Raw genomic sequence first — 57,671 nt, 5'->3', positions numbered from 1 at the left:
CGAGCTCGTCACCGGGTACCTGGAGGCGCTGGCGGGAGTCGGCGTGGATGACTCCGACCCGGGTGGAGCGGTACTGCGGTCGGCCTGTTCGCGGGCCTGGGACGTGTGGCGGACTGCGCGCCTGGAGACGGCCGTGGAGGACGTGGAAGGCGCCGGTGCCTCCATCGGCACCGGGGCGGACGGGTTCTGGCAGGCGGACTACGACCCGATTCCGGATCACCCCGGGCTCTCGGCCACCGTCAGGATCACGGTTCCCGCCCACCGCGTCGAAGGAGTACGTCTTGGCGCGCTGGCCCAAGCCTGGGGCGTGGCCGACTCGGCGACGAGCGTCGGCCACTCGGGCCGGGGCCGCCAGGTAGCCAAGATCTCTCTGCGGCGCGTGGGGAGGGGCCGATGACCGACCGGGTCGAGGCACCTCTCACCTTCCGCGAGATCTTCAACCTTCCGGTCAGCGTCGATCTGCGCACGGCGGCCAGGGCATTCGGCATGTGCCTGGGCACTGCCTACCGGCTGGTCGCCGAAGGTGCTTTCCCCTGCCCGACGGTTCGGGTCGGCTGGCGCCATCGGGTGCTCACCGTGGAACTCCTGCGTGCGCTGGGCATCGAGGAGCGTCCCGTCTTCGCCGACGAGGTCGCCGACGGAATCGCGCTCACTCTCTTCGACTGACCTTTGTCGTCACCCTGCCGACTGCCCGGCCATCGGCAGGGCCCCCACCAGACCATCTGTGAAGGAGCACTATGCCCACCTGCCTCGCCATCGGCAGAACGACCATCGCCTCTCCTTCGGACCGAACTCTTCCGGAGGAGCAGCATCGGTCCACCGTCCTCTACGAGGACATCGTGCGTCCCGCATGCGACCAGCTCGGGCTCACGTTCCTGCGCGCGGACCGACTCGCGGAGGCGGGTCTGCCCGCGGACCAACTGCTGCGGATGATCACGGAAGTGGATGTCGTCGTCGCGGACCTCAGCGGCATGTCCGATCCGGAGCTGTCCTTCGGGCTCGGGGTACGACATGCCCTCGGCCGGTGCACCGTTCAGGTCACGGAGGAATCCGACCGGTTCCCGAACGCCGGAACCACCCCTCGCATCCCGTTTCCGTCGCATCCCGACGGCGCGGTCAGCGCCTGCCGGACCCTGACCAGTGTGATGGCGGCGGAGGTGCTGCGCGTGGACAGGCCGCCTCTGCTGCCGGCCGGCCCTCCTCCCCAGCCCGTCCAGCAGACCGTGGTTGAGGCGAAAGAGGATGGTCCTGGCCTGTTCGAACTCGTCATCGAAGCCGAGGCACACCTGGAAGCTCTCTCCGATGACATGGCCGACATGGAGGCGGCCCTGGCGGATCTCGGCGAAATGATGGGGTTGTTCGGAGAAGACATGGCTTGTGTCAGTCACCCCGGGGCTTCCCCGAGCGCGAAGATGGCCGTGCTCAATCGCCTGGCCAAGGCCATCGACGGACCGACCGACGACTTGGAGGCGGCGGCCGCGCGGCTCGCGGAGCATATGAACACCAGCCTCGGCGCGTTCCGGGCCTTCCTGGAGTGGGTGGCCGACATGCCACGCTCCGAATGGCCCGAGGGCGCGGCGGAGCTGTTGGAGCAATTCGCGGCGACTTCCTGCGAGATGCAGTCCGCGGCGTCCGCCTTCGACGAGGCGGTGACAATCATCGAGATGTGCGCCGCCGTCAGCCGCCAACTGCGCCGACCGGCCCGACGCATCATCAAGGCCATCCGGACCGTCTTGGAGACCGGAACCCGGCTGGAGGAACTGCACGGACGAGCGGTGCAGTTGAAGGCGAGCTGACGCGCCGGACACTCCGGATGCCGGGGGCACCGTCGACTCCTTCCGACCCACACCGAAACCGGGCCGGAAGGAGCCGACGGCTCATCCGTTCCTGCTGTCGGGCTTCAGCCACCCGCCCCTAGTGCAGGTCTCGTCGGCTCTCGGTCACGCACCTTTGCCACAACGTGAAGGCGTACTGTGCCTCGCGAAGCGAATCTCCCGCGAACCGCCTGTCGGCGAAACCGGCTGCCGCGGCTCGTTCCACCACGGTCACCAGGTGCGAGGCCACGCGAGCAATCCGTTCCGCGTGTACGCGTTTCAACTGGGGTCGCAGTTGCTCCTCGCGACCGGCCACCGCGAGCAGGTCCGTGTAGTCGTCGGGTTCGGCATAGGCGGACGGGAGCTTGGGCAGGTCGTCAACGGTGAGGCGAACGACGGCAGGGGATGTGAAAGCACCCCGGTCTTCCCGCCCCAGCACGCGATTCAGAAGGCGGCGGATTTCATCGGTGTTTCGGACTTCGGTCGCGGCGCTCTCCAGCTTGACCAACTCGGCATGAGTAGCGTCCACGGACTCCGCAGAGAGATGTACCCGCAACCGATCTGCGATTTTCCTGCCGGCCTCCGAGGCCTTGTCGATCACGTCGTCGCACGCGTCGAGTTCGGCGAATGCACGCTCGGCCGTTCGTACTGAGGCCCGAACCATCTCGGCCGGGCCCCCCTCGAAGCCGCCTACCGCTTGGACGAGCTCCGACACGGACATGCCCAGTGCCCTCGGCAGAGCCTCCCCCTGCAACTTCCCCGTCGCCACCGTCATTCCACTTCCCACTGTTCCCCCTCGTGGCCGTGTCTCATCGGAACAGATCATGGGCGCAGCACGCTCCAGAGGGCAATCCGGGCTCTGGTCACTAGTTGGACGGGCTCCGTGGTCCGTGCTCGCGCTGCGGCCGGGACCTTGATTCGCGTAAGTTCCTGACACTGACCTGTGCGATCGAGGGAGACGGATGGTCGAGGAGTACCCGGAGTTCCTGCTGCGCCTGCCGCACGGCGGGCCGTCGGCGCGGGGGCGACTGCTTGCGGAGAAGGGAACCAACGGAAGCCAGAAGATGATGGTTTTGGCAGGTTCGCCGGCTCGCCCCGAAGTCGTACCGTCCTTCCCGCTGCGGATGCCGTCATCCCACCGACTGCGGGAGCGGTTGAGGGAAGAGGGCACGATCAAGGAGACGACCACCTGGCCAGGGTGGCTCGAGGTGATCAGTGACGTTCAGTGCAATTCGCCGTCCGCCGCAGCGGAGATCCTCCTCGGCCGGAGTTCCAATGGCTGGCTGGAGTGGAAGACGACAGACGGTCGGCCGCTGGCCGACTTCCTGGAACAGGCATCGGGTGGGCCCAACCGTGCTTGGCTGGTTCGTGACCCCACGCTCACCGGCACAACTTCGGCCGACCAGGCGTGGCTTGTCCAGGGCCGGGTGACGCTCGCCGCGGATCGGCTGAGGCCGGCGGTGGCCCCGGGCATCAGCAAGGAGCACTTGCGTGCCATCGTTGACGAGGACTACGAATCCGCAGTCCCCTACAGCCAGAAGGGCCGGTTCGTCGACGAATTCCACGCGTTCCTCTCCCGGATGAGACCCGGTGACACGGTCTGTGTGTTTCCCGGTACCAAGCTGTACGTGGGTGAGGTCACGGGGAATGTCGAGCAGGTGACCGAAGACGGGCGCAGCGTTCTGCGACGCCCAGTGGAGTGGAGCGAGGGTTACCCCTTCGAAGAGCTCCCGGAGGATGTCCAGCAGAAGCTGAACACCGGTCACGACCTGGTCGATCTAACGGTAGTGAAGGGCATTCTCGACGGGCTCTGGTTCTCCGACGACGAGCTGAAGAAGGCGGCCGAAGAATCCGCCGATACCTCCAGCGTCGCGATTCAGGCCATCGCGGCTCGCCGCGACCTGAAGTTTCCCCATCCCGACGAGGCGCTGCGCAAGAAGCTGAACGTCGACAGGCTCGAATGGCTGAGCGAAGTGCGGGACCTGCTCTGGGATGAACGTCAGCTCATCTTCTACGGGCCGCCTGGGACGGGTAAGACGTATCTCGCACAGGAACTTGCCGAATTTCTTGGCGGTGGCCCCGAGCAGGTGAAGCTGGTCCAGTTCCATCCCAGCTATGCTTACGAGGACTTCTTCGAAGGGTTCCGGCCCCGGGAGGACCCGGACACACGCGAGGTCGCCTTCCGGCTGACCCCCGGCCCACTGCGGGAGCTCGCCGACCTTGCCCGCCTGGAGGGCAACCGGCACATTCCGCACTTCCTAATCATCGACGAAATCAACCGTGCCAACCTGGCCAAGGTATTCGGCGAGCTGTACTTCCTGCTGGAATACCGCAATAAGTCGGTCCGGCTGACCTACTCAGGTGAAGACTTCGCCCTGCCCCGGAACCTGTTCGTGATCGGCACGATGAATACTGCGGATCGTTCTATCGCGCTGGTGGATGCTGCGATGCGACGGCGGTTCGCCTTCGTGGAACTCTCTCCGAGAACCGAGCCCACTAGCGGACTGCTGAGGCGCTGGCTGGAGAGCGAGGGAAAGAATGCCGAGCCAGCTGACCTGCTGGACGCACTCAACGCCCGTATTGGCGACGCCGATTTCAAGCTCGGGCCGTCGTACCTCATGAAACCCGGCGTCTACCGAGAAAACGGATTGGAGCGTACCTGGCGGACAAAGATCCTGCCCTTGCTGGAAGAACACCATTTCGGGGATGGCGTAGACATCGAGAAAAGGTACGGGCTGGCGGCGCTGAGGGCGGCCATAGCTGCGCGTAGGGCATTGGACTCGGAGGGTGCCGGGGAAGGCTCCGGCGCGCTGTGATCGAAGTTCACCTCGTCGAACACGCTCCGGCGAAAGTCGTGTCCCTCCCAGACGGGGCAGGCCGAGCCCTGGCCGTTTCGAAAATCGTGGACGCCGTACCCGATCCGTACGAGCCGGGGCTGTGGCGGCTGCGGGCGGGAAGCAAAGTCGGAGCCGTGTCGCTCGATGTCCCCGGAGGTGAGGCCGTCCGGCTGCGGATCACACCCAAAATACCCATAGGACGTCTGCTGTTTCTCCTTGGCTACAGTCTCGACCCGCACGGCTGGCGAAATGAAGCGGTTGACCTCGCCGGACACGACGAAGCGCTGCCTGCTTTTGCCCATGCAGTGGAGCGGCAGACCGATCGGGCGCTACGACAGGGGCTGTTGCAGGGCTACCGACCCACTGAGGGCACGGCGCTCGTTGTACGAGGCCGATTTCGCGAAGTCGAGCAGATTCGGCGCCGTTTCGGCGCTCCGTTGCCGGTGGAGATCGAGTACGACGAGTTCACCTCGGACATTGCCGAGAACCGCATCCTGCGGGCCGCAGTGGAACGGTTGCTGTGCCTCCCCGGCATTCCCCAGGCCGTACGCACGCGACTTCTGCGCCAACGAGCCAGACTCGCGGAGTCTACCCCACTGGTAAGGGGGCAGGAGATCCCGCGATGGCAGCCGAACCGTCTTAACGCCCGCTATCACCACGCCCTTGATCTGGCGGTTCTCGTGCTGAACGGGGCGTCGGCCGAGCATCTGCCGGGTGCGTTGCGGATGAACGCTTTCCTCTTCGACATGAACAAGGTCTTCGAGGACTTCATTTGCGTGGCACTCCGGGAGGCTCTGACTGCGTATGGCGGGCACCCCACGCTGCAGGCCAGAAACGTGAGCCTGGACGAAGGTGACGCCATCCGGATGCGGCCGGATCTCGTTTGGTACGGGGACACCGGAGATCCGCTGGTTGTGGCCGACGCGAAGTACAAGGTGGGCAGTCCGCAGGGCTATCCCGACGCCGACCTATACCAGATGCTGGCGTACTGCACCTCCCTGGGACTGAAGCACGGGCATCTCATATACGCGAAGGGCAACGCGCCGCATGTCGGCCACACGGTCCGCCATTCCGGAATCGTGCTCCACCAGCACGCTCTCGATCTCGGCCAGGAGCCGTCAGCACTTCTCAAGACGGTGAGTGATCTGGCCGCAGGTATGGCGCGGGCGTGACCGCGCCCGGTTGGACCCTGAGGGTCCAACCGGGCGCGGCGGCAGGCGTCGCTCAGATATCCCGGAAGATCTCGATCTGCGCCCCGATCGAATTCAACCGCTCCGCCAGATCCTCGTACCCCCGGTTGATGACGTACACGTTGCGGAGGACCGACGTGCCCTCGGCGGCCATCATGGCCAGGAGGACGACGACGGCGGGGCGGAGGGCGGGGGGGCACATCATTTCGGCGGCGCGCCAGCGGGTCGGGCCCTCGACCAGGACGCGGTGGGGGTCCAGCAACTGCAGGCGGCCGCCGAGGCGGTTGAGGTCGGTGAGGTAGATGGCCCGGTTGTCGTAGACCCAGTCGTGGATGAGGGTCTGGCCCTGGGCGACCGCGGCGATGGCCGCGAAGAAGGGGACGTTGTCGATGTTGAGGCCGGGGAACGGCATCGGGTGGATCTTGTCGATCGGCGCCTCCAGCTTGGAGGGGCGGACCGTGAGGTCGACCAGGCGGGTGCGGCCGTTGTCCGCGAAGTACTCGCGGCTGCGGTCGTGGTCGAGGCCCATCTCCTCCAGGACCGCCAGCTCGATCTCCAGGAACTCGATCGGCACCCGGCGCACCGTCAGCTCCGACTCCGTCACCACGGCCGCCGCGACCAGGCTCATCGCCTCGACCGGGTCCTCGGAGGGGGAGTAGTCGACATCGATGTCGATGTTCGGCACGCCGTGCACGGTGAGGGTGGTGGTGCCGATGCCCTCGACCCGTACACCCAGGGCCTCCAGGAAGAAGCAGAGGTCCTGGACCATGTAGTTCGAGGACGCGTTGCGGATGACGGTCACGCCGTCATGGCGGGCCGCCGCCAGCAGCGCGTTCTCCGTGACGGTGTCGCCGCGCTCGGTCAGTACGATCGGGCGGTCCGGGCGGACCGTGCGGTCCACCACGGCGTGGTACTGGCCCTCGGTGGCCGCGATGTCCAGGCCGAACCGGCGCAGCGCGATCATGTGCGGCTCGATCGTGCGGGTACCGAGGTCGCAGCCGCCCGCGTACGGCAGCATGAAGCGGTCCATGCGGTGCAGCAGCGGGCCGAGGAACATGATGATCGAGCGGGTGCGGACGGCCGCCTCCGCGTCGATCGCGTCCATCTCCAGCTCGGCCGGCGGCACCAGCTCCAGGTCGACGCCGTCGTTGATCCAGCGGGTGCGCACGCCGATGGAGTTCAGGACCTCCAGCAGGCGGTACACCTCCTCGATCCGGGCCACCCGGCGCAGCACCGTACGGCCCTTGTTGAGCAGGGACGCGCACAGCAGCGCCACACACGCGTTCTTGCTCGTCTTGACGTCGATGGCGCCGGACAGCCGACGGCCGCCGACGACCCGCAGGTGCATCGGACCCGCGTAGCCCAGCGACACGATCTCGCTGTCCAGGGCTTCACCGATCCGGGCGATCATCTCAAGGCTGATGTTCTGGTTGCCGCGCTCGATGCGGTTGACCGCGCTCTGGCTGGTGCCGAGCGCGTCCGCGAGCTGCGCCTGAGTCCAGCCACGGTGCTGCCGGGCGTCACGGATGAGCTTGCCGATGCGTACGAGGTAGTCGTCTGACATGAGGTTGAGGCTATCTCAGATATGAGATCGCGCCTCCTGGGGGGTCCGTTCGGGTGACGCGGGGTCAGCGGCCGCCGGGGCGGTCAGCGCTTCTTCGTCGTCGTCTTGCGCCAGCCGAATGGACCCGGCAGGTCCATCGAGGTCGTACGGCGTCCGGTGCTGCTGTGGGTGTGACGGGGACCGTGCTTGCCACCGCCGGTCGTGATGGACCACGAGTGGCGGTTGATGTTCAGCCGCACGCCGGGAAGGATGCGGAAGCTCTTGCGGAACGTCAGGCCCATGGCTGTCTCCTCCGATTGTTCGGCGCTCCTGAGCGGCGCTCAACCCGGATACCCCCATTCGGGGAACAGATGACCGGAGGTTCGCCCGGTGGCGCACGGCGGTCGGCGCCGGTCGCGGGGTCGTCGTCACCTGTGGCAAGGATGTGGCGGGTACGAACTTGTTTTCGGTCACCCCGTTCGTGAGGATGGCTGGATGTCTGAGAACGGGGATCGGATACGGGGCGCGGGTGTGTCGCCCGCCGAGGCCGAGGCGGCGAGCCGGGGGAGAGAGTTCGCCGGACTGCTCGGGGAGTTCCGCCGTACTCCCGTTCTCGCGCCGCTGGGCGGCGCTCCCGGTGACGAACTGGCCCTGCTGACCGCCGACTTCAACGGCATCCGCTTCATCCTGGCGTTCTCCGACGAGCAGGCGCTCGTCCGGTACGCCCTCGCGAGGGGGGAGTCGGCGCGGGAGTGGGCGTATCAACGCGTGCTGGGCGCGAAGCTGTTGGATGTGGCGGTGCCCGCGGCGGGCGTGCCGTGCGGGGTGGCGTTGGACTGTGCGGACGGGTCGGACGGGATGGTGTTCCCGCCGGTGGCGGGGATCGTGCCGGACGGCGCGGCGGTGGACGTGGACGACGGGGCGCGGCGCGGGGGTGCGGTATGAGCGGCGAGGGTGGGATGGATCTCCAGGCGCAGGGTCTGGAGGAGATCGCCAAGGGTCTGACGGAGGCGCTGGGTGAACTGGGGGAGCTGGGCATGGTGGGCCAGGCAGGCGCGGGCCGGGGCTTCTCCGGAATCGCGCTGTCGGGGCTGGAGTTGGGGCACGAGGGCCTGACTGGCGGGCTGAAGTCGTTCTGTGAGCGCTGGGAGTGGGGCGTACGCGCCCTGATCGCGGAGGGCAACGCGTTCGCGCAGAAGACCAACCTCTCGGCGGGCACGTACTACGAGACCGAGCAGTACCTCAAGGGCAGCGTGAAGGTCGTGGCCAACTCGGCGGTGGGCAATCCGTACGCCTCCGAGGAGGAGGTGGAGAGGATGGGCTGGGGGGACATCGCCAAGTCGGGCCGTACGGTGGACTATTCGCAGGAGTCCTTCGAGCAGGCGTGGGAGAACAGCAAGCAGGGCTGGAAGGACGCGGGCCGGGACGCGATGACCGCACCCCTGATCGGCACGGTCCCGGTCACCCCGGAGAACCTGCACGGCGCGGTGGGCGTGTCGGATCAGGAGTACGACCAGTTCCTCGACGACACCTTCGGCCCGTCCCCCAAGGCCCGTGCGAAGGCCGCCGGGCAGCAGGGCGGTGAGGGCTGATGGGGCTGGGGGACCTCACCAACTCGCTGCTGGGCGGCGCCGAGGACCTGTACGACAAGGGCAAGAAGAAGGTCGGCGAACTCGTCGACGAGGGCACGGACAAGCTCGGCGGCGGGCTGGACCGCGTCGGCCTGCACGACTGGGCCGACGGTGTGGAGGACTGGGGTGACGAGGTCGCCTCCGACCTGGGCGCCACGCCGGGCGAGCAGCAGCTCGGCCAGACCGAGCAGGCCGACGAACTCGTGCACGGCAAGCCGGAGAAGATCCGCGAGAGCGCGAAGCATCTGAAGGACTTCCACGGGGCGTTCGGCAAGGTCGGCTCGGGCCTGAAGAAGATCGACTCGGCGGGCTGGAAGGGCGAGGGCGGCGACGCCTTCCGCGAGAAGTTCGGCGTCCACCCCGCCAAGTGGGCCCACGCGGCGGAGGCTTGCGGCTCGGCGGCGGACGCGCTGGAACGGTACGCCGACACGGTCACCTGGGCGCAGAAGCAGGCGGCGGAGGCCGTCGAGCTGTACAAGAAGGGTACGAAGGCGTTCGACGACGCGCGCGACGACTTCGTGCGGAAGGCCGCCGCCTACAAGACCAAGGCCGACGCGGGCGAGGACCCCGGTCCGGTACCGGTGCAGGACAAGCAGGCGGGCAAGTCCGACCGCGACGCGGCCGCGCACAAGCTGAACGAGGCCCGCAAGCAGCGCAACACCGCCGCCGCCGACGCCCAGGGCAAGATCAAGGCGGCCCTCGCCCACGCCCCCGCCGAACCCCCGCCCCTCGAACGCCTCGGCCACGACTTCACCGACGGCTACCAGGCCGCCAACACCGAACTCACCCACGTCGTCGGCGGCGCCCTCAAAGGCACCGCCGGCCTCGTCAACTTCGCCCGCGGCCTCAACCCCACGGACCCCTACAACCTGACCCACCCGGCGGCCTACCTCCAGAACGTCAACATGACGCTCTCGGGCCTGGTCTCCACGGCCACCCATCCCGAACGCGTCGTCCAGGCGGCCATCGACGGCCTGAAGAAGGACCCCTCGGAGTTCGTGGGGCGCCTGATCCCGGAGCTGATCGGCACCAAGGGCGCGGGGCTGGCGCGCGGCGGGCTCCGGCTCGCCATGAAGGAGGGCGCGGAGGAGGCCGCCAGCCAGGGCATCCGCCGTACCGCCCGGAACGTGGTGGAGAAGGACGCGGACGACGTGGCCCGGCGTCCGGGCGAGAAGGTCTGCGAGAAGGACCCGGTCGACGTCGCCACCGGCCGCATGGTGCTGCCGCAGACCGACGTGGCGCTGCCGGGTGTGCTTCCGCTGCTGGTCAGGCGGCAGTTCGAGTCGTCGTACCGGCTGGGCGGCTGGTTCGGCCCGTCCTGGTCCTCGACGCTGGACCAGCGGCTGGAGACCGACACCGAGGGCGTGGTGTTCGTCGGCGAGGACGGCCTCGTCCTGGCCTACCCGCACCCCGCGCCCGGCGTCCCGACCCTGCCCTCGCACGGCCCGCGCTGGCCGCTGGACCGGGTGGAGGGCGGCTACACCCTCACCGACCCGGAATCCGGGCACACCCGTCACTTCGCGGACCGCTCCGACACCCTCGCGGTCCTGGAGCAGCTCGACGACCGCAACGGCAACTGGATCACCTTCGAGTACGACGCCGACGGCGCGCCCAGCGCCCTTGTCCACAGCGGCGGCTACCACCTGGGGATATCCACCGCCGAGGGCCGCGTCACCGCCCTCCGCCTCACCGGCGCCGACCAGGAACTGATCCGCTACGGCCACTCCGGCGGCCACCTCACCGAGGTCACCAACTCCTCCGGCCGCCCCACCCGCTTCACCTACGACACCTCGGCCCGCATCACCTCCTGGACCGACACCAACGACAGCCACTTCACCTACGCCTACGACGACCAGGACCGCTGCGTCCACCAGTCCGGCGCCGCGGGCCACCTGCGCTCGACGTTCACCTACGGCGACCCGGACCCGGCCACCGGCGACTTGGTCACCGCCATCACCGACTCCCTCGGCCATGAGACACGCTTTGTCACGAACGAGCGGAAACAGGTGATCGCCCGAGTCGACCCCCTGGGCCACGTCACCCGCTACACCCGTGACCGCCACAACAGGCTCCTGGAGCACACGGACCCGCTCGGTCATACGCTGACACTCCGCCACGACCCGGCAGGCCGGCTTGTCACCGTGGTCCGCCCCGACGGGCGGGCCGCACACGCCGAGTACAACCATCTCAACCTCCCCGTCAAGGTGACGAATCCAGATGGCACCGTCACCCGGCAGACGTATGACGAGCGCGGTAACCGCACGGGCGAGACCAGCCCGTCGGGTCACACCACCCGCTACGCCTATGACGAGGCGGGCCGTCTCACCTACGTCGCCGACCCGATGGGGAACACCACCACCATCCGCAACGACCGCGCCGGCTTGCCGGTCGAGGTGACCGACGCGCTCGGAGCCGTGACGTACTACGAGCGCGACCCCTTCGGACGCGTCACCACCATCACGGACCCGGTCGGAGCCGTGGCACGGATGCAATGGACGACGGAAGGGCGGCTCGCGCGCTACACCGCGCCCGACGGCACCAGCGAGTCCTGGACGTACGACGGCGAGGGGAACTGCACCAGCCATACCGATCCACTCGGCGGCGTGTCACGCTACGAGTACACACACTTCGATCTGCTCGTGGCCTCCACCAGGCCGGACGGAGCCCGGTACGAGTTCGTCCACGACTCGGAACTGCGGCTGACCGAAGTAGTCGACCCGCGCGGGCTGAAGTGGACGTACGAGTACGACGCCGCGGGAACTCTGACGGCTGAAACCGACTTCGACGGACACCGTCTCTCCTACATCCACGATGCCGCCGGACGCCTGGCGTCCCGTGCCGACGCGGCCGGCCGGACAACTCATTACGAACGCAACTTCCTGGGACAGGCGACTCGCAAGGAAGCTCAGGGCCGCGTCACCGAATACGCGTACGACCTCACCGACCAACTGGCCCAGGCGACCAGCCCAGGGTGCACCCTGAGCCTGCTCCGCGACCAGTTCGGCCGTCTTCGCTCCGAAACCGTCAACGGCCGGACCCTTTCCTACACGTACGACGAGCAGGGTCGTCTGAGCAGCCGGACCACCCCCACGGGCGCCGTCACCACCTGGCGCTACGACGCGACGGGACGCCCCGTACGGATGACCGCTGGAGGGCGTGACGTCGCATTCACCTACGACGCCGCCGGCCGCGAGACGGCCCGCAGCATCGGTGACAGCCTTTACTGGGCCAACCGGTTCGACATGGCGGGACGACTCACCGCGCAGACCATCTCGGCGGCCACCCGTCCCCGGCCGGTCCAGCAGTTCGGTTACTCCTACCGGGCCGACGGCAACCTCGTCCAGATCGGCGCCCTCAACACCGAGAGCCGTCAGTTCACTCTGGACCCGGTCGGCCGTGTCACCCGTGTGCGCGCCGCCGACTGGAGTGAGACCTACACCTACGACGAGGCGGGAGATCAACTCTTCGCGTCCTGGCCCTCGAGTCACCCCGCACATGAATCCACAGGCGCCCGGTCGTACTCCGGCAGCCGCCTCATCGGCGCGGGTACGGTCCGATACCAGCATGACGGTCAGGGCCGCGTCATCCTCCTGCAGCGGACTCGGCTGTCCCGCAAACCCGACACCTGGCGCTACACCTGGGACACCGACGACCGGCTGACCTCCGTCACAACTCCGGACGGCACCCGCTGGAACTACGCCTACGATCCGCTCGGGCGACGCATCAGCAAGATCCGCATGGCCGTCGACGACGAAACCGTGGTGGAGCGCACCGACTTCACCTGGGACGGGACCACTCTCTGCGAGCAGACCACCGTCTCCGCGCAGGCTCCGCACCCCGTCACGCTCACCTGGGACCACCACGGACTGCACCCCATCACCCAGACCGAGAGAATCACCAGTGCGGACGCTCCGCAGAGCGAGATCGACGCCCGCTTCTTCGCCATCGTCACCGATCTGGTCGGCGCTCCGGTCTCGCTCATCGATGAGGGCGGTGACACCGTCTGGCAGACGCAGCGCACTCTGTGGGGAATCACCGCTTGGTCCGTCAACGACTCCGCGTACACGCCCTTGCGTTTCCCGGGCCAGTATCTCGATCCAGAGACGGGTCTGCACTACAACCATTTCCGCCACTACGACCCGGCGACGTCCCGCTACCTCACCGCCGATCCCCTAGGGCTGGCACCCGCTCCCAATCCCCAGTCCTACGTCCCCAACCCGCACCTGTGGGCTGACCCGCTCGGTCTCACTCCCTGCAAGGCGGCGGCTCAGAACGCCAAGGACAACGGCACGACGCCACTCGGCCGAGAGGTGCCCACCCGACACGAGGCATCGGTCGGAAGCACGACCAGCCACAGTTACAAGAAGACCTTCTTCGCCGAACACCCTGAACTGAAAGGCAAGGTGGTGGTCCACCACGCCATCGAACAGCAAGTACTCAAGCGCTATCCGGGTCTGTTCAAGGCGGATGAGATACATTCCCTCGAAAACTTGCGAGGAATACCAAAGGGGGACATAAACAGCAAGGTCCACCTGAGCGAGATACGAGTGTCCTGGAACGAGTTCTATCGGAACAATCCAGCACCGACGCGCCAGCAAGTACTCGATCATGTCACCGAGGTGGATGATAGGCTCGGGAACTGGTTCAGTCCGAGAATTCGGTAAGCGGTAAAGAATGGAGAGAATCCCACATGTGGCGAGAGCTCACCTCGGAATTCCCCGAAGTGGAACTCCAGGAGCCGGCAGATCCTCGCGATCTGGCGCTGATCGAGGAGCGACTGGGTCAGCCGCTGCCCGAGCCGATGCGGGAGCTCCTCCTGGAGACGAACGGGATCGAGGACAGCTACGGGACCGAATTCGTCTGGACCGCCGAAAAGATTCTGCAAGAAAACGAGTCCTTCCGGACCGACGCCCAGTTCCGTGAGCTGTATATGCCGTTCGACGCCCTGATGTTCTTCGGCGACAGCGGCGGCGGCGATCAGTTCGCCGTCGTGCGTACCCCGCTCCGCGACGACATTTTCGTTTGGGATCACGAAACGGACAGCCGAACCTGGATCGCCCCGTCGCTGGAGAACTATCTGCGGGGTGCGCTCGGCAGTGACGGTGAGGACTGGTATCGCTGACTCGGATGAGACCGTGACGTCGAATGTCACCTCCAGCGGTGTCCGGGGCTGTTGCGGAGGTGACGGGGGGCCCTGCTTGCCGCCCGGTCACCCCGCTCGCCTGCGCTCTTTCCGGCGCAGTGCCCGGCGCTGCTTACCGGGGAGGGTTTGCGCCAGTTCGCCCACCTCACACAGCTCGTGGCCCTCGTCGACCCGGCACCACCAGACCGCCCGCTCGTCCGCCCCGGCGCCCGCGTGCACCCCGCTGCGGTGCTCCCGGCACACCGGCCACACCTGCCACAGCACCGCCTGGACCGTCTCCTGAGCCGCCTCGGCGATGCCGGCGGTGTCGGGGTCCTGCACGCCGTCGTGCCAGCGGCCGTCGGGCAGCGCCGCGTGGTACTGGTCCGGGATGTCCTCGTCGTCCGACGGCGTCCACATCAGCCGCATCGGCCCGGCCTCCGGCAGCGTCGCCGCCAGGTCCCGGTTGACGGCATCGAGCCCGGCCGCCAGGTCCGGGCGGGCGGCGAGGTCGACGGGGCGCGGGTCGTGTGCGAAGTCCCGGCGGTGCGAGAAGTGGCTCATCCGATGATCGTCCCAGCCCCGGCCCCAGCCCCAGCCCCGGCCCCGGCCCCAGCCCCGGCTCCACCCCAGCCCCAGCCCTCGCTCCAACCCCAGCCCCAGCCGCGACCCCCTGTGCGCCTCCCCCTTCCGCGCGTGACGGACCCGTCACACCCGCCATCCGGGCATGACCATCCAGCCCCCATGTACTAGAGTTATCTCGACATCGAGATATCTGCCGAGGCGCACCGCGGCAGCCACCCCGGTAAGGGTTACCTAACTTAGCCTTACCTTAGCGGATCGCTGGACCGGCGTGGCGGCAGGATGCGGTGGAACGCGCACATCAATGAAGGAGACTGTCGTGTCGGCGAACAGCTTCGACGCCCGCAGCACGCTGCAGGTGGGCGACGAGTCGTACGAGATCTTCCGGCTGGACAAGGTCGAGGGCTCGGCCCGCCTGCCGTACAGCCTGAAGGTCCTGCTGGAGAACCTGCTCCGCACGGAGGACGGCGCGAACATCACCGCCGACCACATCCGCGCCCTCGGCGGCTGGGACTCGCAGGCCCAGCCCAGCCAGGAGATCCAGTTCACGCCGGCCCGCGTGATCATGCAGGACTTCACCGGCGTCCCCTGTGTCGTGGACCTCGCGACCATGCGTGAGGCCGTGAAGGAGCTGGGCGGCGACCCGGCGAAGATCAACCCCCTCGCCCCCGCCGAGCTGGTCATCGACCACTCCGTGATCGCCGACAAGTTCGGCACCAACGACGCCTTCAAGCAGAACGTCGAGCTGGAGTACGGCCGCAACAAGGAGCGCTACCAGTTCCTGCGCTGGGGCCAGACCGCGTTCGACGAGTTCAAGGTCGTCCCGCCCGGCACCGGCATCGTCCACCAGGTCAACATCGAGCACCTGGCCCGCGTCGTCATGGTCCGGGGCGGCAAGGCGTACCCCGACACCCTGGTCGGCACCGACTCGCACACCACCATGGTCAACGGCCTCGGTGTGCTCGGCTGGGGCGTCGGCGGCATCGAGGCCGAGGCCGCGATGCTCGGCCAGCCGGTCTCCATGCTGATCCCGCGCGTCGTCGGCTTCAAGCTCACCGGTGAGCTGCAGCCCGGCACCACCGCCACCGACCTCGTGCTCACCATCACCGAGATGCTGCGCCAGCACGGTGTGGTCGGCAAGTTCGTCGAGTTCTACGGCGAGGGCGTCGCCGCCACCTCCCTGGCCAACCGCGCCACCATCGGCAACATGTCGCCGGAGTTCGGCTCCACCGCCGCTATCTTCCCGATCGACGACGAGACGCTGAAGTACCTGCGCCTGACCGGCCGCAGCGACCAGCAGGTCGCCCTGGTCGAGGCGTACGCCAAGGAGCAGGGTCTCTGGCTGGACCCGAAGGCCGAGCCCGACTTCTCCGAGAAGCTGGAGCTGGACCTCTCCACGGTCGTCCCCTCCATCGCCGGCCCGAAGCGCCCGCAGGACCGCATCGTCCTCGCGAACGCCGCCGAGCAGTTCAAGTCGGACGTCCTCAACTACGTCGACGTCGTGGACGAGGCGGGCAAGGAGTCCTTCCCGGCCTCCGACTCCCCGGCGATCGCCCCCAACGGCACCCCGTCGAACCCGGTCACCGTGACCGCCCCCGACGGCACCACCTACGAGCTGGACCACGGTGCGGTGACGGTCGCGGCCATCACCTCCTGCACCAACACCTCCAACCCGTACGTCATGGTCGCCGCGGCGCTCGTCGCCAAGAAGGCCGTGGAGAAGGGTCTGACCCGCAAGCCGTGGGTCAAGACCACCCTGGCTCCGGGCTCCAAGGTCGTCACCGACTACTTCGAGAAGGCGGGCCTGACCCCCTACCTCGACAAGGTCGGCTTCAACCTGGTCGGTTACGGCTGCACCACCTGCATCGGCAACTCCGGCCCGCTGCCGGAGGAGGTCTCCAAGGCCGTCAACGACCACGACCTCGCGGTCACCTCGGTCCTCTCGGGCAACCGCAACTTCGAGGGCCGGATCAACCCCGACGTCAAGATGAACTACCTGGCCTCCCCGCCGCTGGTGGTCGCCTACGCCCTCGCCGGCTCCATGAAGGTGGACATCACCAAGGACGCCCTGGGCATCGACCAGGACGGCAACCCGGTCTACCTCAAGGACATCTGGCCCTCCGAGGCCGAGGTCAACGAGGTCGTGGCGAACGCCATCGGCGAGGACATGTTCGCCAAGTCCTACGAGGACGTCTTCGCGGGCGACGCCCAGTGGCAGGCGCTGCCGATCCCGACCGGCAACACCTTCGAGTGGGACGCCGAGTCCACCTACGTCCGCAAGCCCCCCTACTTCGAGGGCATGCAGACCGAGCCGTCCCCGGTCACCGACATCACCGGTGCCCGTGTGCTGGCCAAGCTGGGCGACTCGGTCACCACCGACCACATCTCCCCGGCCGGCGCCATCAAGGCCGACACCCCGGCCGGTCAGTACCTCACCGAGCACGGTGTGGAGCGTCGTGACTTCAACTCCTACGGCTCGCGCCGTGGCAACCACGAGGTCATGATCCGCGGCACCTTCGCCAACATCCGCCTGCGCAACCAGATCGCGCCGGGCACCGAGGGCGGCTACACCCGCGACTTCACCGTCGAGGGCGCGCCGGTCTCCTTCATCTACGACGCCTCGCGCAACTACATCGACCAGGGCATCCCGCTGGTCGTGCTGGCGGGCAAGGAGTACGGCTCCGGCTCGTCCCGCGACTGGGCCGCCAAGGGCACCGCGCTCCTCGGCGTCAAGGCCGTCATCGCCGAGTCCTACGAGCGCATCCACCGCTCGAACCTCATCGGCATGGGCGTCCTCCCGCTCCAGTTCCCGGAGGGCGCCACCGCGGCCTCCCTCGGCCTGACCGGCGAGGAGACCTTCTCCTTCACCGGCGTCGAGGAGCTGAACAACGGCACCACCCCGCGCACGGTCAAGGTCACCACCGACACGGGCGTGGAGTTCGACGCGGTCGTCCGCATCGACACCCCCGGCGAGGCGGACTACTACCGCAACGGCGGCATCATGCAGTACGTGCTGCGCAGCCTGATCCGCAAGTAGACGACACAGCAACGCAGTTGAGGGCCGCACTCCCGGTGACGGGGGTGCGGCCCTCTGCCGTGCTCGGGGAGGTGAGCGCGGGGGTGCTCCGGGCGGGGCCGGGGGGACGGGGTGCCCGCCCGGAGCGGACAGGGGGCGTGCGCGGTGCGGGTGGCTTGGGCTGGGGTGGGGCGCGACAACGTTGTCTGATGGGTCCGTTCCTGACTCTACCGGTCCAACGGACAACGATGTCAAGGTACTTGGGGCAACACGGCGGCCCTCTTCCGTGGGGCCGTGGGCACGCGTTACTGTCCCTGCGGCTTGTGCGACCCGTGGTGCGCGACCCGTCCGCAAGGAGGAAGGGCCGCGTGATGCGTTTCCGTCCCATGTCCCTGCTGCTGGCCGCCGCGCTCGCGGTGGGCGGCGCCACCCCCGCCCTCGCGACGGGCACCGCACCACCCGGCCTGGTCAACGACCCGACGCCGTACGTCGATCCGCTGATCGGCAGCAGCAACGGCGGCGACACCTACCCCGGCGCCGTGGTGCCCTTCGGCATGCTCTCCTGGAGCCCGGAGACCACCAGAGGCGACGCCACCCGCACCACCGCCCCAGGCGGCTACCACTACGACGCCACCCGCGTGAGGGGCTTCAGCCTGACCCACATGTCCGGCACCGGCTGCGCGGGCGGCAGCGGGGACATCCCCTTCTTCCCGTACGCCGGTGACGTCGCCTCCTCCCCGGCGAGCGACACCAAGGACGCCGTCTACGCCTCCGACTTCAAGCACACCGACGAGACCGCCGAGCCCGGCCACTACAAGGTGGGCCTCGCCTCCGGCGTCACCGCCGACCTGACCGCGACCGCCCGCACCGGCTCGGCCCGCTTCTCGTACCCGGCCGGCAAGGCCGCCTCCCTCCTGGTGCGTACCGCCAACTCCGAGGTGGGGTCGGAGGATTCGACGGTCAGCATCGACCCCGCGAGCCAGACCATCTCGGGCTCAGTCACCTCCGGCAACTTCTGCGGCTACCTCGACCCCGAGGGCCAACGCTCGTACTACACCCTGTACTTCACCGCCCACTTCGACCGCGCCTTCAAGGCCACCGGCACCTGGCAGGACGACAAGCTGACCCCCGGCTCCACCAGCGCCTCCGGCGGCACCGGCGGCTTCTCCCACGGCGGCCGGCCCGTCGCGGGCAAGGGCGCCGGCGGCTACGTCGAGTTCGCGCCCGGCGAGGGCCCGGTGAACGTCAAGGTCGGCATCTCGTACGTCAGCCGGGACGCCGCCGAGGCCAACCTCCGCGCGGAGAACGGCCCGCGGCGCTCCTTCGACGCGGTACGGGACGCGGCCCGCGCCGCCTGGCGGGAGCGGCTCGGCGCGATCCGGGTCGGCGGGGGCACCGACGCCGAGCGCACCACCTTCTACACCGCGCTCTACCACGCCCTGTTCCACCCCAACGTGATCAGCGACGCCGACGGCCGCTACCGGGGCAGCGACGGCAAGGTGCACCGGGTGGGCAAGGGCCACCGCGCCCAGTACGGCACCTTCTCCGGCTGGGACGTCTACCGCGACCAGGTCCAGTTGCTCACCCTGCTCGACCCGCGCACCGGCTCGGACATCGCCCAGTCGCTCTATGAACTGAGCGAGCAGAACGGCGGGATCTGGGACCGCTGGCTGCACAACGCGGGCGGCACGCACGTGATGAACGGCGACCCCTCGCCCAGCGCGCTCGCGGGCATCCACGCCTTCGGCGGCACCGGGTTCGACCTGAAGGGCGCGCTGAAGTCCCTGGTCAAGGCGGCCACCGTGCCCACGGCGCAGGACCTCTCGGCGGCCGGGAAGCCGGTGCTGTCCGTCGGCCAGCGGCCCTCGCTCGACAAGTACCTGAAGCTGCACTACATGCCCAGCGTCTCCAACGCCTGGGGCGGCGCCGCCGAGACGCTGGAGATGTCCACCGCCGACTTCTCCCTCTCCCAACTGGCGGCGGCGGCGGGGGAGAAGCGGACCGAGAAGCAGTTCGCCGAGCGCGCCCAGTGGTGGCAGAACAACTTCAACATCGCGGCCGACTCCACCGGCGGTTACATCGCCAACCGCAAGGCGGACGGCAGTTGGGTCACCGGCTTCACCCCGGACACCGGCAACGGGTTCGTGGAGGGCAGCGCCGCCCAGTACACCTGGATGGTCCAGCACAATCCGGCCGGGCTGTTCGCCGCGCTGGGCGGCACCGACAAGGCGCTGGCCCGGCTGGACTCCTTCTTCCACACCGCCGACGGCGCGTGGGCCTTCACCGGCCAGGGCGGCGCCAAGTCCGAGATGGACAACGAGCCCTCGATCAACGTGCCGTACCTGTACGCCTACGCGGGCGCCCCGTACAAGACGCAGGAGACGGTGCGCGCGGCGATGGGGCAGCTCTGGTCCACCGGGCCGGACGGCATCCCCGGCAACGACGACCTGGGCGCGATGTCGGCCTGGTACGTCTTCTCCGCCATGGGCATGTACCCGCAGGTGCCGTCCCGCTCCGAACTGGTCCTCGCCTCACCGCTGTTCGAGCGGGTGGAGATCAACCGCCCGCAGGGCAACGACATCTCGATCCGCGCCGAGGGTGCGGCGGCCGACGCGCCCTACGTCCAGTCCCTGAAGGTCAACGGCCGCTCCAGTGACCGGGCTTGGCTGCCCGCGTCCTTCGTGCGGGACGGCGGCCGGCTCGACTACCGGCTGGGCACCACCCCGAACCGCGCCTGGGGCGCCAAGACCCCGCCGCCCTCCTTCCGGCAGGGCGAGCAGCCGTACCAGATCGGTGTCGGCCCGACCACCGCGACCCTCGCCCCCGGCGACAGCACCGCGATCGACGTACGGGCGCTGTCGCTGAACGGCGGCACCGGCCCCGAGGTCCGCTTCAAGGTGGAGACGCCCGCCGGAGTGACGGCCACCCCCGCCGAGGGCACCGTCACCGGCGGCGCCCAGCGGATCACCCTCACCGCGGCCGAGGACGCCACCCAGGGCTTCTACACCGCCAAGGTCACGGTGACCTCGGGCGACACCTCCTACGAGCAGCCCGTCTCCCTCACCGTCGCCGCCCCCGGCACTCTGCTGGCCGCCTACGACAACACCGGCGTCTCCGACGACACCGGCGACCACGACGAGGCGGACTACGACGGCGGCGGCTGGAGCTACTCCCAGCAGGCCCTCGCCGCGGCCGGGCTCACTCCGGGCAAGCAAGTCACCACCGGGGACCTCGCCTTCACCTGGCCCGACTCGCCCGCCGGCCGCCCGGACAACGCCTCCGCGCACGGCCAGACCGTCGAACTGACGGACCCCACCACCGCGTTGGCCTTCGTCGGCAGCGCCGTCAACGGCAACCAGTCCGCCAAGGCGACCGTCACCTACACCGACGGCAGCACCGGCACCGCCGACCTCGCCTTCACCGACTGGACCGTCGGCGGCGGGGGCGGCACCGTGCAGTACGGCAACGAGGTCGTCGCCAAGGCCGCGTACCGCAATGTCGCGGGCGCCGACAAGGACCCGGTCGCCACCTATGTGTTCGCCACCAAGCCGTTCGCCGCGCCGGACGGGAAACAGATCAGAAGCGTGAAGCTGCCGGACGACGGCGACCTGCACGTGTTCGCGCTCGCCACCAGGTGAGCCGGGGCGGTTCCGTCCCGCCGGTGCGGTGCGGCGGCAGTAGCATCGGTCTCCGCACCCAAACCGACACCGACAAGGCGGAACCGCCCGATGGCCGACGAGGCTTACCTCTTCCTGCTCCCCGACCGTCACCCGAGCCTCGGCGCGGCCATGGCCGCCGTCGCCCCGCTGGAATGCGACCAGACCCCGGCCGTGCGGGGCTGGATCTCCGCCCACGATGTCGCCCCGTCCTCCGAGCAGTTGCGGATTCTGCCCGCCGGGTCGGAGATCCTCATCCCCGAGGAGGCCGAGCGGCTGCCGATCCCGCTGACCGAGGAGGAAGAGGTCCGGGTGCAGCAGGAGTGCGCGCCCCAGTCGGTCACCGACATGGAGCGGGAGCTGCTGGACTTCCGGGACGCCACCCAGGGCTGGGAGACCCTGGTGCACCGGGCGCTGACCGCCGGGGTCCCGGCCCCGCGCATCGCCCGGCTGACCGGGCTCGACCCGCAGGAGATCGGCCGGCTGACCGGCGTCTGACGCGGCTCAGCGGGGGGTGCTGTCCGGCTCGGGACTCGGGCCGGTCAGCTCGGGCTCCAGCCCCTCGGCGACGTGCGTGGGCCGCTGTCCGGTGTCCGACCGCCACGCCTCGAAGGCCCGGCTGGTCAGCACGACGACGGCCAGTCCGAGCAGCCACCCGCCGAGCACGTCGCTGAACCAGTGCACGCCGAGCGCGACGCGGGTGAAGCCGACCCCCAGCACCGACAGCACCGCCACCACCCAGCACACGATCCGCGCCCGGCGCGGCACCATCGGCAGCAGCACCAGCAGGAACACCGCGAACGAGGTGGTGGCGGTCATCGCGTGCCCGGACGGGAACGAGTAGCCCGGCGCGTGTGCCACCGGGTCCTCCAGCACCGGCCGCGCCCGCTCGACCAGCGTCTTCACCCCGAGCCCGATCAGGCCCCCGGCCACTGCCGTCACCGCCGCCCACGCGGCCAGCCGCCGGGCACCGCGCCACAGCAGCCAGCCGGTCAGCAGCGCCACGCCGACGCGCAGGGTGAGCGGGTCCCAGACGTAGTTGGACAGCACGCGCAGGGTGGTCGTCCAGGCCGGATGGTCCACGGCGACGCTGTGCAGCCCGTTCGCCGCGTCGCGGTCGAGGTCGCGCAGCGGCCGCCAGCGGCCCTCCACCAGGACCAGCAGCAGCGCGAACGGCACGGCGGCGGCCGCGGCGACTCCGGCCGCCGCGAGCAGCCGGATGCCGAACCGCCGGTCGGTGGCCCGCAGGGTGGTGGTTTTCGTCGGCATCAGACCCCCGGATCGGGTTGGATCGGTTCGGGCCGCCGACCGCGCGCCGCCTCGAGCTGGGCCGCGAAGGAGAGGCCGAGGAACAGGGCGAGCGAGGTCAGGTAGGCCCACAGCAGCAGGGACATGAAGGCGCTCAGCGGACCGTAGACGGTGTCGAAGGAGCCGCTCAGGTCCAGGTACAGGGTGAGTACCCAGGTCAGCGTCATCCACAGCACCAGGTACACGGCCGCGCCGAAGGCCAGCCAGGTGTAGCCCGGCTGCTTGCGGCGCGGTGAGCGCCGGAAGATCGCGCTGGCGGAGATCAGGGCGAGCAGCAGCCCGAAGGGCCAGCGCACGATGTTCCACACCATCTGCGCGGTCGAGCCGAGCCCGTAGACCGAACCGGCGGCCGAGGCGAGGTCGTCACCGGCGACCATCACGACGAAGCCCAGGCCGAGCGGGAACCCGGCGCACAGCGCCATGACCAGGCCGCGCGAGTACTTGAGGTGGAAGGGCCGGTCGCGTTCGTTGCCGTAGATGCGGTTGGCGCCGCGCTCTATCTGGCACATCGCCGTGGTGACGTTCGCGATCGAGAAGATCGCGCCGAACCAGAGGGCGACCTGGGAGCCGTCGCCCGCCTTGCGGCGGCTGCGGTCGAGGGCGTCGTCGACCACCTCGGCGCTGGGGCCCTCGGCGATGCGGTGGATGGTCAGCTCGGCCATCCTGCCGATGTCCTCGGTGTGCAGGCTGGTGGAGAGGCCGACGAAGGCGATGGCCAGCGGGATCACCGACAGCACGGTCTGCAGGGCGAGCGCGCGGGAGTGGCTGAAGCCGTCGGCGTACCGGAAGCGGAGGAACGCGTCGCGCAGCAGGGACCAGTTGCCGTAGCGGCGCAGGGTCACCCACGCCTCGTCGGCGGAGAGTTCGTCCCCGCTCATGTCCCGGGTCTCCGGGACCTTGGTGGCGCTGCCCATGTCAGCCCTCCCGGTTCGGGACCAGCACGGTCAGCGCGCCCGGCACGACCTCCACGGAGAGCCGCAGCCCGGTGCCGACCGGGTCGCCGTCGATCTCGCGGGGCTCCGGGGCGTCGAAGGTGAACTCGGCCCGCCGGAAGGTACGGAACTCCGGCTGCCCGTCGCCTTCTTTACCCTCCCGCTTGCGGTGCAGCAGCAGCGCGCTCACCGTACGCAGCCAGCCGCCGGGGCCCTGCGGGTCGAGGATCAGCAGATCCAGTACGCCGTCGTCGGGCCGGGCGTCCGGGATCAGGCGGAGGCCGCCCTGGAGTTCGCCGGTGTTGCCGACGAGCACCATGCGGGCGGTACGGCGCAGCGGCTGGCCGCCGTCCAGACGGACGTTCAGGCTCATCCGGGGGCCGCGCATCGCCTTCGGGGCCGCCAGGACGTACGCGGGCCAGCCCAGCAGCGCCTTGGCCCGGTCGTGCTCCTCGGCGTACTTCATCATCGCGGCGTCCAGGCCGACGCCGGACATCACCGCGAAGTGGGTGGCGGCGAGGCCGTCGCCCTCGATCCGGGCGAGGTCGATGACGCGGGGCGCACCGCCGAGGGCCGCGTCGAGCGCCTCGGCCGGGGTGAGCGGGAGGCCGAGGTTGCGGGCAAGGAGGTTGCCGGTACCGAACGGCACGACGGCGAGCGGGACCCCGCTGCCGGCCATCCGGTCGGCGGCCGCGCGGACGGTGCCGTCGCCGCCGCAGACCACGACCAGCGCGGCACCCTCGGCGAGTGCCCGGGCGGCCTGGCCGCCGCCGGGGTCGGCGGCCGTCGTCTCGATGAACACCGGCTCCCGGTGGCCGTGCTGGGCGAGGACCCGGCGCAGTTCGTCGCGGGCGCTCTCGTCGACGGTGGTGGGGTTGAGGACCACCGCGACCCGGCCCGGCAGCCGCTCGGCGCGGGGGGCCTGCGGGACCTCGGGCAGGGCGGGGGGCGCCGACACGCGGCCGTCACGGAGCAGGGCGTGCCCGACGACCAGCAGGGACAGCGCGCCGTTGATCATGCCGCCCGCCACGTCGGTCGGGTGGTGCATGCCCCGGTACAGCCGGGAGACGCCCACCACGACCGGCAGCAGGAACAGCAGCGCGGCGAGCACGCGCCGCCAGGGGCTCCGCATGCGGGACAGCACGAGGACGGCGAGGCCGCCGTAGATCGCGGTGGCGGCGCCGGTGTGGCCGGAGGTGTAGCTGGAGGTCGGCAGGGAGCCGTCGAGCCGGTGCACATCGGGGCGCTGGCGGTCCACCGCGATGGTGATGACCAGGAAGACCAGCGACTGGAGCGCGACCCCGAGCGCCAGGAACGACACCTGCCGCCACATCGGCAGCCTGGGTATGAAGACCATCGCCAGGCACGCCGCCAGCGTCACCCCGATCACGGTGCCCGTGTTGCCCAGCTCGGAGCCGATCGAGGAGAGCGTGGTCAGGGTGGAGGTACGCAGCCGCTCCAGGCCCCGGTTGACGCCGTCCTCGGCCGTCATCGGCCACAGGTGCCGGGCGGGGCCGGTGATCAGGAAACCCAGGCCGATCATCAGGACGGCCTGGCACACCGCCAGCGCGCCGATGGAGGCCGCCGCCCGCGTCGTACCGCGCGGCAGCCGGCGGGGGCGCCCGGTGGGGGCCGTCCTGACGGAGCGGGGCGCGTCCTCGGGCAGGCCCGCTGATCTCTCCGGTACGGCGGTCGGCATCGGTGCAACTCCTCGGCTCGGTCGGTGGGTCGGGCCGGACCGCGCGGGCCCGACCCACCGGCTAATGCCCCCACAACGGCCGGCCAGACGGCACGAGCCACGAGGAAGGGGCGGCCCCCGTACGGGACCGCCCCTTCACCGTCCAACAGGAGCCGTCAGGACAGCAGTTCCACCTCCGCCAGCGTCGACTCCCCGTCCAGCACCAGCCGGTACTTGGTGTACGCACCCGGCGCGCTCACGCTGAACGCCCGTGTCTGGCGGTCCCAGGCGAAGGACTCACCGGAACGCTTGTCCAGCGTCCGCCAGGTCGTGCCGTCCGTGGAGCCCTGGAGGGTCCAGCCGGTGGGCGCCTTCGTACGGTCCGCCGACGAGGTCAGCGTGTACTGGACCGCCTTGGTCGCCTCCCCGGCCGAGGCGGTCGGCAGGTCCACCGAGGTGACCGCCGCGCTCGTCGCCGAGGTGTTGTCGAACAGCGCCCCGTCGCCCTTCAACACGTCCGCGCGAGGGGTCGGCACCTTGTCGTCCTCGGTGACCGACACCGGGGCGGCGTCCTTGCCCGAACCCCACGACGACGGCCTCGGCCCCATCGAGAAGTCCAGCACCCCGCCCTTGGACAGCAGCGAGTGGGGGAGCGAAGTGGAGTTCCAGGAGCGGCCGTTGAAGCGGACACCCTGGATGTACACATTGCGGTCGCTGTTGTCGGGGGCCTTGATCACCAGGTCCCGGCCGTTCTCCAGGTGGACGGTGGCCTTCTTGAACTGCGGCGAGCCGATGGCGTACTCCCCGCTGCCCATGACCAGCGGGTAGAAGCCGAGCGAGGAGAAGAGGTACCAGGCCGACTGCTCGCCGTTGTCCTCGTCGCCGTGGTAGCCCTGCCCGATCTCGCTGCCCGTGTACAGGCGGGACAGCACCTCGCGCACGTTCTTCTGCGCCTTCCAGGGCTCGCCGGCCGCGTCGTACATGTAGTTGACGTGGTGGGCGACCTGGTTGGAGTGGCCGTACTGGCCCATCCGGACGTCCCGCGCCTCGGTCATCTCGTGGATGACACCGCCGTAGGAGCCGGTGAACTCCGGGGACGCGGTCTCCGGGGTGGCGAAGTATTCGTCCAGCTTGTCGCCGAGGGCCTTGCGGCCGCCGTACAGGTTCGCCAGGCCCCGGCTGTCCTGCGGGGCGGTGAAGGCGTAGCCCCAGCCGTCGGTCTCCGTGTAGTCGTAACCCCACACGCGGGGGTCGTACTTGGCGGAGTCCACGCGCCAGTCGCCCTTGGCGTTCCGGCCCTGGAAGAAGCCCGCCTTCGCGTCGAAGAGGTTGACGTAGTCGCGGGCCCGGTTGAGGAAGTACGCCGACTCCTCCTTGTACCGCTTCTCGCCGGTCTTCTTGTAGAGGGCCTCGCCCATCTTGGCGATGCCGTAGTCGTTGACGTAGCCCTCCATGGCCCAGGAGAAGCCCTCGTTGGTGTCGGTGCTGGTGTACCCGAGGAAGGGCGAGGTGGCCATGCCCTTGCGGCCGACACCCGAACTCGGCGGCACCACGGTGGCGTTCTTCACCGCCGCGTCGTACGCCGCCTTCGCGTCGAACTTCACGCCCTTGACGTAGGCGTCCGCGAACGCCACGTCCGAGGAGGTGCCGGTCATCAGGTCGGCGTAGCCGGGGGAGGACCAGCGCGAGGTCCAGCCGCCGTCCTTGTACTGCTGCACGAACCCGTCGACCATCTCACCGGCCTGGGACGGGGTCAGGAAGGAGTAGGCGGGCCAGGTGGTGCGATAGGTGTCCCAGAAGCCGTTGTTGACGTACACCTTGCCGTCGACGATCTTGGCGCCGGTGTGCGTCGGGGTGTCCGGGTTGGGCATCGGGGAGAACGGCGAGGCGTACTGGTCCTTGCCGCCGACCTTCTCGAAGCCCGAGTTCGGGTAGAGGTACAGCCGGTACATGCTGGAGTACAGCGTGGTGAGCTGCTCCGGGGTGGCGCCCTCCACCTCGACCTTGCCGAGGATCTTGTCCCAGGCCCGCTGGGCGCGCGCCTTGACGGTGTCGAAGGAGGTGCCGTCCGGGATCTCCTGGCGCAGGTTGTCCTTCGCCTGGTCCAGGCTGATCAGCGAGGTCGCCAGGCGCAGGGTCACCGTACGGTCGGCGCCCGCGGCGAACCGCAGATAGCCCTTGACCCCGCTGGACGAGCCCTCGGTCACCGGCTTGTCGAAGGTGCCGTACACGAACAGCCGGGTCGCGCCCGTGGACAGCCCCGACTTCACGTCGGAGTAGCCGGTGACGATCCCGTGCTCCTTGTCCAGGGTGAGCCCCGCCTGCTCGGTGACGTTGTCGAACAGCACGCTCGTGTCGTCGCCGGGGTAGCTGAAGCGCAGCACGGCCGCGTGGTCGGTCGGGGTCATCTCGGCCTTGAGGCCGTTCTCGAACTTCACCCCGTAGTAGTAGGGCCGGGCCGTCTCGTTCTCGTGCCGGAAGGCCAGCTCACGGGCCTCGCGGCCGGTGTCCGGGGTGCCCGTCGCGGCCGACGGCATCAACTGGAAGGTCTGCCGGTCGCCCATCCACGGACTGGGCTCATGGCTCGCGCTGAACGCCTGGACGGTCGGCAGGTTGTCCTCGTTGTTGGCCCGCGCGTACTCGTACAGCCAGCTCAGCGAGGACGCGTTGGTCACCGGGGTCCAGAAGTTGAACCCGTGCGGCATCGCGGCGGCCGGGAAGTTGTTGCCGCGCGAGAAGCTGCCGCTGGAGTTGGTGCCGCGCGTGGTCAGCGCGTAGTCCGACAGATGCGCCTTGGGCCGCTCGGGCGCCACCCGCTGCAGCGCCACGTCGTCCACCCAGCCCCGGAACTTCGCCGGGCCCTTGGGGGAGTCGTACGCCACCAGAATCCGGTCGACGGTCTTGCCGGCCGCCACCGAACCGATCCGGGACGCCACGTCGTTCCACTGGTTGACGTACAGCACCTTGGCGTCGCCCTGGCCGCGCGGGGTCAGCGGGAAGCCGTGCTGGTCGCTCGCGCCGAGCTGGCTGAGGTAGGTGCCGTCGGTGAAGGCCAGGTCCACGCTGACGTTGGTGGCGTCGTAGTCCCGGTCGCCGTCGGCCATCGACGGGAAGAGGCGGTACGACAGCCGGGTGTCGCGGGCCACCTTCACATTGACGTCGAACACCTTGTTGTACGAGTAGCCCCGGCCGTCGGCGGTGTGCCGCCCGGCGTAGCGCAGGGCGTGGGTGCCGGTGAAGCCCGCCCGCGCCTTGGCGGTGGGGGAGCCGCTGGGGCCCTTGTCGACCAGGCTCAGCATGTCCTGCGGCGCCGGTCCGTCACCGCCGCCGGTGGAGAACTGCACATCGGCGAGCTGGAGCGCGTCAGAGGCACCGTTGTTCTTCGTCACCTCCAGCCGGAAGTGCTGGTACTCGGCCGGTTCGGTGAGCTGGTACGACTTGGTCCCGAACCGGTCCGGGAAGGTCTCGCCGGTCCGGGTGTCGAGGGTCTTCCAGTCCTTGCCGTCGGCCGAGCCCTGAAGCTGCCAGTCCTTCGGGTCGCGCTCGTCGTGGTCGTTGGCCGAGGTGAGCGCGTAGGCGGCGAGCTTCACCGGCTGGTCCAGGTCGAACTCCACCCAGCCGGTGGGTGCGAACGTCAGCCATTTGCTGCCGGGATCGACATCGGTGAGGTTCTCCTTCACCTCGCCCCCGCCGGTGTTCTCACCGCTCGCCCGCAGATCGGTGACGTGGTCGGTGACATTGCCCGGAATGCCGGTGGTGTAGCCGCCGTCCACGCCCGAGGAGCGCTTGGCGCCGCCCGGACCGGTCTCGACGGTGTTCAGCCAGTCCGGCGCCGGATCGCCGGACTCGAACGAGGACGCGAACTCCGTGGCGGCGGCCGGGGCCCTGGCCGGCACGGCGACCGCCGCCCCCTGCGCGCCGACGCCCATGACAAAGGCGGTCGTGAGGACGACCGCCGGAGTCCATCTGTGCCGAGATCTCCGCTGCATCTACGGATTCCCCTCCCGCGCTTACTGCGGACAACGTTGTCAACTTGCTGCGCAGGAACCAGTAGGTGGTCAAGTGACCGGTGATGTCAAGGGTGTTGGCTGCGGCATTCAGGGGGCTATATCGGTAATTCATCCGGCAGGGTGTGCGGAGCCCGGCGATATTTCCACCAGGTCTCAACTCGGAAAAGACCGGCGGCCGACCTTGCATTCGATCTTGCCCCCTTGGCGGGAAGTGGACTATACCTGTCGGCGTTTCCTGCACGAGCCAGCACAACCCGACCGCGGTGCCGGGGGGAGATCCGGTTCACCGCCTGAGTCCTGGAGAAGGCGAGGACTTGAGCATGGGTTCCACCGGACAGCATGGCAGCGAGGGCGTCGGCCGTCGTGATCTGATCAAGCGCACCGCGGTACTCGGCCTGGTGGCCGCCCCCGGAATGGGGCTGCTGTCGGCCTGCGCGAGCAGCGGCGGCGACGGGCAGGACAAGGCGAAGGCGGGCAAGAAGACCGCGAAGAACCCGCTGGCCGTCAACGACACCGCCAAGCTGGACTTCGTCCTCTTCGACGGCGGCTTCGGCAAGGAGTACGCCGAGGACGCGGTGAAGCTGTACGAGAAGGACTTCCCCAAGGCCCAGGTGAAGTTCTCCGCCACCCAGAAGATCCAGTCCACCCTCCAGCCCCGCTTCAACCAGGGCAACCCGCCGGACCTCATCGACAACTCCGGCGCCGAGCAGATGGACATGGGCGTCCTGGTCGGCAAGAAGCAGCTCGCCGACCTCACCCCGCTGCTGGACGCGCCGTCCTACGACGACCCGTCCAAGAAGGTCCGCGACACCCTGCGCCCGGGCATCGTGGAGATGGGCCAGTTCGACGGCGACCCGGTGTGGATTCTCAACTACGCCTACACCGTGTACGGCGTCTGGTACTCCCAGAAGGCCCTGGACGGGCTGGACGAGAAGTACCCCGAGACCTGGGACGACATGCTCAAGGTCTGCGCCAAGGCCAAGAAGAAGGGCATCGCGGGCTGGACCTACGCGGGCAAGTACCCGTACTACCTGCCCTTCTCGCTCTACCCGATGATCGCCAAGGTCGGCGGCCGCGACGTGCTGGACGCGATCGACAACCTGGAGCCCAACGCCTGGAAGCACCCGGCCGTCAAGGCGTGTTTCGAGGCGTACTACGAGCTGTTCAAGAAGGGCTACATCCTGCGCGGCACGCCCGGCCTGGACCACATCCAGTCGCAGACCGCCTGGGCGAAGGGCAAGGCGCTGTTCATCCCGAACGGCTCCTGGGTGGAGAACGAGTCGGCCAACGTCATTCCGGCCGACTTCGACCTGGCCGTCTCCGCGCCGACCGGGCTGGACAGCTCCGACAAGCTGCCCTTCGGCACCATCTGGGCCTCCGGCGGTGAGCCCTTCGTCGTCCCGGCCAAGGCGGCCAACCCCGAGGGCGGCATGGAGCAGTTGCGGATCATGCTCTCCGAGGCGTCCTCGCGGAACTTCACCTCCAAGGTGAAGTCGCTCTCCGCGCTCAACGGCGGCATCGACGGCATCGAGCTGACCCCCGGTCTGAAGGCGGGCGTCGCGGCGCTGGACAAGGCCGGGGACAACGTGGTGAACCCGCGCATCCCGGACTGGTACGTCCAGTTGGAGAAGGAGAAGATCGGCGTCGGCGGCCTCGGCGAGATGATGGCCGGCCGGCTCACCCCGGCCGAGACGGTCAAGAAGATCCAGGGCTTCGCCGACGAGGCCGCCAAGGACGACTCCATCAAGCACTACAAGCACAGGTAACACCCCCTCACGGGTTCGTCACCAGCGGCAGCACGTGTCCCAGGAACGGGGTCGTCCGGCAATGCAGCACGGCAAGTACGGATTCATCACGGGGTTCCTCGCGGCCCCGCTCGGGCTCTACGCACTCTTTGTGATCTGGCCGTTCATCCAGTCCATCTACTACTCGTTCACGGACTGGACCGGCCTGAGCCCCGAATTCAGCATGGTCGGTGTCGACAACTACACCCGGATGCTGCACGACGACATCTTCTGGAAGTCGTTGACGCACAGCCTGCTCTTCGCGCTGCTGCTGCCGCTGGTGACGCTCGGCATGGCCCTGTTCTTCGCTTTCATGATCAATGTGGGCGGCCGGCACCGAAAGGGCGGTCCGGTGGTCACCGGGGTGCGCGGTTCCGGCTTCTACAAGATCGTCTATTTCTTTCCGCAGGTGCTCTCGATCGCCATCGTGGCCCTGCTGTTCGCCTTCGCCTACAACCCGGACAGCGGCGCGATCAACTCGTTCCTGCGCGGCATCGGGCTGGATTCCCTCCAGCCGCTCTGGCTCGGCGATCCGAACCTCGCGCTGTGGTGCGTGATGGCGGTGCTGGTCTGGTCCACCACCGGCTTCTTCGTGGTGCTGTTCAGCGCCGGCATGGCCTCGATCCCGGCCGAGCTGTACGAGGCGGCGCTGCTGGACGGGGCCGGCCGGGCGACCACCTTCTTCCGGGTCACCCTGCCGCTGCTGTGGGACACGGTGCAGTCCGGCTGGGTCTACATGGGCATCCTCGCGCTCGGCGCCGAGTCGTTCGCGGTCGTGCAGATCATGACGACCGGTCCGGGCGGCCCCGACTACTCGACCACCGTGCTGGTCCTGTACGTGTACCAGAAGGCGTTCCGGGACGGTCAGGCCGCCTACGCCACCACCATCGGCGTCGCCCTGCTGGTCGTCACGCTCGCGTTCGCCGCGATCGTGATGCGGCTGGGCCGCCGCGAGCGGCTGGAGTACTGAGCCCCATGACAACCACCGACGCTCCCGTTCCGCCCCCCGCGCCCGTCGTGAAGACCGACGCGGTCCCGCCCCGGCCCGGCGCCCGCCGCCGCTCCGAGGGCTCCGTCCTGAACGTCTTCTCGCACGGCGTGCTGGTCATCTGGGCGGTCATGGTCGTCCTGCCGCTGGTGTGGGCGGTGATGACCTCGTTCAAGGACGACAGCTCCATCTTCGGCTCGCCCTGGGCGCTGCCGGACAAGCTGCACTTCGACAACTGGTCTCGCGCCTGGTCCCAGGCCCACATGAGCGACTACTTCCTCAACACCGTGCTGGTGGTGGGGGGTTCGCTGATCGGCACCCTGGTGCTCGGCTCGATGGCGGCCTATGTGCTGGCCCGCTTCGACTTCCCGGGCAACCGCTTCATCTACTACCTGTTCGTCGGCGGCATGAGCTTCCCGATCATGCTCGCGCTGGTCCCGTTGTTCTACGTCGTGAACAACATGGGGATGCTGAACACGATCCACGGACTGATCCTGGTCTACATCGCCTACTCACTGCCGTTCACGGTCTTCTTCCTGACCGCTTTCTTCCGTACTCTGCCCACTTCGGTGGCGGAAGCGGCCTTCGTGGACGGTGCCTCGCACACCCGGACCTTCTTCCAGATCATGCTGCCGATGGCCAGGCCCGGCCTGATCAGCGTGGGCATCTTCAACTTCCTCGGCCAGTGGAACCAGTACATGCTGCCGACGGTGCTGAACACCGACCCGGACAAGAAGGTGCTCACCCAGGGACTCGTCCAACTCGCCGTCAGCCAGGGCTACAAGGGCGACTGGTCCGGCCTCTTCGCGGGCCTGGTGATGGCGATGCTGCCGGTGCTTGCGGCGTACATCATCTTCCAGCGGCAGGTGGTCGCGGGACTGACGGCGGGCGCGCTGAAGTAACCCGTACCGCTTCGGACCGGCCCCGGTGTGCCCCACCGGGGCCGGCGCACGTCCGCACATCGGTGGTCACTTTGCGATAGTTACCGGTCACCCGGCGCGCACCCCGACGTCAGCCCGTGAAACCACGCCTGGTCACAGCCTCGTCACGCGTTGAAACCCACTCGTGGAAGGGACGGTGGATCACGGCGAGTGTCAGCGATTTCCGTCAAGGACTTGACTGCGGTTACCCCTTCAGCAGAGCTTGGAGTTCATAACTTGTAAGTGGCCCGGTTCCGCAGATGTGACCTGGGCCACGGGTGGCGATGGGGCCGCCCGCCGATGTCGGGAGTGGATGGGTCGATGGAGACTCCGGGGTCGCAGTCGTCGCTGCACCGAGCCAACCTGGAACGAGTCGTACGGGCGGTGCGGCTGGCCGGGTCGCTCACGCAGGCGGAGATCGCCCGTACGACCGGCCTGTCCGCCGCGACGGTCTCCAACATCGTGCGCGAGCTGAAGGACGGCGGGACCGTGGAGGTCACGCCCACCTCGGCGGGCGGCCGCCGGGCCCGCAGCGTCTCGCTCAGCGGGGACGCCGGGATAGTGGTCGGGGTCGACTTCGGCCACACCCACCTGCGCGTGGCCATCGGCAACCTGGCCCACCAGGTGCTCGCCGAGGAGTCCGAGCCGCTGGACGTGGACGCCTCCTCGACGCAGGGGTTCGACCGCGCCGAGGAGCTGATCGACCGGCTGATCGCCGCCACCGGCGTGGACCGGGGCAAGGTCGCCGGGGTCGGTCTCGGCGTACCGGGGCCCATCGACGTGGAGTCGGGCACCCTGGGCTCCACCTCGATCCTGCCCGGCTGGAGCGGCACCCGGCCCGCCGAGGAACTGCGCGAACGGCTCGGCGTGCCCGTGCACGTGGACAACGACGCCAACCTGGGCGCCCTCGGCGAGCTGGTCTGGGGCAGCGGCAAGGGCGTGCGCGACCTCGCCTACATCAAGGTGGCCAGCGGGGTCGGGGCCGGTCTGGTGATCAACGGCCAGATCTACCGGGGGCCCGGCGGGACGGCCGGGGAGATCGGGCACATCACCCTCGACGAGGGGGGCCCGGTGTGCCGCTGCGGCAACCGCGGCTGCCTGGAGACCTTCACCGCCGCGCGGTACGTCCTGCCGCTGCTCCAGCCGAGCCATGGCAGCGCCCTGACCATGGAGGGCGTGGTCCGGCTGGCGCGGGACGGGGACCCCGGCTGCCGTCGTGTCATCGCCGACGTGGGCCGGCACATCGGCAGCGGCGTGGCCAACCTGTGCAACCTGCTGAACCCCAGCCGGGTCGTCCTGGGCGGCGATCTGGCCGAGGCCGGGGAACTGGTGCTGGCCCCCATCCGGGAGTCCGTGGGACGCTATGCGATCCCCAGTGCGGGACGTCAACTGTCCGTGCTCCCAGGGGCACTTGGGGGACGGGCCGAGGTGCTCGGGGCGCTCGCCCTGGCGCTGAGCGAAATGGGTGATTCGACCCTGCTCGACGGCTCCGCCACGGCCTCGCTGCCCGTGGTCGCTCCTGCCTTCACTTAGATAACGGATGGCACCGTTGCCATCTCGTTAAGGATTTACTTCTTGACGCCGAACGCGTGGCCGAGTTGACTTCCAGCCACCTCGGCCGCAACGACGCGGCCTCGTCAGGGAGGTTTCTGAAGTGAACACGCGTATGCGTCGTGCGGCCTTCGCCGTTGCTGCTGGTGCCATGGCCGTCTCGCTGGCCGCCTGCGGCAGTGCCAAGGAGTCCACTGGCGGTGCTGACAAGTCCGCCGACAGCAAGAAGAAGGGCGACGCGATCACCGTCGGCCTGCTGCTGCCGGAGAACCAGACCGCGCGTTACGAGAAGTTCGACCGTCCGCTCATCGAGAAGAAGGTCTCGGAGCTGACGAACGGCAAGGGCAAGGTCGTCTACGCCAACGCCAAGCAGGACGCGACCCAGCAGAACCAGCAGGTCGACACCATGATCACCAACAAGGTGGACGTCCTGATCATCGACGCGGTGGACGCCGCTGCGATCAAGAACTCGGTGCAGAAGGCCAAGGACGCCGGTATCCCCGTCGTCGCCTACGACCGCCTGGCGCAGGGCCCGATCGACGCCTACACCTCGTTCGACAACGAGACCGTCGGCAAGACGCAGGGCGAGGCCCTCCTGAAGGCCCTGGGCTCCAAGGCCAAGTCCGGCAAGATCGTCATGATGAACGGCTCCTCCACGGACCCGAACGCCGCCCAGTTCAAGAAGGGCGCGCACGACGTCCTCGACGGCAAGGTGAACGTCGGCAAGGAGTACGACACCAAGGAGTGGAAGCCGGAGAACGCCAACTCCAACATGGAGGGCGCCATCTCGGCCCTGGGCAAGAAGAACATCATCGGCGTCTACTCCGCCAACGACGGCATGGCCGGCGGTATCATCACCGCCCTCAAGTCCGCGGGCATCGCCAACATCCCGGTCACCGGCCAGGACGCCGAGCTCGCCGGTGTGCAGCGCATCGTCTCCGGTGCCCAGTACATGAGCGTCTACAAGCCGTACGCCCCGGAGGCCGACGCCGCCGCGGAGATGGCCGTCAACCTGGCGCAGGGCAAGTCGCTGGACTCCGTCGCCAAGGACAAGGTCGACAGCCCCACCACCAAGGGTGTTCCGTCCATCCTGGTCGCCGTCACCTCGCTGACCAAGGACAACATCAAGGACACCGTCATCAAGGACGGCGTCTACACGGTGTCGGACATCTGCACCGCCCAGTACAAGGCCGCCTGCGACAAGGCCGGCCTGAAGTAACCGACGGACCCCTTCCCCCGCCGGCCGGATACCCGCCGGCGGGGCGGTAAGGGCCGCTCAGGCTCCTCCGGCGCCCCGCGCCTACACACAGCCCCGCAAGCTCGGCGCGGGGCGCCGGACGGAATTCCCCCAAACTTCTGCACAACCTCCCGCCGGGTCAGGCGGCGAAGGAGATGGTTCACGTGTCCGCTACGCCCGTGCTGGCGTTGCGCGGAGTCTCCAAGCGATTCGGTGCCGTCCAGGCGCTCACCGATGTCACGCTGGAGGTCCACGCCGGTGAGGTGGTCGCCCTGGTGGGCGACAACGGTGCCGGAAAGTCCACGCTGGTCAAGACGATCGCCGGCGTGCACCCCATCGATGAGGGTGTCATCGAATGGGACGGCAAATCCGTCCAGGTCAACAAGCCGCACGACGCCCAGAACCTGGGCATCGCGACGGTGTACCAGGACCTCGCGCTGTGCGACAACATCGATGTCGTCGGCAACCTCTACCTGGGCCGGGAGATCCGCCGCGCGGGCGTCCTGGACGAGGTCGAGATGGAGCGGCGCTCGCGTGAGCTGCTGGACCAGCTCTCGATCCGCATCCCCAGCGTCCGTATCCCGATCGCCTCGCTCTCCGGCGGTCAGCGCCAGGTCGTGGCCATCGCCCGCTCCATGCTCGGCGAGCCCAAGCTGGTGATCCTCGACGAGCCGACCGCCGCGCTCGGTGTCGAGCAGACCGCCCAGGTCCTCGACCTGGTCGAGCGGCTGCGGGAGCGCGGCCACGCCGTGATCCTGATCAGCCACAACATGGCCGACGTCAAGGCGGTCGCCGACAAGGTGGCCGTGCTGCGCCTGGGCCGCAACAACGGCGTCTTCGAGGTCAAGTCGACCTCGCAGGAAGAGATCATCTCCGCCATCACCGGCGCCTCGGACAATGCCGTCACCCGTCGTGCGGCGCGCACCAATGGGGAGATCAAGAAGTGAGCATCGAGAAGACCTCCACCCCCGCGGGTGACGCCGCCGCGGTGAACCCGGAGGCCGCCCCCGGCGCCGGTGTCGCCGTCGACCCCCGGCTGCTCGTGCGCGAGCAGGGACTCGCGGGCTACGTGGGCGAGTTCAAGCGCAAGATGAAGGCCGGCGACCTGGGCTCGATGCCCGTCGTGGTCGGACTCATCGTCATCTGGATCATCTTCCAGAGCCTGAACTCCAACTTCCTCACCGCGGGCAACCTCTCCGACATCTCCGTCGCCATGGTCGGCACGGGCATGATCGCCGTCGGTATCGTGTTCGTCCTGCTGCTCGGCGAGATCGACCTCTCGGTCGGCTCCCTCTCCGGTGTCGCGGGCGCGACCTTCGCGGTCCTGAACATCACCAACGGTATGAACGAGGTGCTGGCCTTCGTGCTGGCGATCCTCACGGGCACCGTCGCCGGTGCCATCCAGGGCTTCTTCTTCGCCAAGATCGGTGTGCCGGCCTTCGCCGTCACCCTGGCGGGACTGCTGTTCTGGAACGGCCTGATGCTCAAGATCCTGGGCGACAACGGCACGATCAACCTGAACAGTGACGGCCTGGTCGCCAACCTGACCAGCTACTACTTCTCCGACGTGGCCGCCGCCTACGGCCTGGCCGCCGTGGTGACGGTGCTGTTCTTCGTCAGCTCCTTCCTCGGCAACAAGCGCCGTGACGCGGCCGGGGTGCCGTCGAAGCCGCTGAGCGAGATCGTCCTGCGCACCGTGCTGCTGGGCCTGGTCTCCTTCGCCGTGGCGATCGTCTTCAACCAGTACAAGGGTCTGCCGCTGGCGGTCGTGATCTTCGTCGCGGTCCTCTTCGTCACCGACTTCGTGCTGCGCCGCACGGCCTACGGCCGCAAGGTGTTCGCGCTCGGCGGCAGCGTCGAGGCGTCCCGCCGTGCCGGTATCAACGTGGACCTGGTCCGCATCTCGGTGTTCGCCATCTCCGGTACCTTCGCGGCGCTGGGCGGTCTGTTCATCGCCTCCAAGATCGCCTCCGCCAACCAGGGCGCGGGCGGCGGTGACCTCCTGATGAACGCCATCGCGGCGGCCGTCATCGGCGGCACCTCCCTCTTCGGCGGCCGCGGCCGCACCTGGAACGCGCTCCTCGGTGTGCTGGTCATCGTCTCGATCCAGTACGGCCTGGCCCTCCAGGGCATCCCCTCCCCGGTGCAGTACATGATCACCGGTGGCGTCCTGCTGGCGACCGTCGTCATCGACGCGGTGACCCGCAAGACCCAGAAGTCGGCCGGCCGCGCGTAAGCTCGGCAGGCACTGGGAGGCCCGGCGCGACGATGCGCCGGGCCTCCTGCGTTTCCCCTGGCCACGCCCCCGTCCACCGGGGGTGGGGCCGTTCGCATGACTACGGGGGCACCGCCCGGCCATCGGCCGCCGGGGCGGAACATTAGACTCATCAAGCCCGGCAACAGCTCGATCAGCTCATACTGCAAGGAGGCACGGGTGCCGCTGCTGACCCGCATCACGGGACCGCGCGATCTGGACCGGCTCAGCCTGGAGGAGCTGAACCAGCTTGCTGAGGAGATCCGGACCTTCCTCGTGGAGGCCGTGTCCAAGACCGGCGGTCACCTCGGCCCCAACCTCGGTGTGGTGGAGCTGACCATCGCCCTGCACCGGGTCTTCCACTCGCCCGCCGACAAGGTGCTGTGGGACACCGGCCACCAGTCCTACGTCCACAAGCTCCTCACCGGGCGCCAGGACTTCTCCCGCCTGAAGATGAAGGGCGGCCTCTCCGGCTACCCGGCGCAGAGCGAGTCGGAGCACGACGTCATCGAGAACAGCCACGCCTCCACGGTGCTCGGCTGGGCCGACGGCATCGCCAAGGCCAACGAGCTGAAGAAGTCCGACGACCGCGTGGTCGCGGTCATCGGCGACGGCGCGCTGACCGGCGGCATGGCCTGGGAGGCGCTGAACAACATCGCCGAGGCCAAGGACCGCCCGCTCGTCATCGTCGTCAACGACAACGAGCGCTCCTACGCGCCCACCATCGGCGGCATGGCCAACCACCTGGCCACCCTGCGCACCAGCGACGGCTACGAGCGCTTCCTCGCCCGCACCAAGGACCTGCTGGACCGCACCCCGGTCGTCGGCCGCCCGCTCTACGACACCCTGCACGGCGCCAAGAAGGGCCTGAAGGACTTCATCGCCCCGCAGGGCATGTTCGAGGACCTCGGCCTGAAGTACGTCGGCCCGATCGACGGCCACGACATCGAGGCGCTGGAGTCCGCGCTGGTGCGCGCCAAGCGGTTCGGCGGCCCGGTCATCGTGCACTGCCTCACCGAGAAGGGCCGCGGCTATCAGCCCGCCCTCCAGGACGAGGCCGACCGGTTCCACGCGGTGGGCAAGATCCACCCCGACACCGGCCTGCCCATCGCCTCCTCCGGCGCCGACTGGACCTCCGTCTTCGGCGAGGAGATGGTGAAGCTCGGCGAGGAGCGCGAGGACATCGTCGCGATCACCGCGGCCATGCTCCAGCCGGTCGGCCTGGACAAGTTCGCCAAGCGCTTCCCCGAGCGGGTCTACGACGTCGGCATCGCCGAGCAGCACGGCGCCGTCTCCGCGGCCGGCCTCGCGCACGGCGGGGTGCACCCGGTCTTCGCGGTGTACGCCACCTTCCTCAACCGCGCCTTCGACCAGGTCCTGATGGACGTCGCCCTGCACAAGTGCGGGGTGACCTTCGTCCTGGACCGCGCCGGTGTCACCGGCACCGACGGCGCCTCCCACAACGGCATGTGGGACATGTCGATCCTCCAGGTCGTCCCCGGCCTCCGGCTCGCCGCCCCGCGCGACGCCGACCAGGTACGCGCCCAGCTCCGCGAGGCCGTCGCCGTCGAGGACGCGCCGACCGTGGTCCGCTTCTCCAAGGGCGCCGTCGGCCCCGCCGTACCGGCCGTGCGCCGGGTGGGCGGCATGGACGTGCTGCGCGAGCCGGGCACCGAGCGCCCGGACGTGCTGCTGGTGTCGGTCGGCGCGCTCGCCCCGATGTGCCTGGAGATCGCCACGCTGCTCGACAAGCAGGGCATCTCCACCACCGTGGTCGACCCCCGCTGGGTCAAGCCGGTGGACGAGGCGATGGCCCCGCTGGCCGAGCGGCACCGGGTGGTCGTCACCGTCGAGGACAACAGCCGTGTCGGCGGTGTCGGCTCCACGATCGCCCAGGCGCTGCGCGACGCGGGCGTGGACGTGCCGCTGCGCGACTTCGGCATCCCGCCCCGCTTCCTCGACCACGCCTCGCGCGCCGAGGTCATGGCCGAGATCGGGCTGACCGCCCCCGACATCGCCCGCCAGGTCACCGGTCTGGTCGCCAGGATCGACGGCCGCTTCGGCCAGGACACGGACGCCATGGACTCGGTGGAGTCCGCGCGCGACTAGTACCCGAACGCCACATCATCGGGCCGGTTCTGCTGCCTCCTCAGGTGGCGGAACCGGCCCGGTTGCGTGAACCTGCCATTGCCGGGGCACCCGCACCCCGTCCCCTCTCGATCATGTCGAGGACGACAAGCGTGGGAGGTAGGTACGTGAGTACGCTCTTCCGTACGAAGAACGTCGAGCAGTCCATCCGGGACACCGAGGAACCGGAGCACTCGCTCAAGAAGTCCCTCTCCGCCCTCGACCTGACCGTGTTCGGTGTCGGTGTCATCATCGGCACCGGCATCTTCGTGCTGACCGGCCAGGTGGCGAAGAACAGCGCGGGTCCGGCGGTGGCCATCGCCTTCGTCGTCGCCGGTGTGGTCTGCGGCCTGGCCGCGCTCTGCTACGCCGAGTTCGCCTCGACGGTCCCGGTGGCGGGGTCGGCGTACACCTTCTCGTACGCCTCGCTCGGTGAACTGCCCGCCTGGACCATCGGGTGGGACCTGGTGCTGGAGTTCGCGCTCGGCACGGCGGTGGTGGCGGTCGGCTGGTCCGGGTACATCCGCTCGCTGTTCGACAGTTGGGGCTGGCACCTGCCGGCGTATCTGTCCGGGCGGGACGGCGCGAGCGGGTTCGGCTTCGACATCCTGGCGGCGGCCCTGGTGCTGCTGCTCACCTGCGTGCTGGTGGTCGGCATGAAGCTGTCCGCGCGGATCACCTCGGCCGTCGTCGCCATCAAGGTGGTCGTCGTCCTCATCGTGATCGTGGCGGGCGCGTTCTTCGTGAGCGGCGACAACTACAAGCCGTTCATCCCGCCGGCCCAGCCGCAGGAGGCGGGCGGCGACCTGAAGGCACCGCTGATCCAGCTCATGTTCGGCTGGGCCCCGGCCAACTTCGGCGTCATGGGCATCTTCACCGCCGCCTCGGTGGTGTTCTTCGCGTTCATCGGCTTCGACATCGTCGCCACCGCCGCCGAGGAGACCCGCAACCCCCAGCGGGACATGCCGCGCGGCATCCTGGGCTCGCTGTTCATCTGCACGGTGCTGTACGTGGCGGTGTCCCTGGTCGTCACCGGCATGCAGAAGTACACCGAGCTGTCGGTGGAGGCGCCGCTCGCGGACGCCTTCAAGTCGCTCGGGCATCCCTGGTACGCGGGCATCATCAGCTTCGGCGCCGCCGTCGGCCTGACGACGGTGTGCATGATCCTGCTCCTCGGCCAGACGCGGGTGTTCTTCGCCATGAGCCGCGACGGACTGCTGCCCCGCTTCTTCTCCCGCGTCCACCCGCGCTTCCGCACCCCGCACCGGCCGACCATCCTGCTCGGCGTGGTCATCGCGATCATCGCGGGCTTCACGAGCCTGAGCGAACTGGCCGAACTGGTCAACATCGGCACCCTGTTCGCGTTCATCGTGGTGGCGATCAGCGTGATCATCCTGCGCAGGACCCGCCCCGACCTGCCCCGCGCCTTCCGCACCCCGCTGGTCCCGGTGCTGCCGATCGTCTCGGTGTGCGCCTCGCTGTGGCTGATGCTGAACCTGCCCGCCGAGACCTGGCTCCGGTTCGCCATCTGGATGGCGATCGGCTTCGTCGTCTACTTCCTCTACGGCCGCACGCACAGCCGCCTGGCCCTGGAGAAGCAGCCCGAGAAGAGCTGAGCCGGACGCCGGTCCGCGCCACGGGGGACCCTCAGCCGAGGGCCGTACGCGGACCGGCGACGTCGGCGCCCAGCGCGCCGACCCGGCGGCGCAGCTCCCGGTCGGCGGTCACCACGAGGCGGTCCCGGTCGGCGGACCCGGCGACCAGCTCCACGATCCAGTCGTCCCCGCTGCCCGGCGCGGACTCCACCCGTACCCCCGGCACCGACTCCACGCCGCGCGCCGCGCCCTCCACCACCAGCACGATCTCCGCCGGGTCGGTACGCCCCGGCAGCCCGTCACTGGCCAGCCGGTCCCGCAGCCGCTCGGCGGCCCCCTTGCGGTCCTTCCACCAGCCGTCCGGCCGCGAGCCCATCACATTCGCACAGTCCACGATCGCCAGCAGGGGATCGTCCTGACCCGGAACACCGTGTATGTCGTCCATGGGGCCAGGGTCCCACGGTGGCCCCGGACGCGCCGTCGGACGGGTGACCGCCTCTTTGGAAGGCCAGGTGAGGGGGCCATGGGGAACTGGTGAGCGAGCGGCCTATGATGTTGCGGGTTTTCATGGGGATGTCCGTATCGGCGATACGGCACGCTGCGGGAGGGTGCACAGGCCATGCGCAGAAGGCCGGCGGGTACCGCCGCTCGCGGCACCACGGGCGACTCGGAACGGACCGCGACCGGTGCGGCCCGGGGGCGCTGGCTCACCCTCGGCCGGGACGGGCGGCTCAGCCTCTACGCGCCCGCCCCCGACGGTCTCCTGCGCTGGACGGAGACGGCACCCGGCGGCCCCGGCTGGTCGGGGCCGCACCACGCGGCCGTCGCCGGGCTGACCCACCTGTCGGTCACGCAGGGCGCCAACGGCTATGTGCACTTCCTCGGCCGCCGGGAGCGGCCCGCCGCCGACGGCTCGCCGAACGTCGACATCGTCCACGCCATCCAGTACCAGACGGGCCTCGCCGTCACCGACTGGCGCTCGCTGGGCAACCCGCACCCGGACCGGACGGAGGGCGCACGGATCGGGCCGCCCTGCGGCGCGGTCGCCTCCGACGGCATCGTCCACGCCTTCGTACGCGGGGCGCGAGGCGGGCTGCTGCTGCGACGCGAGGACGCGAAGGGCAAGTGGCGCGCCTGGGAGGACCTCGGCGGCGCGGGCGTCGACGCGCTGCCCGCCGCCGTGGCCCTGAGCGGGGGCCGGATCGAGGTGTGCGCCGCGGCGGAGACGGGGACGCTCGTCTGGCTCCAGTCGCGCCCCGGCGGTGACTTCTCCGGGCCGCGCGGCTTCTCGCTCCGCCCGCTGCGGGGCACCGTGTCGGCGCTGGAGACGTCGCCGGACCGCGCCGTGTTCCTCTGGACGGACGCGGAGAGCAAGGAGGCGCACGCCTGGCGCCCCGGCGGCTCGCCCGTGGGACTCGGCGGCGCGGGGGCGGACCAGCCGTACGCGGCGGTCCGCACCTCGCTGGACGGGTGTGACTGGACGGTGCTGGCCACCCGCGATGCGACGGGATCGGCGGTGCTCGGCATGGGGGTGACCGAGCAGGAGGCGGACGGTTTCTGGTGGCACGGTCTGGCCGCCTCCTGTCAGGGAGCGCCCGCGTTGGCGCTGGACGGCCGGGGCCGGGTGACCGTGGCGCTGATCGGCACCGACGGGGTGCCGATGGTGGCCCGTCAGGAGGACGGCGCGGCCGGGCTCGTCCTCACCGACTGGCAACGGTTGTGAGTACCCGCGCTCCGGCTCAGCCGCCGGTGGCGGGGGACTTCTTGGCGGACTCGGGGATCTCGGCGTCGCTCCGGATCGCCTTCCACAGCTCGCCCGCCTGCGGCATCGCGGCCACCACTCGGTTGGGGTCGGTCCGGTCGTAGGCGACCGGCAGCATGATGGTCTCCATGTTGGCCGGGTCGACCCCGTTGAGGCTGCGGCCGAACTCCGCCAGCTTGGTCAGCGAGGCGAGCTGGGAGTCGGTGGTGAGCGCGGCGGTCAGCTTGTCGGCGATCGTGTACGCCTTCGTGGGGCTGCCCATCAGGTCCTGCTTCTTCACCTCGCTGAGCAGGGCGAGCATGAACTGCTGCTGGAGGCCGATGCGTCCGAGGTCGCTGCCGTCGCCTATGCCGTGCCGGGTGCGGACGAACTGGAGGGACTGGGTGCCGTCGAGGCGGTGGGTGCCCGCCGTCAGGTTCAGGCCGCTGGAGGAGTCGTGGATGTCCTGCGGGACGTTCACCGTGACCCCGCCGATCGCGTCGACCAGGCCCTTGAAGCCGGCGAAGTCGATCTCCATGTAGTGGTCCATGCGGACGCCGGACATCTGCTCGACGGTCTTCACCACACAGGCCGGACCGACCTGGGAGTAGATGGAGTTGAACATCACGCGGTTCGCTCCGGGCACCTTGGTGCCGTCGGCCTTCGTGCACTCGGGCCGGGTCACCAGGGTGTCGCGGGGGATGCTCACCGCGACGGCCCTGGTGCGGCCCTCCGGTATGTGCATCACCAGCGCGGTGTCGGAGCGGGCGCCGGAGACGTGGCCGGTGTGGAGCGCGGCGTTGGCGCCGTCCCGCGAATCGGAGCCCAGGATCAGGAGGTTCTGCCCCGAGGTGGGCAGCTTCGGCGGCCGGTCGTCACCGATGGCCTTGTCGAGATCGACGCCCTTGATGTTGCCGTCCAGACCGCTGTAGAGCCAGTAGCCGGTGCCGCCCGCGGCGATCAGCAGGACCAGCAGCGTCAGCAGCAGGATGCGTCCGCGGCGCTTCTTGGGGCGAGGTGACTTCCGGTCACCCGGCGGCGCCTGGGCAGGGCGGGGCTCGGTGGCATACGTCATGGTGGGGCGGTTCCTCTCCGGACAGGCTCCGCGAAGGCGGAGTCGCAGGGCCCGGTGGGGGGAGGCCGGCCCAGTGATCTTTTGTGAAGCGGTAGGGGAGAACTATAAGCAACTCGTGTCGGTCATTTGGGGGCAGAGGAGCGTCCGCGACCGGGCACGGATGGGGCAAACCTCGTCTTGACCTTGGTTAAGATTCACATAAGATGTGTTGAAAGTGTGAGCAGTGATGGTCGAGAGTTCGCCTCATGTTCGCAGATCCGTGGGGTAGGAGCATGAGTTGGCGGATCGTCCGCGTCTGAGCATCGTGGTTCCCTTTCAGGACGTGGAGGTCTACCTCACCGAATGCCTGGAGTCGATCGCGCGCCAGTCCTTCCGTGACTTCGAGGTGATCCTCGTCGACGACGGCTCCACCGACCGTTCGGCGTGGATCGCCGCCGGCTTCTGTGCGGCCGACCCCCGCTTCCGGCTGGTCCGCCAGCACTCGCACGGGCCGGGTCACGCTCGCAACACCGGTCTGCGCTCCATGCATCCGCGCGGTGAGTTCCTGGCCTTCGTCGACGGCGACGACGTGATACCCGAGTACGCCTACGAACTGCTGGTGCGCACCCTGGAGGAGTCCGGTTCGGACTTCGTCTCGGGCAACGTGCAGATGATGAACTCCACCAAGAAGTGGCAGTCCCCGCTGCACCGTTCCCCCATGCAGAAGTCCCGACGCGGCACCCACATCACGAAGTTCGACGCGCTCATCTACGACCGCACCGTGTGGAACAAGGTGTTCCGCCGCGGCTTCTGGGACGACCAGCGCATCACGTTCCCCGAGGGCGTCATGTACGAGGACTCCTGGGTCAACATGTACGCGCACTTCCGTGCCGCCAAGGTGGACGTCGTCAACGACATCGTCTACTTCTGGCGCCGCCGCGACGGCGGGGCGGCCCCGTCCATCACCCAGCGGTACACCGAACTCTCCAACCTGCACGACCGCGTGACCGCCGTGATGGCGGTCAGCCGCTTCCTCACCGACGAGCGGTCCATGGCCGGCAAGGACAGCAAGCGCAAGTACGACACCGCCTGCCTCAAGTCCGACCTGATGCTGCACCTGAAGATGCTCCCGGACGCGGACGAGGAGTATCAGCAGGCGTTCATGACGTGGGCCAACTGGTTCCTCGACCAGGCCGACCCGGCCATCATCGACGAACTGCCCGCCGAGGCACGCATCAAGTGGCTCCTGGTGCGCGACTGGCGGCTGCCCGAACTGCTCGAGGTGGTCCAGTTCGAGCGCAAGGGCGGCCCGCTCCCCGTCCAGCGCCGCTTCCGCCGCTATCTGAAGTACCCCTTCCTCGGGGACCGGGAGGTCGGCCTCGACAAGAAGGCGTACCGCCTGGACCAGGAGTTCTCCCTCGCCGGGTCGCTGAGCGCGGCGCAGTGGAACCCCGACGGCGACGAGCTGAACCTCACCGGCACCGCCTACGTCCGCTTCCTGAACGTCCACAAGAAGCACATGTCGGTCAAGGCCATCGCGCTGCGCAACAAGAAGCAGGGCCGCATGGTCGTCACCCCGGCCCGCACGACGTACGCACCGCAGGCCACCGAACACTCCAAGCAGAATCGTTACTGCTACGACTGGGCGGGTTTCGAGACCCGTATCGACACCTCCCGGCTGAAGAGCAAGGGGGAGTGGGTGGAGGGCACCTGGGACGTGGCCGCCGGTGTGCTCAGCCGGGGTCTGTTCCGCTACCGGGGCATCAGCCGCGGAAGCGTGGGAACGGGCGCCAATCCGCCCTATCGGTATGTCGACAAGAACACCCGGGTGCTGCCCGTCTTCCTCCAGGGCAAGCTCAAGCTGCGCGTCGAGGTCGTGCGCTGCCGCATCACCAACCACCGGATAGCGGGCGACCAGCTCGAACTGCGCGGCGTCTATCTCGGCCCGACGGTGCCGGAGTGGGGAAAGCTCCGGGTCGCCAGCATGAACGGCGCCGGACGTCACGACGCGTGGGCCCACTTCACCCCCGGCGGTGAGGGCTGGAGCAGCTTCACCGTCCGCCTGCCGCTGCGAGTGCTGGTACCCGGCTCCCGCGCCGATGTGGCCGCCGGTCAGGAAGCGCCCCAGTCCTGGAACATGGGCAGCAACGGCTGGAAGACCACCTTCCACGTCGAGGGCCGCAAGATGACCATCTATCCGGTGATGGCCGAGGACACCCCCGACGGCCACTACCGCATGCCCGCCGCGCTCCAGACTCCGGAGGGCGACCGGGAGATCGTCGTCCACCGCAACGGCTCCGGCTACCTCGTCCTCTTCGAGCGCGCCACGCTGCCCACCGTCACCCACGCCGCCTGGCGCCCCGACGGCGCGCTGGAGATCGCCGGCCGGTACGGCGCCGCCGACCGGCTCTCGGCCCAGGAGTACCGCGACGCCCACCTGGTGGTGCGCTCCCGCGCCCACGGGGCCGAACGCGCCGTCCCGCTGACCTGGGACGGCAAGCGGTTCAGCGCCGTTCTCACCCCCGCCGCGATGCGGACCCTGGCCGGGGACATCCCCCTCGCCGCCGGGCGCTGGGACTTCTTCCTGCGCCGTCAGGACCCGTCGACGGTGGCCCGTGAGGACCGGCTCGAAGACCTGATGTGCAAGATCGAGCAGGACCTCATCGGCGACTTCCCGCAGGACCGCGAGGAGAACGAGCGCCGCTACGAGCTCCAGGCCGAGGCGTACGACCGTCTCTCCCTGCTGGTGCACTCCGCGATGCCCGACCACGCCCGCGGGCCCTACCGGCAGAAGCTGCTGCGCACCAAGGAGTACCCCGCGGCCCGCCGGAAGCCGGTGCGCCCCGCGATCCTCTTCGACGCGTTCAAGGGCACCCAGTACTCCGACAGCCCGCGCGCCCTGCACGAGGAACTGGTGCGCCGGCACTCCGACTTGGAGCATCTCTTCGTCGTCCGGGACGACCAGGTCCAGGTGCCGCCCACGGCGACACCGGTCCGCATGTGGTCGCCGGAGTGGTACGAGGCCCTGGCCACCAGCCGGTACGTCGTGGCCAACAACCACCTGCCCGACTGGTTCCAGAAGCGGGACGGCCAGGTCGTCGTCCAGACCTGGCACGGCACGCCGCTGAAGAAGATCGGCCACGACATCGAGGCCATCCACTTCGCCGACCAGAGCTACCTGGAGCGCGTGGCGAAGGAGGTGCTGCACTGGGACATGCTGGTCTCGCCCAACAGCTTCTCCACCCCGATCCTCCAGCGCGCCTTCGGCTTCGAGGGCGAGATGGTGGAGTGCGGCTACCCGCGCAACGACGTGCTGCGCAGGTCCGGCACCGAGGGCCGGCAGGAGGAGATCCGCCGCAGGATCGGCCTGCCCGAGGGCAAGCGGGTCGTCATGTACGCCCCGACCTGGCGCGACGACCAGTTCTACGCGCCCGGCAAGTACAAGCTCGACTTCCGGGTCGATCTCGCGGACGCCCGCGCGCGGCTCGGCGACGACCACGTACTCCTCGTCCGCCGCCACCCCAACGTGGTGGACCCGGTACCGGGCGCCGGGGACGGCTTCGTCTTCGACGTCTCCGACTACCCCGACATGGCCGACCTGTCGCTGATCACCGACGTGATGATCACCGACTATTCGTCCCTGATGTTCGACTACGTCAACACGGGGCGCCCCATCCTGTTCTTCACCTACGACCTGGACCACTACCGGGACACCCTGCGCGGCTTCTACTTCGACTTCGAGCAGAGCGCCCCCGGCCCCCTGCTGCGCACCTCGGAGGAACTGGTCGGCGCCATCCGGGACATCGACCGCATCCAGGAGAGCTACGCCGACCGGTACCGCCGCTTCCAGCGCGACTTCTGCGATCTGGACGACGGCTACGCGGCGGCCCGCCTCGCCGACCGCATGCTGATCGCGGGCGGCGACCTGGCACCCGCGCAGGCATGGGCCCCGGCGGTGGGCACGGTGGCCGCACGCCCCACCGGACGCCCCGTCGCGTCCTTCGGGACCGGTCAGGCGACCGAGAACCTGATGAACGCGATCCCGGCCCCCGTCCCCGCCGCGTTCGTCGGCCGTGCCGACGCGTCGACGGTGCTTCCGGGGCAGAGCCGGGTGACCGAGGACGTGGGTGTGTGAGCACGTCGTCACCGCCCACGGCCGCATGAGCGCGCCCTCGCCGAATCCCTCCGGTGCGGATTTCTCAGCCGGTGCGTACGCGCATCAGCAGCGCGGAATGGTCCGAGGCGGTCAGGTCCCGGACCGTGCACCGCGTCCGCTCCAGCCCGGTGAACAGGTAGTCCAGCTTGTGCCCCGAGGCATGGGTGGGCCGGCCCGCCCGCGAGGCGGCCGACGTCTGGGCGCACTCCCGCTGGACGGTGTACGGCCCGGCCGGCCAGACCCAGGAAGCGGGGTTGCGGGGGCCCGGCGGAGACACGTTCAGATCGCCGCCGTACACCGTGCGCCGCGAGGGCACCGCCGCGGCCAGCGCCTTCAACTGGTCGTCCCGGAAATCCCAGCCGGGGTGCGCCGTATCACTGTGCGCCGGGCTCAGATGGGCGTCGCACACCCGTATGCCGGGCGCCTCCACGGTGGCGCAGAGGATGCCACGGGCCACGCCCACCGCGGGCTGCTGCGCGGGCACCGAGGTGACGGAGGCCAGCGGATACCCGGCGAGGATCGCGTAACCGGCCTCGCCCCCGGCCGCCTCGGCGCAGCGCACGGGCGTGGTGCGGCCGGCGGCGTCGCGCGCGAGGTACGGCCGGAACGCCGTGTGCCAGGAAGTGCCCAGGGACCGGCGGACCGCGGCCACATCACCCGCGCACGCCTCCTGGAGCAGGACCACACGGGCCCCGGAGTCCGTGACGAGTCCGGTGAGCGCTCGCTGTTTCCGTTCCGGGCTTCCGGTCCCGGCACAGTGCCACTGCCGGACACCGCACATGTTCCAGGTCGCCACGGTGAGCGTCCGGGGAGCGGGGGAGCGCAGCGGGTGCAGCGTCAGTGCCGCCGTCACCCCGGCAGCGACAGCGGCCACGGCTGCCGTCACGGCCACGCGACGCCGTCTGCCGTGCCGTTGCCGAGGGGGCCGTCGTCGGGCCGCGAGCGAGAACACCCCGGCATCATCACCGGCCGACCCGCCGGACACCAAAAACCGTGCCCCGCGCACAGCCAGCCATCCGATCGAAGTGGAACCGCATCATGTCTGAAGCCCCGGCCAAGCGCCGTCAGGTGATCAAGGGGATCGACGCGTCGGGCCCGTACCCGGTCGAGTACCGGTTCGCGCACGCCCCGAACGCCGAGCGGCATCTCGTGATCGTCCTCGCCGGTCTGGACGACCCGGACGGCTACGGCTGGGCGGCCGGCGGGATGGACGACCTCCCGGCGAACATCCTTTGGGTGCGGGATCGGTTCGGCGGCGGCAGCGCCTCCTACCTGTGCCGGGGTATGGACTTCGGGGTCGAGAAGTCCGTGGCCGAGGTCGTCGCGCGGGTGACGGAATCGCTCGGGCTGCACCGGGCCGAGGTCACGCTGTGGGGCAACGGCCGTGGCGGCAGCGCGGCCCTCCACCTCGGGCTGAAACACGGTTACGGCAACATCGTCGCCGTCGACCCGGAATTCGCGCTCGGTTCGACCGCGCGGGAGCGGCGCCCGGCCGTGGCCCGGCACGTGCTGGGTGAGCCGCCGGCCGACGACGACGTCCGCGCCCTCGATGCCCTCCTGCCCGACCTGCTGGCCTCCGGAGTGAATCCACAGGCGCACCTCTACGTCGTCCTCCCGCCGGACGACGAGCCGGAAGCCGACCGCGAGCGGTGCCTCGGACTGCTGCGCCGGTACCGGAACGCCGACCTCGTCCCCGAGACATTCCCCCTGCTGAACCTCGCCCATATGCTCGTCGCGGGCCTCGTCCCCCGCCTGACCGCCGCTCCCCGGCCCGAGGGACCGCCGCCCTCCGGCCTGCCCGGCATCGGCAGCTACCTCAAGTCCACGTCCGTGGTGCAGGGTTCGTTCGCCGCGCCGGTCGTGCTCTCACCCGGCCCTGACGACCTGCTGGCGGCCACCGGTGTGCGCCTCGTCGGCCGGGCGCCCGGAGCGGTCCGGGTCAGCCTGTGGGAGAACGGCGTGTACCTGGCGTCGGCGCCCGTGACGGAGGACGGCGACTGGAGCTGGACGCGTCCGACGTGGACGCCGGGCGAGCACAACGTACGCCTCTTCGCCGTCGACGCGTACGGCTATCAGTCCCAGCGCACCGAAGCTCAGTTCACCGTGTCCGACCACCTCACGCCGGGAGCCGTTCCCGCGGGGCCCGGCGCGGCCACGCCGGTCGTGCAGCGGCCGGAGCCCTACCTCCAAGTGCCCGGAGCGGGGGTCGGGTTCACCGGTTTCGCCACCGGCGCGGCCCGGATCGGCTTCCGGGAGAACGGGGCCGTCCTCGGGGAGTGCGCGGTCGCTCCCGACGGAGCCTGGTCCTGGGCACCGGAAGGCCCGTGGACCGGAGGACCGCACACCGTCGAAGTCTTCTCCATCGGCGCCGCCGACACCGAGTCCCGGCCCGTCGCCGTCACCTTCGCCGCCACCGCATCCTGAGCCCCGACCGCAGCACACCACAGAGCGGAACCCCTCACATGTCCCCAGCAGCACCCGCCGGGCGCAAGCAGCACACCGGCATCGAGTCCTCCGGGACCTTCCCGGTCGAGTACCGGTTCACGCCCGCCACCAAGGGCAACCGGCACCTCGTCGTCGTCTTCGCCAACTTCGCCGCGCCCCAGGACTACGGCTGGTCCAACGGGGTCTTCGACAAGCTGCGCGCCAACATCCTCTGGATACGCGACAAGTTCGACGACAACCGCAGCTACTACCTGTGCAGGGGCATGGACTTCTCGCTGGAGCGGTCCGTCCTCGGGCTGATCTCCAACGTCATGCGTGCCCTCGACCTCACCCCCGACTCCGTGACGCTGTGGGGGAGTTCCAAGGGCGGCAGCGCGGCCCTGCACTTCGGTCTGAAGTACGGCTTCCGCAACATCGTCGCCATCGCCCCCCAGTTCGCCATCGGCACCTACGTCCGGGACGTCCACCCCGGCGTCGCCCGGTTCATGCTCGGTGAGGACGTGCCGGAGGAGAACGTGCGGGCCCTGGACGCCGTGATCCCCGACCTGCTGCGCGCCGGCGCGAACCACACGGCCAACATCTACGTCGTGTCCGCCGCCCAGGACGACCAGTACCCCACCCAGATCGAGCCCTACCTGGGCCTGCTCCGGAACTACCCCAATTTCAACCTGGTCTTCAGCGACTCCCCCCACATCGCCGACCACACCCAGGTCGCGGGGCGCAACGTCCCGCTCCTGATGGGCCTCGCCAACTTCCTCATCGACGGCATCGCCCCGCGCCTGGGCCTGGTGCGCAACGGGTTCGAGGAACCCGACCGCGACACCTCGGTGCTCACCTCCTACCTCTCCGCGACCGCGATGGTGCGCGGCGCTGAGTTTCCGCCGCCCGTGGTGCTGGCCCCCTCCCCGGACGAGCAACTGCACCAGGACACCGTCCGCTTCAGCGGCCACGCCCCCGGTGCGACGCGGGTGAGTGTCTGGGAGCACGGCAAGTACATCGGCCAGTGCGACGTGGCGCCCGACGGAAGCTGGTCCTGGGAACTGGGACGGGCCTGGAGCCTGGGCAAGCACCCGGTGAAGCTCTACGCGGTCGATTCCTACGGCTACCAGTCGAAGCGGATCGAGCTGACGTTCACCGCCGTCGGCGGCGCTGCCCCGGCGCGCGCCCCCAAGCCGGTGGTGGACAGCGGGCCCCCGCTGGCGACGACGGGACCGGGAGCGGCCGCGCCGATGGTGCTGGAGCCCATCGCCCATGAGCAGGTCATGGACGCGCACGTGATCTTCACCGGCCTGGCGACGGGCGCGGCGCGCGTCGGGTTCCGGTTGAACGGCATGCCGCTGGGCGTCACGGAGGTCGCCCAGGACGGTGGCTGGACCTGGGACGCGGGCTGGGCGTGGGACGCGGGCACCCATGTCGTCGATGTCGTCGCCATGAACCCGGCCGGAGTCGAGTCCCCGGCGACCACGGTCCCCTTCACCGTCATGCCCACCGCGGCACCCGCCGCCTACTACGGCGGAACCTACTGACCGCCCGCGCAGAGAGGCACAAAGGAAGGAGGGCCCCCGCGCCGCGGCGCCGGAGCCCTCCTTCGTACAGGCAGACGGTGTTACGCGGGCACGCTCGCCACACCCTGCTCCAGGAACCGCTTGCCGTTCACCCGCTCGGAGACGCCCTCGCGGTCCAGGTACGGCGTGATGCCGCCCAGGTGGAAGGGCCAGCCGGCGCCGGTGATCAGGCAGAGGTCGATGTCCTGGGCCTCGGCGACGACGCCCTCGTCCAGCATGAGGCCGATCTCCTGGGCCACGGCGTCCAGGACGCGGTCGCGGACCTGCTCCTCGGTGAGGACGGAGTCGCCCTGCTTGAGCAGCGCGGCGACCTCGGGGTCCAGCTCCGGCTTGCCGCTGTCGTAGACGTAGAAGCCGCGCTTGCCGGCCTCGACGACCGCCTTCAGGTTCGGGGAGACCGTGAAGCGGTCCGGGAAGGCCCGGTTGAGGGTCTCCGAGACGTGCAGGCCGATCGCCGGGCCGACCAGCTCCAGCAGCACCAGCGGGGACATCGGCAGGCCGAGCGGCTCGATGGCCTTCTCCGCGACCTCGACCGGGGTGCCCTCGTCGATGACGTTCTGGATCTCGCCCATGAAGCGGGTCAGGATGCGGTTGACGACGAACGCCGGGGCGTCCTTCACCAGCACCGCGGTCTTCTTCAGCTTCTTGGCCACGCCGAACGCCGTCGCCAGCGAGGCGTCGTCGGTCTGCTCGCCGCGCACGATCTCCAGCAGCGGCAGGATCGCGACCGGGTTGAAGAAGTGGAAGCCGACGACCCGCTCGGGGTGCTTCAGCTTCGACGCCATCTCCGACACCGACAGCGAGGAGGTGTTGGTGGCGAGGATCGCGTGCGCCGGGGCGACCGCCTCGACCTCCGCGAACACCTTCTGCTTGACGCCCATCTCCTCGAAGACCGCTTCGATGACGAAGTCCGCGTCCGCGAAGCCCTCGGCCTTGTCCAGCACACCGGTGACCAGCGCCTTGAGGCGGTTGGCCTTGTCCTGGTTGATCCGGCCCTTGCCGAGCAGCTTGTCGATCTCGGCGTGGACGTAAGCAACACCCTTGTCGACGCGCTCCTGGTCGATGTCGGTCAGCACGACCGGCACCTCCAGGCGACGCAGGAAGAGCAGCGCGAGCTGGGAGGCCATCAGACCGGCGCCGACGACACCGACCTTGGTGACCGGACGCGCCAGCGACTTGTCGGGGGCGCCGGCCGGACGCTTGCCGCGCTTCTGCACCAGGTTGAACGCGTAGATGCCGGACCGCAGTTCGCCACCCATGATCAGGTCCGCGAGGGCCTGGTCCTCGGCGTCGAAGCCCTTCTGCAGGTCGCCGTCCTTGGCGCCCTCGATGATCTCCAGCGCGCGGTAGGCGGCCGGGGCCGCGCCGTGCACCTTGGAGTCCGCGACGAAGCGGCCCTTCGCGACGGCCTGGTCCCACGCCTCGCCCCGGTCGATCGCTGGACGCTCGACGGTGAGGTCGCCCTTGAGGACCTGCGCGGTCCACAGCAGCGACTGCTCCAGGAAGTCGGCACCCTCGAACAGCGCGTCGGCGATGCCGAGTTCGAAGACCTGCTTGCCCTTGAGCTGGCGGTTCTGGTTGAGGCTGTTCTCGATGATGACCTGGACGGCCTTCTCCGGGCCGATCAGGTTCGGCAGCAGGGCGCAGCCGCCCCAGCCGGGCACCAGGCCGAGGAAGACCTCGGGCAGCGAGAACGCCGGGATCGCCTTGGAGACGGTCCGGTAGGAGCAGTGCAGGCCGACCTCGACGCCGCCGCCCATCGCCGCGCCGTTGTAGTAGGCGAAGGTCGGGACCGCGAGACCGGAGAGGCGCTTGAAGACCTCGTGGCCGCCCTTGCCGATGGCGAGCGCGTCCTCGTGCCGCTTCAGCAGCTCGACACCCTTGAGGTCGGCGCCGACCGCGAAGATGAAGGGCTTGCCGGTGACTCCGACGCCGACGATCTCACCGTCGGCCGCCTCCTTCTCGACCTGGTCGATCGCGGCGTTGAGGTTCGCCAGCGAGGCCGGGCCGAAGGTGGTCGGCTTGGTGTGGTCGAAGCCGTTGTCCAGCGTGATCAGCGCGAACTTGCCCGCGTTGAAGGGCAGTTCGAAGTGCCGTACGTGGGCCTGGGTGACGACCTCGCCGGGGAACAGCTCGGCAGCACCCTTCAGCAGCTCGGTGGTGTTGCTCACTTGTCCCCCTCGAAGTTCGGGTTCTCCCAGATGACCGTCGCGCCCATGCCGAAGCCGACGCACATGGTGGTCAGGCCGTAGCGGACGTCCGGGTTCTCCTCGAACTGGCGGGCGAGCTGGGTCATCAGCCGCACACCGGAGGAGGCCAGCGGGTGGCCGTACGCGATGGCGCCGCCGTACTGGTTGACGCGGCTGTCGTCGTCGGCGATGCCGTAGTGCTCCAGGAAGGCGAGGACCTGGACGGCGAACGCCTCGTTGATCTCGAACAGGCCGATGTCGGAGATCGACAGGCCGGCCTGGGCGAGGGCCTTCTCGGTGGCCGGGATCGGGCCGTAGCCCATCACCTCGGGCTCCACGCCGGCGAAGGCGTAGGAGACCAGGCGCATCTTGACCGGCAGGCCGTTCTCGCGGGCGAAGTCCTCGGACGCGATGAGGGAGGCGGTGGCGCCGTCGTTCAGACCGGCCGCGTTGCCCGCGGTGACCCGGCCGTGCACACGGAACGGCGTCTTGAGGCCGCTCAGGTTCTCCAGCGTGGTGCCGGGGCGCATCGGCTCGTCGGCGGTGACCAGGCCCCAGCCCGTCTCGCCGGCCTCCTCATTGGTGCGGCGCACCGAGATCGGCACCAGGTCCTGCTGGATCTTGCCGTTGGCGTACGCCTTGGCGGCCTTCTCCTGCGAGCGGACCGCGTACTCGTCGGCGCGCCGCTTGGTGATGGCCGGGTAGCGGTCGTGCAGGTTCTCGGCGGTCATGCCCATGAACAGCGCCGACTCGTCGACCAGCTTCTCGGAGACGAAGCGCGGGTTGGGGTCCACGCCCTCGCCCATCGGGTGGCGGCCCATGTGCTCGACACCGCCCGCGATGGCGACGTCGTACGCGCCGAAGGCGACCGAGCCGGACACCGAGGTCACGGCGGTCAGCGCGCCCGCGCACATGCGGTCGATGGAGTAGCCGGGCACCGACTGCGGCAGGCCCGCGAGGATGCCCGCGGTACGGCCGAGGGTCAGGCCCTGGTCACCGATCTGGGTGGTCGCGGCGATGGCGACCTCGTCGATCTTCTTCGGGTCCAGACCGGGGTTGCGGCGCAGCAGCTCCCGGATCGCCTTCACGACGAGGTCGTCGGCGCGAGTCTCGTGATAGATGCCCTTCGGGCCCGCCTTGCCGAACGGGGTGCGGACGCCGTCGACGAAGACGACGTCCCTGACGGTACGAGGCACGATGGCTCTCCTCCAGGGTGCGGGACGCTGAGCGCTTGCTCAACCCCATGCTACTTATGAGTAACGTAGCTGCACAGTCCCACCCCGGCTAGCGGTGAACGTCACACCTCGGCCCCGCCCGGCCGGACGGATTGTGGCGTGAAATCGCCTATTCGGGCGTGGCCGACAGCACCGCGACCAACACCGGGGTCACCTGCTCCACCTGCCAGGCCCGCGCGCCGTGGCCGGTGAGGGCGGCGGCGACGGTCCGCTCGTCGGCCGGCACCGGGGGCTCCCAGCAGATCCGGCGCACGGTGTCGGGGGAGATCAGGTTCTCCTGCGGCATCTCCAGCCGCTCGGCCAGCGCCGACACCCCGGCGCGGGCGGCCGACAGCCGGGCCGCGGCGGCCGGGTCCTTGTCCGACCAGGCGCGGGGCGGCGGCGGGCCGGTCACCTGCTGGCTCTGCTGCGGCAGCGCCGACTCCGGCAGCGCCTTCGCCCGGTCGACCGCCGCCTGCCACTGCTCCAGCTGACGGCGGCCCACACGATGGCCGAAACCGTTCAGCGCGGCCAGCGCGTGCACATTGGCCGGCACCGCGAGCGCGGCCTCCACGATCGCCGCGTCACCGAGCACCTTGCCGGGCGAGACGTCCCGGCGCTGCGCGATCCGGTCCCGCGTCTCCCACAGCTCCTTGACCACGGCGAGCTGCCGCCGCCTGCGCACCTTGTGCATCCCGGAGGTACGGCGCCACGGGTCCTTGCGCGGCTCGGCGGGCGGGGCGGCCGCGATGGCGGCGAACTCCTCCAGCGCCCACTCCAGCTTGCCCTGCCGCTCCAGCTCCTTCTCCAGGGCGTCGCGCAGGTCGACCAGCAGCTCCACGTCGAGCGCGGCGTAGCGCAGCCACGGCTCGGGCAGCGGGCGGGTGGACCAGTCGACGGCGGAATGGCCCTTCTCCAGCACGAAGCCGAGCACGTTCTCCACCATCGCGCCGAGACCGACGCGGGGGAATCCGGCGAGCCGCCCGGCCAGCTCGGTGTCGAACAGGCTGGTGGGCACCATGCCTATCTCCCGCAGGCACGGAAGATCCTGGGTGGCGGCGTGCAGTACCCACTCCACGCCGGACAGCGCGGCGCCCAGGGCGGAGAGGTCGGGGCAGGCGACGGGGTCGATCAGCGCGGAGCCCGCGCCCTCGCGCCGCAGCTGCACCAGATAGGCCCGCTGGCCGTACCGGTAACCGGAAGCGCGTTCGGCGTCCACGGCCACCGGGCCGGTGCCGGCCGCGAACGCGGCGACGACCTCGGCGAGCGCGGCGGCGTCCGCGACGACCGGCGGAATCCCCTCACGGGGTTCGAGCAGGGGGGTGGGCGCCGCCGCCTCAGCAGGCCCCGCGTCGGGGGGCGTGCCCCCGTTGATGCGCCGGGAACTGTCTGCTGCGGTCTCTTGGGCGTCCGTCACATGCCAAGGGTATCCGCATGCCCGCGCCGCTGGCCTGCACGTTCGACCGACATCCCCGCTGACCGGCCAAAACGCGCCGCGCGCGGGCGCACACCGTGCGCCGTACGGCGCACCC

The 57,671-nt window shown here is 69.5% G+C and carries 39 protein-coding genes (1 of these 39 cut by a window edge); 25 read left to right on the top strand and 14 right to left on the bottom strand.

The features are described 5' to 3' along the window. The 3 genes from E5083_RS15945 to E5083_RS15935 all read left to right on the top strand — a co-directional run. A protein-coding gene (locus E5083_RS15945) for a hypothetical protein (protein WP_244317517.1) crosses the window boundary here: on the top strand, nucleotides 1–397 show its 3' portion. Its footprint begins 173 nt before the window's first position; only the last 397 of its 570 coding nucleotides appear in the window; its start codon lies beyond the left edge, outside the window; the stop codon is at nucleotides 395–397. Further along, entirely contained in the window at nucleotides 394–666 is a 273-nt protein-coding gene (locus tag E5083_RS15940; protein WP_135786348.1) for a MerR family transcriptional regulator, read from the top strand. Before E5083_RS15945 ends, E5083_RS15940 begins: the two co-directional genes overlap by 4 nt. A gap of 71 nt (nucleotides 667–737) precedes the next feature. Continuing rightward, nucleotides 738–1,796 carry a hypothetical protein gene (locus E5083_RS15935; RefSeq protein ID WP_135786347.1) on the top strand — a complete coding sequence of 353 codons (1,059 nt, stop codon included), beginning with the start codon at nucleotides 738–740 and terminating at the stop codon, nucleotides 1,794–1,796. Nucleotides 1,797–1,914: 118 nt separating this feature from the next. Here the strand turns inward: E5083_RS15935 and E5083_RS15930 are convergent, their stop codons facing one another. Continuing rightward, entirely contained in the window at nucleotides 1,915–2,535 is a 621-nt protein-coding gene (locus E5083_RS15930) for a hypothetical protein (protein ID WP_135786346.1), read from the bottom strand. Nucleotides 2,536–2,776: 241 nt separating this feature from the next. Here E5083_RS15930 and E5083_RS15925 point away from each other — a divergent pair, with 241 nt between their 5' ends. Together E5083_RS15925 and E5083_RS15920 are read left to right on the top strand one after the other, a co-directional pair. Next, nucleotides 2,777–4,630, top strand: a complete 1,854-nt coding sequence (locus E5083_RS15925) for a DUF4357 domain-containing protein (RefSeq protein ID WP_135786345.1) — start codon at nucleotides 2,777–2,779, stop codon at nucleotides 4,628–4,630. Further along, nucleotides 4,627–5,823, top strand: coding sequence for an McrC family protein (locus E5083_RS15920; protein WP_135786344.1), 1,197 nt, complete (start codon nucleotides 4,627–4,629; stop codon nucleotides 5,821–5,823). The genes E5083_RS15925 and E5083_RS15920 overlap by 4 nt, the downstream gene beginning before the upstream one ends. A 52-nt stretch (nucleotides 5,824–5,875) precedes the next feature. On the opposite strand, the gene E5083_RS15915 is transcribed toward E5083_RS15920, so the two are convergent. Both E5083_RS15915 and E5083_RS15910 read right to left on the bottom strand, forming a co-directional pair. Then, on the bottom strand, nucleotides 5,876–7,405 hold the full coding sequence (locus tag E5083_RS15915) for a helix-turn-helix domain-containing protein (RefSeq protein WP_031181604.1): 1,530 nt from the start codon (nucleotides 7,403–7,405) through the stop codon (nucleotides 5,876–5,878). Between the two features lie 83 nt (nucleotides 7,406–7,488). Then, nucleotides 7,489–7,686: a DUF4236 domain-containing protein gene (locus tag E5083_RS15910; protein ID WP_031181605.1), complete on the bottom strand. Its 198-nt coding sequence runs from the start codon at nucleotides 7,684–7,686 to the stop codon at nucleotides 7,489–7,491. Nucleotides 7,687–7,879: 193 nt separating this feature from the next. On the opposite strand from E5083_RS15910, the gene E5083_RS15905 reads away from it, so the two are divergent. From E5083_RS15905 to E5083_RS15890, 4 genes are read left to right on the top strand one after another with little or no spacing between them, the layout of a single operon-like run. After that, entirely contained in the window at nucleotides 7,880–8,329 is a 450-nt protein-coding gene (locus E5083_RS15905; protein ID WP_244317516.1) for a hypothetical protein, read from the top strand. Beyond that, a complete protein-coding gene (locus E5083_RS15900; protein WP_135786343.1) occupies nucleotides 8,326–8,976 on the top strand; it encodes a hypothetical protein in 651 nt (216 codons plus the stop codon). The genes E5083_RS15905 and E5083_RS15900 overlap by 4 nt, the downstream gene beginning before the upstream one ends. Beyond that, on the top strand, nucleotides 8,976–13,679 hold the full coding sequence (locus E5083_RS15895) for a putative T7SS-secreted protein (protein WP_135786342.1): 4,704 nt from the start codon (nucleotides 8,976–8,978) through the stop codon (nucleotides 13,677–13,679). Before E5083_RS15900 ends, E5083_RS15895 begins: the two co-directional genes overlap by 1 nt. A 26-nt stretch (nucleotides 13,680–13,705) precedes the next feature. Further along, nucleotides 13,706–14,137 (top strand): SMI1/KNR4 family protein, encoded by a 432-nt coding sequence (locus E5083_RS15890; RefSeq protein WP_135786341.1) that lies wholly within the window; start codon nucleotides 13,706–13,708, stop codon nucleotides 14,135–14,137. Nucleotides 14,138–14,224: 87 nt separating this feature from the next. Here the strand turns inward: E5083_RS15890 and E5083_RS15885 are convergent, their stop codons facing one another. Continuing rightward, nucleotides 14,225–14,701: a hypothetical protein gene (locus E5083_RS15885; RefSeq protein ID WP_244317515.1), complete on the bottom strand. Its 477-nt coding sequence runs from the start codon at nucleotides 14,699–14,701 to the stop codon at nucleotides 14,225–14,227. Between the two features lie 337 nt (nucleotides 14,702–15,038). Here E5083_RS15885 and acnA point away from each other — a divergent pair, with 337 nt between their 5' ends. The 3 genes from acnA to E5083_RS15865 all read left to right on the top strand — a co-directional run bounded on the left by acnA (nucleotide 15,039) and on the right by E5083_RS15865 (nucleotide 21,889). Then, the gene (acnA, locus tag E5083_RS15875; protein WP_135786339.1) at nucleotides 15,039–17,756 is read left to right on the top strand and encodes an aconitate hydratase AcnA; all 2,718 of its coding nucleotides are present in this window, start codon (nucleotides 15,039–15,041) and stop codon (nucleotides 17,754–17,756) included. A 350-nt stretch (nucleotides 17,757–18,106) separates the two neighbouring features. After that, nucleotides 18,107–21,373 carry a GH92 family glycosyl hydrolase gene (locus E5083_RS15870; protein WP_135786338.1) on the top strand — a complete coding sequence of 1,089 codons (3,267 nt, stop codon included), beginning with the start codon at nucleotides 18,107–18,109 and terminating at the stop codon, nucleotides 21,371–21,373. Between the two features lie 90 nt (nucleotides 21,374–21,463). Continuing rightward, entirely contained in the window at nucleotides 21,464–21,889 is a 426-nt protein-coding gene (locus E5083_RS15865) for a DUF6003 family protein (protein ID WP_135786337.1), read from the top strand. Nucleotides 21,890–21,895: 6 nt separating this feature from the next. On the opposite strand, the gene E5083_RS15860 is transcribed toward E5083_RS15865, so the two are convergent. The 4 genes from E5083_RS15860 to E5083_RS15845 form a co-directional block, all read right to left on the bottom strand. Beyond that, nucleotides 21,896–22,660, bottom strand: coding sequence for a phosphatase PAP2 family protein (locus E5083_RS15860; RefSeq protein WP_135786336.1), 765 nt, complete (start codon nucleotides 22,658–22,660; stop codon nucleotides 21,896–21,898). Next, nucleotides 22,660–23,613, bottom strand: a complete 954-nt coding sequence (locus E5083_RS15855; RefSeq protein ID WP_135786335.1) for a YihY/virulence factor BrkB family protein — start codon at nucleotides 23,611–23,613, stop codon at nucleotides 22,660–22,662. Before E5083_RS15855 ends, E5083_RS15860 begins: the two co-directional genes overlap by 1 nt. Nucleotide 23,614: 1 nt before the next feature. Beyond that, a complete protein-coding gene (locus tag E5083_RS15850; RefSeq protein WP_135786334.1) occupies nucleotides 23,615–25,330 on the bottom strand; it encodes a bifunctional phosphatase PAP2/diacylglycerol kinase family protein in 1,716 nt (571 codons plus the stop codon). Between the two features lie 155 nt (nucleotides 25,331–25,485). Continuing rightward, nucleotides 25,486–29,298: a GH92 family glycosyl hydrolase gene (locus E5083_RS15845; RefSeq protein WP_208754057.1), complete on the bottom strand. Its 3,813-nt coding sequence runs from the start codon at nucleotides 29,296–29,298 to the stop codon at nucleotides 25,486–25,488. Between the two features lie 341 nt (nucleotides 29,299–29,639). Here E5083_RS15845 and ngcE point away from each other — a divergent pair, with 341 nt between their 5' ends. From ngcE to E5083_RS15800, 9 genes are all read left to right on the top strand, one after another. Next, nucleotides 29,640–31,085 (top strand): N-acetylglucosamine/diacetylchitobiose ABC transporter substrate-binding protein, encoded by a 1,446-nt coding sequence (gene ngcE / locus E5083_RS15840; RefSeq protein WP_135786333.1) that lies wholly within the window; start codon nucleotides 29,640–29,642, stop codon nucleotides 31,083–31,085. 61 nt (nucleotides 31,086–31,146) lie between these two features. Further along, nucleotides 31,147–32,073, top strand: coding sequence for a carbohydrate ABC transporter permease (locus E5083_RS15835; RefSeq protein ID WP_135786332.1), 927 nt, complete (start codon nucleotides 31,147–31,149; stop codon nucleotides 32,071–32,073). A gap of 5 nt (nucleotides 32,074–32,078) precedes the next feature. Further along, nucleotides 32,079–32,993 (top strand): carbohydrate ABC transporter permease, encoded by a 915-nt coding sequence (locus E5083_RS15830; protein WP_135786331.1) that lies wholly within the window; start codon nucleotides 32,079–32,081, stop codon nucleotides 32,991–32,993. 339 nt (nucleotides 32,994–33,332) lie between these two features. After that, nucleotides 33,333–34,544 (top strand): ROK family transcriptional regulator, encoded by a 1,212-nt coding sequence (locus tag E5083_RS15825; RefSeq protein ID WP_135786330.1) that lies wholly within the window; start codon nucleotides 33,333–33,335, stop codon nucleotides 34,542–34,544. A gap of 133 nt (nucleotides 34,545–34,677) precedes the next feature. Then, the gene (locus tag E5083_RS15820) at nucleotides 34,678–35,781 is read left to right on the top strand and encodes a sugar ABC transporter substrate-binding protein (protein WP_167513560.1); all 1,104 of its coding nucleotides are present in this window, start codon (nucleotides 34,678–34,680) and stop codon (nucleotides 35,779–35,781) included. A gap of 173 nt (nucleotides 35,782–35,954) precedes the next feature. Then, nucleotides 35,955–36,746 (top strand): ATP-binding cassette domain-containing protein, encoded by a 792-nt coding sequence (locus E5083_RS15815; RefSeq protein ID WP_031181620.1) that lies wholly within the window; start codon nucleotides 35,955–35,957, stop codon nucleotides 36,744–36,746. After that, a complete protein-coding gene (locus tag E5083_RS15810) occupies nucleotides 36,743–38,035 on the top strand; it encodes a sugar ABC transporter permease (RefSeq protein ID WP_086693256.1) in 1,293 nt (430 codons plus the stop codon). Before E5083_RS15815 ends, E5083_RS15810 begins: the two co-directional genes overlap by 4 nt. 198 nt (nucleotides 38,036–38,233) lie before the next feature. Next, entirely contained in the window at nucleotides 38,234–40,162 is a 1,929-nt protein-coding gene (gene dxs, locus E5083_RS15805; RefSeq protein WP_135786328.1) for a 1-deoxy-D-xylulose-5-phosphate synthase, read from the top strand. Between the two features lie 113 nt (nucleotides 40,163–40,275). Next, nucleotides 40,276–41,796: an amino acid permease gene (locus E5083_RS15800; protein ID WP_135786327.1), complete on the top strand. Its 1,521-nt coding sequence runs from the start codon at nucleotides 40,276–40,278 to the stop codon at nucleotides 41,794–41,796. Nucleotides 41,797–41,827: 31 nt separating this feature from the next. Here E5083_RS15800 and E5083_RS15795 read toward each other — a convergent pair whose 3' ends face one another. After that, a complete protein-coding gene (locus E5083_RS15795; protein WP_135786326.1) occupies nucleotides 41,828–42,220 on the bottom strand; it encodes a PIN domain-containing protein in 393 nt (130 codons plus the stop codon). Between the two features lie 174 nt (nucleotides 42,221–42,394). Here E5083_RS15795 and E5083_RS15790 point away from each other — a divergent pair, with 174 nt between their 5' ends. Continuing rightward, nucleotides 42,395–43,498, top strand: a complete 1,104-nt coding sequence (locus E5083_RS15790; RefSeq protein WP_135786325.1) for a PLL family lectin — start codon at nucleotides 42,395–42,397, stop codon at nucleotides 43,496–43,498. A gap of 16 nt (nucleotides 43,499–43,514) precedes the next feature. On the opposite strand, the gene E5083_RS15785 is transcribed toward E5083_RS15790, so the two are convergent. Next, the gene (locus tag E5083_RS15785) at nucleotides 43,515–44,591 is read right to left on the bottom strand and encodes an LCP family protein (protein WP_135786324.1); all 1,077 of its coding nucleotides are present in this window, start codon (nucleotides 44,589–44,591) and stop codon (nucleotides 43,515–43,517) included. A gap of 277 nt (nucleotides 44,592–44,868) precedes the next feature. Between E5083_RS15785 and E5083_RS15780 the strand changes: the two genes are divergently transcribed. Then, nucleotides 44,869–48,705, top strand: a complete 3,837-nt coding sequence (locus tag E5083_RS15780) for a bifunctional glycosyltransferase/CDP-glycerol:glycerophosphate glycerophosphotransferase (RefSeq protein WP_135786323.1) — start codon at nucleotides 44,869–44,871, stop codon at nucleotides 48,703–48,705. 64 nt (nucleotides 48,706–48,769) lie between these two features. On the opposite strand, the gene E5083_RS15775 is transcribed toward E5083_RS15780, so the two are convergent. Continuing rightward, entirely contained in the window at nucleotides 48,770–49,600 is an 831-nt protein-coding gene (locus E5083_RS15775; protein ID WP_244317513.1) for an endonuclease/exonuclease/phosphatase family protein, read from the bottom strand. A 164-nt stretch (nucleotides 49,601–49,764) separates the two neighbouring features. On the opposite strand from E5083_RS15775, the gene E5083_RS15770 reads away from it, so the two are divergent. Beyond that, complete coding sequence (locus E5083_RS15770; RefSeq protein ID WP_135786322.1) at nucleotides 49,765–51,150, top strand: Ig-like domain-containing protein; 1,386 nt, start codon at nucleotides 49,765–49,767, stop codon at nucleotides 51,148–51,150. Nucleotides 51,151–51,188: 38 nt separating this feature from the next. Then, nucleotides 51,189–52,697, top strand: a complete 1,509-nt coding sequence (locus tag E5083_RS15765; RefSeq protein ID WP_135786321.1) for a hypothetical protein — start codon at nucleotides 51,189–51,191, stop codon at nucleotides 52,695–52,697. 80 nt (nucleotides 52,698–52,777) lie between these two features. Here the strand turns inward: E5083_RS15765 and E5083_RS15760 are convergent, their stop codons facing one another. The 3 genes from E5083_RS15760 to E5083_RS15750 form a co-directional block, all read right to left on the bottom strand. Beyond that, entirely contained in the window at nucleotides 52,778–54,907 is a 2,130-nt protein-coding gene (locus E5083_RS15760) for a 3-hydroxyacyl-CoA dehydrogenase NAD-binding domain-containing protein (protein WP_135786320.1), read from the bottom strand. Further along, nucleotides 54,904–56,121, bottom strand: coding sequence for a thiolase family protein (locus tag E5083_RS15755; protein ID WP_135786319.1), 1,218 nt, complete (start codon nucleotides 56,119–56,121; stop codon nucleotides 54,904–54,906). The genes E5083_RS15760 and E5083_RS15755 overlap by 4 nt, the downstream gene beginning before the upstream one ends. Nucleotides 56,122–56,269: 148 nt before the next feature. Further along, nucleotides 56,270–57,556: an HRDC domain-containing protein gene (locus E5083_RS15750; RefSeq protein WP_135786318.1), complete on the bottom strand. Its 1,287-nt coding sequence runs from the start codon at nucleotides 57,554–57,556 to the stop codon at nucleotides 56,270–56,272. Between the last annotated feature and the right edge of the window lie 115 nt (nucleotides 57,557–57,671).

It is taken from the genome of Streptomyces bauhiniae (assembly GCF_004784475.1).
GTDB lineage: Bacteria > Actinomycetota > Actinomycetes > Streptomycetales > Streptomycetaceae > Streptomyces > Streptomyces seoulensis.
This window is presented reverse-complemented; position numbering and strand designations above follow the sequence as displayed.

What these genes read in the sequence shown, in the direction of transcription:
- E5083_RS15940 (WP_135786348.1), top strand. Translation starts at nt 394, where the DNA reads ATGACCGACCGGGTCGAGGCACCTCTCACCTTCCGCGAGATCTTCAAC.
- E5083_RS15935 (WP_135786347.1), top strand. Translation starts at nt 738, where the DNA reads ATGCCCACCTGCCTCGCCATCGGCAGAACGACCATCGCCTCTCCTTCG.
- E5083_RS15930 (WP_135786346.1), bottom strand. Translation starts at nt 2,535, where the DNA reads ATGTCCGTGTCGGAGCTCGTCCAAGCGGTAGGCGGCTTCGAGGGGGGC.
- E5083_RS15925 (WP_135786345.1), top strand. Translation starts at nt 2,777, where the DNA reads ATGGTCGAGGAGTACCCGGAGTTCCTGCTGCGCCTGCCGCACGGCGGG.
- E5083_RS15915 (WP_031181604.1), bottom strand. Translation starts at nt 7,405, where the DNA reads ATGTCAGACGACTACCTCGTACGCATCGGCAAGCTCATCCGTGACGCC.
- E5083_RS15910 (WP_031181605.1), bottom strand. Translation starts at nt 7,686, where the DNA reads ATGGGCCTGACGTTCCGCAAGAGCTTCCGCATCCTTCCCGGCGTGCGG.
- E5083_RS15905 (WP_244317516.1), top strand. Translation starts at nt 7,880, where the DNA reads ATGTCTGAGAACGGGGATCGGATACGGGGCGCGGGTGTGTCGCCCGCC.
- E5083_RS15900 (WP_135786343.1), top strand. Translation starts at nt 8,326, where the DNA reads ATGAGCGGCGAGGGTGGGATGGATCTCCAGGCGCAGGGTCTGGAGGAG.
- E5083_RS15895 (WP_135786342.1), top strand. Translation starts at nt 8,976, where the DNA reads ATGGGGCTGGGGGACCTCACCAACTCGCTGCTGGGCGGCGCCGAGGAC.
- E5083_RS15890 (WP_135786341.1), top strand. Translation starts at nt 13,706, where the DNA reads ATGTGGCGAGAGCTCACCTCGGAATTCCCCGAAGTGGAACTCCAGGAG.
- E5083_RS15885 (WP_244317515.1), bottom strand. Translation starts at nt 14,701, where the DNA reads ATGAGCCACTTCTCGCACCGCCGGGACTTCGCACACGACCCGCGCCCC.
- E5083_RS15870 (WP_135786338.1), top strand. Translation starts at nt 18,107, where the DNA reads ATGCGTTTCCGTCCCATGTCCCTGCTGCTGGCCGCCGCGCTCGCGGTG.
- E5083_RS15865 (WP_135786337.1), top strand. Translation starts at nt 21,464, where the DNA reads ATGGCCGACGAGGCTTACCTCTTCCTGCTCCCCGACCGTCACCCGAGC.
- E5083_RS15860 (WP_135786336.1), bottom strand. Translation starts at nt 22,660, where the DNA reads ATGCCGACGAAAACCACCACCCTGCGGGCCACCGACCGGCGGTTCGGC.
- E5083_RS15855 (WP_135786335.1), bottom strand. Translation starts at nt 23,613, where the DNA reads ATGGGCAGCGCCACCAAGGTCCCGGAGACCCGGGACATGAGCGGGGAC.
- E5083_RS15850 (WP_135786334.1), bottom strand. Translation starts at nt 25,330, where the DNA reads ATGCCGACCGCCGTACCGGAGAGATCAGCGGGCCTGCCCGAGGACGCG.
- E5083_RS15845 (WP_208754057.1), bottom strand. Translation starts at nt 29,298, where the DNA reads ATGCAGCGGAGATCTCGGCACAGATGGACTCCGGCGGTCGTCCTCACG.
- ngcE (WP_135786333.1), top strand. Translation starts at nt 29,640, where the DNA reads ATGGGTTCCACCGGACAGCATGGCAGCGAGGGCGTCGGCCGTCGTGAT.
- E5083_RS15835 (WP_135786332.1), top strand. Translation starts at nt 31,147, where the DNA reads ATGCAGCACGGCAAGTACGGATTCATCACGGGGTTCCTCGCGGCCCCG.
- E5083_RS15830 (WP_135786331.1), top strand. Translation starts at nt 32,079, where the DNA reads ATGACAACCACCGACGCTCCCGTTCCGCCCCCCGCGCCCGTCGTGAAG.
- E5083_RS15825 (WP_135786330.1), top strand. Translation starts at nt 33,333, where the DNA reads ATGGAGACTCCGGGGTCGCAGTCGTCGCTGCACCGAGCCAACCTGGAA.
- E5083_RS15820 (WP_167513560.1), top strand. Translation starts at nt 34,678, where the DNA reads ATGCGTCGTGCGGCCTTCGCCGTTGCTGCTGGTGCCATGGCCGTCTCG.
- E5083_RS15815 (WP_031181620.1), top strand. Translation starts at nt 35,955, where the DNA reads ATGGTTCACGTGTCCGCTACGCCCGTGCTGGCGTTGCGCGGAGTCTCC.
- E5083_RS15800 (WP_135786327.1), top strand. Translation starts at nt 40,276, where the DNA reads ATGTCGAGGACGACAAGCGTGGGAGGTAGGTACGTGAGTACGCTCTTC.
- E5083_RS15795 (WP_135786326.1), bottom strand. Translation starts at nt 42,220, where the DNA reads ATGGACGACATACACGGTGTTCCGGGTCAGGACGATCCCCTGCTGGCG.
- E5083_RS15790 (WP_135786325.1), top strand. Translation starts at nt 42,395, where the DNA reads ATGCGCAGAAGGCCGGCGGGTACCGCCGCTCGCGGCACCACGGGCGAC.
- E5083_RS15785 (WP_135786324.1), bottom strand. Translation starts at nt 44,591, where the DNA reads ATGACGTATGCCACCGAGCCCCGCCCTGCCCAGGCGCCGCCGGGTGAC.
- E5083_RS15770 (WP_135786322.1), top strand. Translation starts at nt 49,765, where the DNA reads ATGTCTGAAGCCCCGGCCAAGCGCCGTCAGGTGATCAAGGGGATCGAC.
- E5083_RS15765 (WP_135786321.1), top strand. Translation starts at nt 51,189, where the DNA reads ATGTCCCCAGCAGCACCCGCCGGGCGCAAGCAGCACACCGGCATCGAG.